The sequence below is a fragment of the Janthinobacterium sp. JF4 genome, assembly GCF_059617925.1.
The window spans coordinates 57,409-115,079 of the sequence record NZ_JCAQAV010000005.1 but is presented as its reverse complement, the minus strand read 5'-3'; the positions used below and the strand labels follow the sequence as shown (position 1 = coordinate 115,079).

The following is a 57,671-nucleotide window of genomic DNA, read 5'->3' as shown; positions in this document are numbered from 1 at the left end:
GTGAAGAGCATTGCCGGCACCATCACCAACGGCGCGTCGGTGGCCTCCAGCGACTTGCAGACCGGTGATCCGGAAGACGGCAATAATGGGCCCAGCCAGGTCATCGTCACGGTCAAGCCGGGCACCGACCTCGACGCCCGGCAAACCCTGGTGTCGAGCGCCAGCGCTCTGAGCTCGTTGACGGAAGGCGAGGCGGTCAGCCTGAATTTGTGGGCCGTCAATAGCGGCACGCAGGACGCCAGCGGCGTCACCGTAAAGACGACGGTTTCCAGCGATTTCATTATCGGCACCTTGCCGGCCGGCTGCGCCAAGGCTGGCCGGACGATCACCTGCAGTGTCGGCGCGCTGGCGTATGGCATCACTTCTACCAAGTTCCTGATTCCGCTGACCGTCGCCGCAGGTGCGACTGGCGGCGCCAACGTCGTGGACGTGGCACGCAGTGCGCCGCTCGATGGCTTGAATAATCCGGCCTCGGCCACCTACACCATCGTCGCGCCATTCGCCCACCTGACCCTGACCAAGAGCAAGTCGCCAGGACTGGTCGCAGCCAATGGCCTGATCACCAATACCATCACGGTCACCAATGCGAACACCTCCACCAGTGCCGCCAGCGGTACCGTGACCGTGACCGATACCCTGTCGTCGCAAGAAAGCTATGTCAGCGCCAGCGGCACCGGCTGGACATGCAGCGTGGCCGGGCAACTGGTGACCTGTACCTACACGATCCCTGGCAGCCTGGCGCGCGGCGCGAAACTGCCTGCCCTGGTTCTGACCACGCGCGCGCAAGCCGGTTTTACTGGCACCTTGAGCAATACCGCCTGCACCGGCATGGCCGCCGGGTCGGCGCACCAGCCGCCGGATAATGCGAGCACGGGCAATTGTGCCACCGCCAGCGTCACATCGACGCCGCTGAACGCCGACCTGGCCATCGCCAAGACGGCGTCCCTGGCCAGCTTGCCGGCCGCGTCCACTACCTTCAGCTATACCCTGACGGTGAGCAATTCCGGTCCCGATCACGCACCGACCGTCAAAGTGGTCGATGCCTTGCCGCACTGGTACAACGGCAGCGGTGGCACGACGGGCGGCAGCGCCGTGCTGGCAGGCGCCATCGCCGGCGAAAGCTGCAGTTTCGGCTCGACCGTGAAGTGTACCGTGCTCAGTTTGGCCAATGGCGCGTCGCGCACCATCACCATCACGCTCAACCGCCCATTGAAGGATGGTGCCTTGCTCAATACCGCCACGGTATCGAGCCCGGATGCCATCGACACCAATGCGGCCAACAACAGCTCCGGCGCCACCGTCGCCGTGGTGCCGCAGGCCGATGTCGGCGTCACGGCGATGGCCGGTGCGCCGAACCCCGTGCGCGTTGGCGTGCCGCTGGTGTACACCACCTCGATCCGCAACAATGGGCCCAGCAGCGCGGCCAATGTGGTGCTGCGCCAGGTCATCGATCCGGCCCGCATGGCCTATGTGGCCGGCTCGGCCAGCATCGCGGGCAGCGCTGCCCAATGCACGCTGGTGCCCGCCTTCGGCGGCGCGCCGTATGCGGGACAGTCTGGCATCGAATGCCGGAACTTTGCGCTCAGCGACGGCGAGACGCGCCAGCTGATCTTCTCGGTCATTCCCGTGTTCCCGTATCCGGATGCGCTCGACGCGACCTATGCCAGCAGCGCCACCATCAGCACGACGACCGACGACAGCAATGCGGCCAACGACAGCAACAGCACCACGGTCACCGTGATCAGCAAGGAGCTGGACCTGAGTGTGTCGGCCGTCGATACGGGCTACGAACAGAGCCCGTTCGGTGATGCGCTGCTGTACCAGGTCAGCGTGCAAAACAATGGACCTTCGCTGGCCACCGGCCTGAAGCTGGTCGTGACTCCCGTGCCGCCGCCGCAAAACGGCGCGGCCGTGCCGTATACCATGCTGTGGAATGCCGCCGGTAGCGTCTTGCCGGCCGGCGCCTCGTGCAGCCAGCCTGGCGGCGCCGGCACGAATGTGGTGTGCTACCTGGCCAGCTCGCGCGGCGGCAGCACCTTGGCCAGCGGCGTCAATCGCGTCTTTGGCCTGAAATTCGATACGGGGCCTGTCAGCAACGCGCCGCTGGGATCGATCACCTACAAGATCAGCGCCAGCGTCGAATCGCTGGAAACGGGTACGGCGCCGTTTGCCGGCGACAAGCTGGCGACGAACAACCTGGTGGAGGAAACCACCACCGTGCTGCCGAAGACGGATCTGATGCTGGTATCGAAAACCGTGTCGCCCGCATCGCCGTTCAGCATCAACCAGCCTTTTACCTACACCCTGGTCGTGGGGAATCTGGGTCCCGCCCTTGCGGCCAGCACGGTTGTCACCGATGTGCTGCCGGCCGGCTTCGTGCTGACGGCCGCACCGACGGCGCGCCTCGGCTCCGGCGCTCCGCTGACCTTGAACAACTGCGTCAGCAGTGGTTCGCCGGTCACCGTGACCTGCACGCTGGGCGTGCTGCCGATTGCGTCCGGCGCAGCTGACACGGCCAATCTGGTCACCATCACCATCCCCGTGAAGGCGCCATACCCGGCCTATGCGGGACCGTTCGCCAGCAATATCACGAATACCGCCAGCATCGTGCCGACGCCGGGTACCTCGCGCGATCCGAATGCCGGCAACAACAGTTCCAGCGTCGACGTGCAGATCGTCAAGTCGAGCATCGCCGGCGCTGTCTATAACGATGCAAACCGCAGCAACAGCATGGATGCCGGTGAAAAAATCACCAGCAGCGTGACATTCTCGCTGTACGGCCAGGATTTCTGGGGCAACGATATCGGCACGGCGGGCGCACCGCTGACCCTCAATACCAGCAGCGGCGACTTTCTGTTTGACCGCCTGCCGCGTTCCGCAGCCGGCGGCTACACCCTCGTCGAGACACAGCCGGCCAATTATGCCGACCTGTTTGAAGTCGCGGGCACGGCAGGCGGCACGCCGCCGCCGGCCAGCTGCGACGGCGGCGTCAACTGCTCTGCCAGCGCGGCGCACAACACCATCGGCCAGCTCGTGCTGGCGCCGAATACCGCAGCGACCGGCTACCTGTTCCAGGAATACGCGCATGCGGCCATCAGCGGCTACGTGTACGCCGACAAGAACAACAACGGCTTGCGCGAAGCGGGCGAAAACGGCATCGCCGGCGTGCAGGTGAAGCTGTCCGGCCTGACCTTCTGGGGCGCCGACGTGTGCGCCGCGATGGGCAGTGCCTGCACCGTCACCAGCGACGCGAATGGCAAATACAGTTTTACCAATGTCCCGCCAAGCCGTCTGGGAGAGTCCTATACGCTTGCCGAACTGGCCCAGCCTGCCGGTTATGCGGATGGCAAGGAGCAGAACGGTGCCGGCAATGTGGTGGCGAACAGCGCGGGACGCGCGGCGCCGGAAGGCATCATCGTCGGCGGCATCGAACCGGGCCTGAGCTACACCGAGCGCAATTTTGGCGAACTGGCGTTGGCGTCGATTGCCGGCAGCGTCTACATGGACAGCAACCGCGATGCGCTGCGCCAGACCGGTGAAAACACGGGCGTCGCTGGCGTCACGCTGACCCTGAGCGGCAACGATCATCTGGGCAATGCCATTTGCCCGACCAGCGCCGTGCCGAGCTGCGCCTTCCAGACAGCGGCCGATGGCAGCTATCTGATCGCCGGCCTGGCGCCGAGCGAGGCCACCGGCTATGCCGTGATGGTAGCGCCGCCGGCCAGCCTGTATCACACGGGTGCGCAGGCTGGCAGCCTGGGTGGTCTGATCGGCGGCGCGGTGCGCGTGCCTGGCACCGGCGTGCCGGGTGCGGCTATCCGGACTGCTGGCGCCATCGTGCTGCTGCCCGGTGCCACGGCGACGGACTATCATTTCGGCCAGGCGCCAGGCGCGGCGGGCGGCGTGGCGCAGTCGCTGTCCGGTTACGTGTATGTCGACGCGAACCGCAACGGCCGCAAGGATGCGGGCGAGGCGGGCATCGCCGGCGTGACGCTCACCCTGTCGGGTAGCACGGCTGACGGCTTCGATGTCTGCAGCGTGATTGTGCCTGCCCTGTGCACGCTGCAAACGGCGGCCGACGGCGCCTACAGCTTCACGGGCCTGCCGCAAAGCGACAGCAGCGGCTATGCCGTTGTCGAAATCCAGCCTGCCGCCTACCTCGATGGCGCGGAAAGCGTGGGTAGCGTCAATGGTGTCGCGACAGGCCGTATCGGCGGCAGCGCGCCCCGTTTCGACCAGTTCAGCGGCATCGTGCTGCCGAACGGCGGCAGCGCGCGTGACTACAATTTTGGCGAACTGACAGGCAGCATCGCCGGCAAGGTCTACCTCGACGTGGATGGCAATGGCGCGGCCAGCAGCGGCGACACGCCGCTGGCGGGCGTGACATTGACATTGACGGGTGGCGCAGGCGGTCCGGTGACAGTGCTCACGGACGCCAACGGCGCCTACCATTTCGACGGCCTGCTCGCCGGCAGCTACACGGTGACGCAGACGCAGCCCGTCAACTACGCCGATGCGGGCCAGGTGGCCGGCAACGGCGGCGGCAATGCCAGCGTGGCCAACGTCGTCAGCGCCATCGCGCTGGCGCCGGGCGCGCAACTGAGCGGCTATGACTTCGGCGAAAAGACAGGCAGCATCAGCGGCGCCGTCTACCTCGACACGAATGACAATGGCGTGCGCGACGCGGCGGAAACGACGGGCATTGCCGGCGTCACGATTACGCTGTCCGGCATCGCCCGCGACGGCGTCACGCCGGTCAACCGCACGGCCATCACGGCCGCCGACGGCAGCTACAGCTTGCGCGACCTGCCGCACGCGAATGCGGCCGGCTATACGCTGGTGGAAACGCAGCCGGCCGCCTATCTGGACGGACGCCAGCGCAAGGGCCTGATCGACGGCGCCGCATCCTGCGCCAATCCTGCCTGCGACATCGGCACGGCCAACGCCATTGCGCGCATTCCATTCGATGCGGCAAAGAGCCATACGCGTTTCGACTTCGGCGAACTGCTGGCGGCGAGTATTTCCGGCCGCGTGTACGGCGATGCGAACGATAGTGGCAGTTACGAAAAGGGTGAAGGCTTGCCTGGCGTGAGCCTGACGCTGAGTGGCGCCGACAGCCACGGCAAGCCGGTCAATGTCAGCGTCGTCACGGGCGCCGATGGCAGCTACACTTTCCCTGGCCTGTATCCGTCGGGTCCGGGCGGCTACACGGTGACTGAAACGCAGCCTGCCGGCCTGGGGAATTATCCGGGGGCGACGGGTACTTTTGTCGGCAGCATCAACGGCAAACCGGTCGGTACCGGCGTGGTGGATGTGATCAGCGCCATCGTCCTGCCACCGCAGGGCAATGGCGGCGGCTATGATTTCCGCGAGCAGGTGTCGTCGTTGCGCGGTGCCGTGTATCACGACCTGAACGATAACGGCGCCATGGACGCGGGGGAAGCGGGCATCGCCGAGATTGAAGTCACCTTGCGCGGCGCGAACGGTTTTACCCGTACGGTAATGACGGGAAGCGATGGCGGATACCGCTTCGACGGCTTGCCTGCCGGTACGTACAGCCTGCTGGAAAGCCAGCCTGCCGTGTATCTCGACGGCCGCGAAACGGCCGGTAGCGCCGGCGGCAAGGTGAACAACGCCAGCTTCGGCGCTGCGCCAGAACACAATACGATCAGCGATATCGTGTTGCCGGTGGCGACGCAGGCGAGCGGCTACCTGTTTGGCGAACGCCATATGTTGGGCAAGCTCGGTGGCGTGGTGTATGCCGACCTGAATAACGACGGTGTCCAGAACGATGGTGAGCAAGGCATTGCCGGCGTGACGCTGGTCTTGAGCGGCACGTCCGTCGATGGCAAGCCGGTCAAGCTGAGCGTGCTGACCGGTGCCGACGGCAGCTATCTGTTCGACACGGTGCCAGTCAGCGACGCCACCGGCTATACCCTGACGGAAACGCAGCCGGCCGGTTATGTGGATGGCAAGACGGTAGTGCTGCCAGGATCGGTTGGTGCGGCCAACGCCAGCAAGCCTGTCGGCGTGGGCAACAAGGATACGATCACCGGCATCAGGCTGGCGGCAGGCGACGACATGCGCGGCTATCTGTTCGGCGAGAAGGGCATACCGCAATTGAAGCCGCCGATCATCAACGGCTACGTATGGCTGAACTACGACGGCAGCCGTGTGCGTCCGCTCGACGGCAGCCAGGCTGGCGTGGCTGGCTGGACGGCCGAACTGCACCAGGAAGGCAAGTTGATCTGCCGCGCCATCACGGATGAGAAAGGCTTCTACCAGTTCGACAACCTGCATTGCCCCGGCTACGAGGCGAGCGGCTTGCCGACGGGTACCGGCTACGCGATCACCTTCCTCAAGGATGGCAACAACATGCCGAACGTGCCCGTTTCGACGGGAGGCGAAGGCGTGGTGGTGCCAGGTGGCAGCCGCATCACCAACCTGACCTTGCATGACGGCGACCGTGTCGTCGAGCAGAATTTGCCGCTTGATCCGGCCGGCGTGGTGTACGACTCCGTGACGCGCAAGCCGGTGGCCGGCGCCGTGGTGTCGATCAGCGGCCCTGCCGGTTTCGACAGCGCCACGCACCTGGTGGGTGGCGTTGCCGAGCAGACGCAAACCGTCGGCAGCGACGGCATGTACCAGTTCCTGCTGCAGAACGGCTTCCCCAGCGGCGTGTATACGCTGAGTGTGGTGGCGCCGGCGAACTACCTGCTGGCGCCGTCAGGCAGCCTGCCGGCCTGCAAGGGACCATTGACGGTGGGCCTGGTGCCGGATCCCGCCTTCATCCAGGCCAGCGAATTGGCGCCAGCCTTGTCGACGAAGATGGAGCTCGATCCGAATAACTGCACCGGACTGATCGCCGGAGGCGCCAGGAGCACGCAGTATTACCTGAGCTTCGTCATCACGAATGGCGGTTCGGCACCGATCCTGAACAATCATATTCCGCTCGACCCGCTGGGTAGCGACAGCATCATGGTGACGAAAACGACACCGATGCTGAACGTCACGCGCGGCGACCTGGTGCCGTACACGATCACGGCCAGCAATCCGCAGGCGGCAACGCTGGGGGCGATGGAAGTGCGCGACCTGATACCGGCCGGCTTCAAGTACCGCGTCGGCAGCGCTACCCGCAATGGCGTGCAGGTGGAACCTGTCATCGATGGCCGCAGCTTGCGCTGGAAGGAAAGCGGTTTCGCGCCGAAGGAGAAGAAGACCTACAAGCTGCTGCTGATGGTGGGCAGCGGTGTCGGCGATGGCGAATACGTCAACCAGGCCTGGGCAGCGACAGGCGGGACGCGTATTTCCAACCTGGCTTCTGCCACGGTGCGGGTGGTGCCGGATGCCACTTTCGATTGTCCCGACATCATCGGCAAGGTATTCGATGACCAGAACGCGAATGGCTATCAGGATGAAGGCGAAGCGGGCATTGCCGGGGTGCGCATGGCTACGGCGCGCGGCTTGCTGGTGACGACGGATGCGGAAGGACGCTTCCACGTGGCCTGTCCGGCGATTCCGAATGCGGACCGGGGTTCGAACTTCGTCATGAAGCTTGACGACCGTACCCTGCCGAGCGGCTACCGCGTCACGACGGAAAATCCGCGCGATGTGCGCCTGACCCGAGGCAAGGTGGTCAAGCTGAACTTCGGCGCCACGATCCACCGTGTCGTGCGTCTTGAGTTGCGCGATGCTGCATTCGTTGCGGGCGAAACGGCCTTGCAGGCGGAATGGGCCGGACGCATCGAAGGACTGTTGGCCAGCCTGCGCGCCAAGCCATCGGTACTGCGCATCGCGTATGCCGCTGGTGATGATGCCGCGCTGGCGCAGCGCCGCAGCAAGGCGATCGCAAGCGAGATGCAGGCGCGCTGGCAGGCACTGCACAACGAATATCCCCTCGTTATCGAGATCGAGGGCGCACAATGAAACCGAAAATGACCATGAACGTTAGCAATCAAGGCACCCTCAAAGCGGCAGCCAGGCCGGCCCCCAAGCGGCTCGTGTATTTGCTCGGCAGCATAGGCTTTGTCTGTCTGGGCGCGCATGCGCAACAGGCAAATGAGCACGCGCTGCGGGGAAAAATGCGGGACCACGGCCAAAGCATGGGGGCGCAGCAGCCATCGAGCGGGGAGCAGGAGTCGCCGGCTTTCAGCGGCCTGGCGCCGTCTGGCCTGAGCCGCGCCGAGCGCCGCGTGATCCTGGAGGCGGTGCCGCCGGCCGCGCCGGCGCAGCAGAGCGTGACCTTTGACGACCTGCTGTCGGGCACCAATTTCGAGTCCGGCCGCGATGTGCTGCTGCCGGCCGCCACGGCCCGGCTGGACGCGCTTGCCGCACGCTTGCGCGGCAAGCAGAAGGTGCGCGTGCAGGTGATCGGGCATACGGATAACCAGCGCATCGCCGCCTGGCTGAAGCCGACTTTCCCGACGAACCAGCATTTGTCGGAGGCGCGCGCGCTCGCCGTCACGGCCTATCTGATGCGCGCACTGGACTTGCCGGCATCGGCCTTTTCCGCCAGCGGCAAGGGCGAGAGCGAGGCAATCGCGTCGAACGCCACGCCGCAAGGCATGGCGCAGAACCGCCGCACGGAAATCCGTGCATGGTTCGAGGAAGCCGTCGAACTGCCTGCCGTGGACAGCCCGCCCGCCAGGCGCATCGAGACGCTGGTGCAGACCGACGATTGCGCCGTCGCCAGCCAGGCGGCCAACCGCGATGCGGCCTTCTCCATCAGCATTGACGGCGTGGTGCAGGAAACCGATACGCTGCAGCAGGAGGCGGACCGCCAGCGTTGCGTCGACGTAGCGCTGGAGCGCTCCGATATCCAGGTCAAGTACGATCCCCTGAACGTTGCGCCGGCCTTGAACGTCTGGCTGGCGGCACCCTACGCGCAGCGCCAGGCGCCTGTGCGTTTTGGCACCTACACCAACTACGCGTTTTTCCAGCAGCGCGCCGAGATCCGCATTTTCGCCAAGGGACAGGGTACGCAGGAACAGCCATTTGCCATCGTTCCCGTGACGATGGGGGAAGCCGCAGCCTGGCAGGCGCCGGCTGATGCGCCGCAGCAGACAGGCTACCTGCTGCGCGTGTACGACAGTAGCGGCAAGTTCGACGAGACGCGCCTTCAGCCACTGCGCCTGCTCGACGTGGCGCCGGTCGACGCGCCGGGCAAGAAGGCCGGCGGCGAAGCGTTGGCCGGCTGGGGCGAGTCGAGTCTGATCCTGCGCAATATCGATGCATCGGGCGGCAGCGTCACCATCAGCGGCGAGAAGATCAGGCCTGGCCAGCAGGTGACGGCGCTGGGCATGGCCGTGCCGGTCGACGCCAACGGCAAGTTCGCCATGCGCCAGATCATGCGTCCTGGCCCGCATACGGTGGAAGTGGCCGTGAAGGATGCCGGCGGGGCGGGCATGACCTTCCGCCGCAACCTGAATATCGCCGACAGCGACTGGTTCTATGTGGCGCTGGCCGACCTGACCATTGGCCGCGACCGCACCAAGGGGCCGGCTGAACTGGTCACGGGCGACACGCAGCACTATAAGAACGAGACCTGGGCCGACGGCCGCGGCGCGTTTTACCTGAAGGGCAAGATCAAGGGCGACTATCTGCTGACGGCGAGTGCCGACACGCGCGAGCAGCCGCTGCGCGACCTGTTTCACAACTTCCAGAGCAAGGATCCGAACTATCTGTTGCGCCGCATCGATCCGGATAAATACTATCCCGTGTACGGCGACGACAGTACCACCGTTGACGACGCGCCAACCCAGGGACGCTTTTACGTGCGCCTGGAAAAAGGCGATTCGTCTGTCATGTGGGGAAATTTCCAGACCACCTGGAGCGGCTCGGAACTGGCCCAGTACAGCCGTGGCCTGTATGGCGCCAATCTGCTGTGGAATGGCGCCGCCAGCACCAGCCATGGCGAAAAGGCCAGCACGGTCAACGCCTTTGCCGCTTCGCCGGGCACCTTGCAGTCGCGCGAGGATTTTCGCGGCACGGGCGGTTCGCAATACTATCTGCGCCACCTGGATCTGACGCAGGGGTCGGAACGCCTGTGGGTGGAAGTGCGCGACAAGGATTCGGGCCTGGTGATCGAACGCATCCAGCTGACGCCCTCGCAGGATTATGAAATCAATTACCTGCAGGGACGCCTGACCTTGCGCTCGCCGCTGTCCTCCGTGGCCGATGGCGGCGCACTGGTGCAAAGCGCCAGCCTGAGCGGCAACCCCGTCTACCTGGTGGCGACGTATGAATACGTGCCGGGCCTGAGCGCCATTTCCGGCACCTCGGTGGGGGTGCGCGCCAGCCACTGGTTCAACGACCATGTGCGCATCGGCGCCAGCAATTACCACCAGGGCGAACAGGGTTCGGACCAGACCCTCAAGGAGCTGGACCTGACCCTGCGCTACAAGCCGGGCACCTGGATCAAGGCCGAGGCTGCCCGTTCCAGCGGCGATGCCAGCAGCGTGCTCAGTTCATCGAGCGGCGGTTTTGATTTCAACCAGACGACGGCGGGCGGACGCCCCGCCAACGCGAAGCGCTTCGACGGTGCGCTGGACCTGGCTGACCTGGGCGGCGCGGCGCGCGGCCGTATCGCCGCCTACTGGCAGGACCGCGAAGCCGGTTACGCGGGACCGGGCATGCAGACACTGAACGGCGAGGCCGTGCGGCAAACGGGCCTGGTGGCGACCTTGCCGCTGGGCGAACGCACGGAAATGTCGCTGAAGGCGGACGACCGCACGGCCGCCAGCCAGGATGCGCGCGCAGTGGAAGCGGCACTGCGCCACAAGCTCGATGCCGAGTGGGGCGTGTCGGCAGGCCTGCGGCACGACAGCCGCGAGAATGCCGCTGGCGCGGGCCGGGACAATGCCAGCGCCATCCTGAGCCAGGATGGCGGGCGTAGCGACGCCGTGTTGCGCATCGACTACCGGCCACTGCAGGAGGGCCAGCAAGCCCGGGACGGCGCGCTGGAAAAGACACCGGCGTCGAGCAGCGTGCCGCAGCAGGGCCTGGAAGGCGGCATCACGGGCCAGCTGGTGACACAGGGCCGCGAGGCGGGCATGGCTGGCGGTCCGCAGTACGGCCCCGACACCACGCTCGCTTCCGGCGTGGCATCGGCGCGCGTGGCAGGATTGCTGTATGCGCCGTGGGACATGTATGGCTTCGTGCAGCATACTTTGTCGCGCAGCGGCAACCGCGCCCTGAATGACCGCGCGGGACTGGGGGGCACCTATCAGGTGAGCGAACGCCTGCGCCTGGGAGCGGAAGCGTCGGGCGGCAGCGGCGGCGTGGGTGGCCAGCTGTTCGGCAACATGCAGATGGATGAGCGCAGCAGCGTTTACCTGAACTACCGCATGGAGACGGAAACGCCGGACGTGAACTACAGCGGCCGCCAGTCCACTTTGACGGCGGGCAGCCGCTATCGCCTGAATGACAAGGCGGGCCTGTTTGCGGAAAGCCGCTGGGGCAATGGCGCGGGGCCGCAAAGCCTGACGCACGCGTTCGGGGTGGATCTGGCACCCACCGAGCGCTGGACCACGGGCGTCAAGTTCGAGACGGGTACCCTGTCGAATCCCCTGTCGGGCGACTTGAAGCGCGATGCCATCGGCCTGACGGCGGCGTATGCCTACGAGCGGCTGAAATTTTCCAGCGCACTGGAGTTCCGCACCGACCGTACGAAGTCGCTGGGAACGGTAGATGGCAGCTGTGCTGGCGTGCCGGCTGACGGCGGCTGCGTCACGGACGCGAACAGCGAACACCGCAAGGTGTGGCTGACGCGCAATGCCCTGAGCTACCAGCTGGACCGCGATTGGCGCCTGCTGGGCAAGTTCAATCTGTCGCGCAGCAGCTCCACGCGGGGTGCCTTCTACGATGGCGATTACACGGAAGTCGTGACGGGCGCGGCCTATCGTCCGGTCGATAACGACCGCTGGAACACCCTGTTCAAGTACACGTACTTTTACAACCTGCCATCGCCAGGCCAGGTTGACGGCGTCACGGGCGGGGTGCTTGATTACACGCAGAAAAGCCATATCCTGAATGTCGATACGACGTATGACGTCAGGCCATGGCTGTCCGTGGGCGGAAAATTTGGTGTGCGCACGGGCCAGCTGCGGGCGTCGAAGACGCAAGGCGACTGGTTCTCCAGCCGCGCGGAATTGCTGGTGCTGCGCGCCGATATGCATATCGTCAAGGAGTGGGACGCCCTGATCGAGGGACGCAGGCTGAAGGCACGCGAGGCGGGGGATGCGCGCGCCGGCGCCCTGATCGGCGTCTACCGGCACGTGGCGAAGCACGCCAAGCTCGGCATCGGCTACAACTTCACGACCTTCTCGGACGATTTGACGGATTTGTCGTATCGCAGCCGGGGCTGGTTCCTGAACGCCATCAGCACTTTTTGACGTCCATCGACACGCAAGGGAAGCAGGACAGTCTCGCGGCTGTCCTGCTTTCGCCGTTCGCGTGCCTCCCCGGCGAGCTTGTCGCGGCGGCCGGTGTAATATTGAGTCAGGGAAAGCGGCGGCATGGTGCCAGCTGCTCCCGTCACGAACGAGGTCGCAGCATGACGATTTTTGGCATAGGCATCCACATCCTGATCGCGGTATTTTTTGCCGTTCACGTGGTGCGCAACGGGCAGCAGCTGTACTGGCTGCTCATTCTATTCATGTTTCCGCTGCTGGGCAGCGTGGTGTATTTCTTCGCCATCTACCTGTCCAATTCGCGCCTTCCGCAAGGCGCGCGCAAGGTCGCGTCGGTGGCCGTGCAGGTGCTCGATCCGAACCGCGAACTGCGCGAGGCGAAAGCCGCTTTCGAATACACGCCGACGGCGCAAAACCAGATGCGCCTGGCCAGCGCGCTGCTCGAAGCGGGCGATGCGCGCGAAGCGGCATCGACGTATGAAGCCTGCCTGCAGGGCGCGTTTTCATCGGACCTGGAAATTCGCCTGGGCGCGGCGCGTGCCTATCTGGAATGCGAACGGGGCGCCGAAGCGCTGACACACCTGGAATTCATCCGCCGCACGGATATCCATTTCCGTCCCGAGATGGTGTCCCTGCTGACGGCGCGCGCGCTGGCGCAAAGCGGGCGACAGCAAGAAGCGAAGGCGGAATTCGATGATGCGCTGACGCGTTACAACAGCTTCGAATGCCGCGCCGAGTGCGCGATCTGGGCGCTGCAGCAGGGCGACAAGGTGCTGTCGGAACGCCTGCTGCTCGATATCGACAGCGCCATGGCTCGCTGGAGCAGCCATACGCGCGCCATGTATGCGCCGCTGCTGGCGCGCCTGGAGGCGGCACGCGGGTAGCTGGCTTGCGCGGGGTCAGACCCGGCGGGTCTGGCCCCGGTGCTGGCCCCATTACACGCCAGGCACCGTATTTTTCCCTTCAATTAATTTGTATCCCTTGCCATCGAAGCCATAGCGCGCCTGACCGTTCAGTGGCGTGGCGATGCGCGGCGGGTCTTCGTCCGGCTTGACCGTGGCGCCGGGCTTGATCTTCTCGGAAGCGCCCTTGAAATCGATCAGCAAGTCGTCGTAGGCGCCGCCATTGCGCGCGGGGGCGAAGCGCCACGTGCCTTCGACCATCCAGCATTCCTCCATGTCCGGGGTGCAGGCGCCCATATTGTCCGAGTACAGGTCCATGCCGCCATCGAGCGCGGTCACCTTGCCGTCGCCGATTTCAAACAGGGCCAGTTGCGTGATGGTGTAGCCCTGGCCCGTATAGCCGTGGCGGATCGCCAGTCCCGGCTTGTTCGCGCCCAGCATGACCCAGTGGACTTCGCCCAGCTGCCCGGACGAACCGAGGGCGGCGATGTTTTCCAGGCGTTTCACGACTTGCCACTGGCCGTCTTCCGGCTGGCCCTTGGGCGCCAGGAAAAAGACGTTCAACAGTCCCGACGAGGCATGCGCCGATTCCGCCGTGCCTTCCGTGTTGGCCGTTTCCGCATTCGCCACCAGGATGGCGCGGCCATCGGGCAGCAGCTTGTGGCTGACGGCGCTGACCACGTAACTGAGTTTGTCGACGTGGTTATCAGGGTCGGGCAGGTCGGCCAGCGCATCGTCGCTGTCGCCACGGTAGTCCTTGCCGAAGACGGCACGCATCATGTCCGCCTCGCGCTTGCGCGCCTGCGGCGTGTTCATCTCTTCCGTCTTGGGCGCGGTGGCGGCCGGCGGCGGCACGTGCTCGGCAGATGCCGCATCGTCAGCGGCAGTGGCTGCGGGAACATCGCTGACCACGTCAGCTGCCAGCTCGGCGCTGGCGGGGGCGGTCTTGTCCGAGCAGGCGCCGAGCAGTGCGGAGACCATCAGCAGGACGAGCGGGGTGCGGTAATTCATAGGCAGGGCAGATTGCGTTCATGGAGAATGGGCGCAGTATGCCAGATAGATGGAAGCGAGGGAGCGCGGCCTGGCGGCCGGTCCTTCGCTTCCTTGCCCGCAGGGGGCGATTTTGCAAACAATGGCGGCGCCTACTTTTCCAGCGCCACCTTGTCATCGCGCCGCAGCGGCGCCTTCTCGCGGCGCAGTTTCGCCATGCCGCGCTTGAGCAGATGCTCCAGGTCGTCGATGTAAGTGAACACGGCCGGCACCACCAGCAGGCTCAGTAAAGTCGAGGTGATCAGGCCGCCGATGACGGTAATGGCCATTGGCGAACGGAAGCTGGGGTCGGCACCCCAGCCCAGCGCCAGCGGCATCATGCCGGCGCCCATGGCGATCGTCGTCATCAGGATGGGGCGGCTACGTTTGTGGCAAGCGTCGACCAGCGCATCGAAGCGGTTCATGCCCGCCTGGCGCGCCAGGATCGCATAGTCGACCAGCAGGATCGAGTTCTTGGTGACGATCCCCATCAGCATGATCAGGCCGATCATCGACGGCATCGACAGGGCGCTGCCCGTGATCAGCAGCGCCACGAAGGCGCCGCCGATCGACAGCGGCAGCGCCGCCAGGATGGTCACCGGCTGCATGAAATCCTTGAACAGCAGCACCAGCACGCAGTAGATGCACAGCACGCCGATCAGCATGGCCAGGCCGAAGCTGGCGAACAGCGAGGCCATTTCCTGCGCGTCGCCCAGTTCGGCGATCTTCACGGACGGCGGCAGATTCTTCATCGACGGCAGGGCGCGCGCTTCCACGTTCAATTCGCCGAGGGTGCGCGAACCGAGCTCCACGTCGAGGGTCACGTTGCGGCTGCGGTTCAAACGGTCGATCTGCGCCGGGCCGCTTTCCATCGTCACCGTGGCCACGTTCGCCAGGCGCACGGGGCCATTCTTGCCGGGCACCGTCAGGCGCTCGATGGCGGCCAGGTCGGCGCGCACGCTGTTGGGCAGCTTGACGCGGATCGGCACTTGCCGCTCGGGCAGGTTCATTTTGGTGAGGTCCGTATCGTAGTCGCCGGCCGTGGCCACGCGCACCGTTTCGCCGATGGCTGCCGCCGTCACGCCCAGGTCGGCCGCCTTGGCGAAATCGGGACGCACGATGATTTCCGGACGCACCAGCGAGGCGCTGGAATTGACGTTGCCGATGCCTTTCAGGCCGCGCAGCTCGCGCTCGACCTTTTGCGCCGCCGTCGTCAAAGCCACCGGATCTTCCGAGCGCAGCACCAGTTGCATCTTGACGCCCGTGTCGGGCGGTCCCACCGTGAAGCGGGCGCCGGGAATCGTATCGAGCTTCTGGCGCAGCTGCGTTTCCAGGTCCGCCATCGATTCCTTGCGCTCCGTGCGGTGCACGGTGGTCAGGGTCAGCACGGCGCGGCGCGCCTCGGCCGCAGCGCCGGGGGCGAAGGCGTCGCCGCTGGAGCCGCCGCCAATCGAACTGAAGACGCCCTGGATGCCCGGCGTTTGCATGGCCGCATCGCGCGCCAGGGCTGCCACGGCTTGCGTTTCGGCCAGGGTGGAGCCGGGCGGCAGTTCCAGGTTGATCTGCGTCTGCGCGCGGTCGGCGGCCGGCACGAAGCCCGTCGGCAGCAGCGGCACCAGCGCGATGGCGCCGACAAAGAACAGGGCCGCGGCGATGGCCGTGATGCCGCGGTGGTTCAGGCACCAGCGCATCACGTGCAGGTAGCGCGTCATCAGCCAGCCATCCTGTTCTTTCTTGTGCGGCAGCGGTTTCAGGATGTAGGCCGCCATCATCGGCGTGAGCAGGCGCGCCACCACCAGCGAGGCCAGCACGGCCAGCACGGCCGTCCAGCCGAACTGCTTGAAGAACAGGCCGGGAATGCCGCTCATGAAGGCCGTCGGCAGGAACACGGCCACCAGCGCGAAGGTGGTGGCGATCACCGCCATGCCGATTTCGTCGGCCGCTTCCATGGCCGCTTGCATGGGCGACTTGCCCATGCGCAGATGGCGCTCGATGTTTTCGATTTCCACGATGGCGTCGTCGACCAGCACGCCGACGACCAGGGCCAGCGACAGCAGGGTGACGGTATTGAGCGTGTAGCCGAACCAGTAGATGCCGAGGAACGCCGGCATCACCGACAGGGGCAGGGCAGCGGCGGCCACCAGGGTGGCGCGCCAGTCGCGCAGGAACCACCACACCACCAGCACGGCCAGCAGCGCGCCTTCGTACAGCAGCTCCATCGAGCCGTCGAAGTTTTCCTCGACGGGGAAGGCATTGTCGATCGACTGCTGCAGCACCACGTTCGGGTTTTCCTTCTGCAGGTCGGCGATGGCGTCGCGCGCGCCCTTGGCGACGGCCACTTCGCTGGCGCCCTTGGTGCGGAACACTTCAAAGGCGACGACGGTCTTGCCATCCTGCTCGGCCAGTGCGCGCGGTTCGGCGATGGTGTCGCGCACCGTGGCCACCTGGTCCAGGCGCACATGGCGGCCGTCCGGCAGCGGCACTTCCACGCGCGACAGTTCATCGGCCGTTTTCACGGTGGCGATGGTGCGCACCGACTGCTCGGCGCCGCTGACGTCGCCCCGCCCGCCAGGCGCTTCGCGCTGCACCAGGCGCAGCTGGCGCGAGACGTCGAGGGCCGACACCTTCAATGCCGCCATGCGCGCTTCGTCGAGTTCCACCTGGATCTCGCGGTAGACGCCACCGACGCGGGTGACGGCGCCCACGCCTGGCACCGTCAGGAGGCGCTTGGCCACCGTGTTGTCGACGAACCAGGACAGGTCGGGAGAGTCGAGCGGATTGTCGACGCCCCCTTTCGCCGTGGCGATAAAGGTCAGCACCACGCGCCCTGCCGTGGAAGCCTTGGTGACGGTGGGGTCGCGCAGCTCGGCCGGCATGTCCGCCTTGACCCGCGCGACGGCGTCGCGCACATCGTTGACGGCTTCGGCGATCTGCTTTTCCAGGATGAATTCGACGGTCACCGTGACGACGCCATCGAGCACCTTGGTGTAGATGTTTTTCACGCCTTGCAGGGTGGCGACGGAGTCTTCGATCTTGCGCGCCACTTCCGTTTCCAGCTGGGCCGGCGCGGCGCCGGGCAGCACCGCGCTGACGGTGACGATGGGCAGTTCGATGTCGGGGAAATCCTGCACCGGATTGGCCTTGTAGGCCAGCAGACCGGCCAGGGTCAGCAGCACGAACAGCATGATGGCCGGGATCGGATTCTTGATCGAGAGGGAGGAAAAATTCATGGCTTTCCTTACTTTTTCGCTGCCGCTGCTGCCACCGGCGTCTGAACCGGGTTCTTCACATTGCGGACCAAATCTCCGTCATTGAGGAAGCCGGCGCCGCTGACGACAATCGTCGTGTCGGCCGTGATGCCGCCGAGGATTTCAATGCGGTCGCTCAGGCGCCGACCTGCCTGCACCTTGATCTGGCTGACCCGCTGGTCGGCATTGAGGCGGAAGACATAACTGAAGCCGTCGCGCACGGCAATCGCCTGCTGCGGCACCGTCAGCGCGCCCGAGGTGCCCAGTTCGAATTCGCCGCTGGCGTACATGCCTGCCTTGAACGGCGCATTGTTGCCGGTGCTGGCCGGCAGGTCCACGTACACGAGGGCGTAACGCGTCTGCGGATCGACGGTAGGGGCGATCATGCGCACCTTGCCCGTCAAAACGCTGCCATTGGCCGCCTTGACCTGCGCCAGGGTGCCCGGTTTCAGGCTCATAAGCTCGGTGGCCGTCACTTCGGCGCGCCATTCGAGGCGGCCCTGGCGGATCATGCGGAACAATTCCGTGCCGGCGCCCACCACCGACCCGACGGTAGCCGAGCGCGAGGAAATGATGCCGCTGTCGGGCGCCACCACCTGCGTGTATTTCAGGCGCAGCTGCTGCGACGCCAGCTGCGCCTTGGCGGATGCGATGCGCGCGTTGGCCGTCTGTTCTGCCGTCAGGTACTGGCTGATCTGCTGCGCGCTGATGGCGCCCGTGCTTTGCAGCGAGCGGGCGCGCTGCGCGTTAGCCACCGCTTCCGCCGCATTCGCTTCCGCTTCCAGCACGGCGGCCTTGGCCTGCGCCACGTCGGCATTCACCGTGTCGTTCGAGAATACGGCCAGCACCTGGCCGGCGCGCACCACGTCACCGACGTTCACGCGCACGTCCGTCAGGCGCAAGCCGTTCGATTCGCTGCCGATGACGGCTTCCTGCCAGGCGGCCACGTTGCCGTTGGCCTTCAGCTTGATGGGCAGGCTGGCCGTTTGCGGCTTGGCCGTGGTGACGGTGAGGGCCGGCTTTTGCGCCGCTTTTTTATCTTTGGCCTCGTCGGCCGCCGTGGAGGACGGGGAGTACAGGGTAACGCCGGCGCCCAGCATCACGCAAAGGGCGGCCAGGGCGAGAGCCATCGGTTTCAAGGTCTGTTTTTTCATGTTGTCGTATCCGTCAAGGTGCGTTGTTGGCGATGGCGCTGCTGTTCCAGCCGCCGCCGGCGGCGCGGTACAGTGCCACCCAGGCGGCGCTGCGTTCGCGCTCGAGGTTCACCACCGTGTTTTCGGCGGCCAGGCGCGTGCGGCGCGCGTCTTCCAGTTCGATCAGGCTGGCCAGGCCGTTCTTGTAGCGGTCCTCGGTGGCGACGAACGACACGCGGTAGCCTTCCAGGGCCGTCTTGGCGTAGCTGCTGCGCTCGTCCGTGCTGGCCAGGTTGACCAGCGCTTCTTCCACTTCGCGCACGGCCTGGCGCACGCCGGCGCGGTATTTCACCACCGCCTCGTCGTAGCGCGCGGTGGCGGCATCGACCTGGGCGCGGCGGGTGCCGCCGTCGAAGATGGGCAGGCTGACGGCCAGCGGGCCGATGCTCCAGGTGCTGGCCGTGATGCTGCTGCCGCCAGCGCGGATATTGCCCTTGCCGATGGAGCCGGCCAGGCTCAGGCGGGGATAGCGCTGCGCCTGCGCGCCGCGCACTTCGAAGCTGGCCGCCGCCACTTCGCGTTCGGCGCTGTAGATGTCGGGACGCTGGCCCAGGGTTTGCGCCGGCAGTTGCGCAATCGCCACGGGCGATGGCAGGACCGCCGGGCTGGCCGCCAGCTTCTGGCGCAGCGACGCTTCCGGCATGGCCGACAGGGCCACCAGCGCCTTGACATTCACGTCGCAGGCGGCCCGCTGTTCGATGGCGCGGCTGGCGCCTTCGGCGGCGCTGGCGCGGGCCAGCGCGGCGTTGGCGGGCGGCTGGAAGCCGGCGCCGGCGCTCAATTCCGTCAGGCGTGCCGAGTCGCGGCGCGAGACGGCGTCCTGCTCGGACACGGCCTGCAATTGCTGGCAGGTGCGCAAGGCGTAGTACTGGTTCGCCACTTCGGCGGCGACCGAAACGCGGGCCTCATGCCAGAGCGCGCGGGCGCTGTCGTAGCGCTCCTGCGCCGCATCGCGCGTGGCGCGGTTGGCGCCGAAGACGTCGATTTCCCACGACGCCTGCAGCGCGGCCTGCGAGGTGGTGCCGCTGGGCTGGGCCGATTGCTGGCTGGTGCGCACCACGCTGCCCGTCGCGTCGAGCTTGGGCGCCAGCGCGGCGCCGCTGCCGATGCTGTCGGCGCGCGCCTGCGCGATGCGCGTGCCGGCGGCGGCGATGGTCGGGCTGACCTGTTGCGCATCGGTGATCAGTTCCACCAGCAGACTGTCGCCCTGGCCTTGCCACCAGGTGGACAGGTCCGTCAGCTTGCCGTTATGCGGCAGCGGCGCCTGCCACTGCGCGGGCGTGCCGGCGGCCACCGTTGCGGGTGGCCCCTGCAGGGCGCAACCGCCCAGCGCCAGCACGATGCTGGCGGCCAGGACGCGTTGAACGGTGCATTGAATAGTCGTCATGCTGGTCCTTCTGCTTGTCGTTGAGCGGTGGGGGGAGAGGGGGGAAGGGCCAGGCGCCGGCGCTCCACGTCGGCCATGGCCAGCGCGTAGTCGGTCATGCGCGCCAGCCAGGTATCGATGGCGTGCGGCGTTTCCATCAGTTGCGGGCGCAAGGTGTGCAGCACCTCGGCGCCCACCATGTGCTGCAGGGCCAGCGAGGCGATGGAAAAGGCCAGGCGGTGCATGTCGTCGCTGTCGTCGGGCGCGCCCAGGTGGCGTGCCAGCACGCGCGTGAGCGCCTCGTGTTCGGCACGGATGTTCTGGTCGACCTCGCGCGCCCACAGGCCCGTCGGTTCGAGCATCTCGCGGCACCACAGGCGCATGCAGTCGCGCGCGATTTCTCCCTGCTGCATGGGGGCGAGCAATTGCGCATAAAAGCCTTCCAGACTTTGGCGCAGGGTGAAATGGGGTTGCTCGTACAGGGCGATATTGTCTTGGGGATTCGATAGTTGATGGGAGAAGGCGGCGCGGTACAGGCCCGCCTTGTCGCCAAAATAATAGCTGATGGCGGCCGCGTTGGTGCCGGCCGCCTGCGCCAGTTCGCGCGTCGACGTCTTGGCGTAGCCCTGCTCGGCAAACAGGCGGATGGCGCTATGCAGCAGCCGCTCGCGCGACTGCTCGCCGTCGGAACGGGGCTTGCGCCCGTCGTCGGCATGGGAAGTGGGGGTGGCGTTTTTTTCAATCATGCCGGAGATTTAATCATATATCTCAAACGATTGATATAACTAAACCGGTCGATTTAGTTAAGAAAAGATGAAGATGCGTGGAAAACGCAGGCAAAAAAAAGCCCGCGGTTGTATTCGCGGGCGCAATCCAATGTTCGGAGAACGAATTGGAGGAGACAGTTCCACTATAGCGCTGAAAATGGTGCGGTGCAATACCGTAGAACTACGGTACTGGTCTCTCTTGGATGGCAAAAAATCAGCATTCCATGCTGCGGCGCACAGAAAGTCAGGCCTTGCTGCGCAGGGCCAGCGTAAACGTGCTGCCGGAACCGTAGTCGCTGTTGAAGAACAGGGCGCCGCCGATGGCGCTGGCCAGGTTCTGGCACAGGTACAGGCCCAGACCCGCGCCTTCGACGTGGCGCGTGGAGGTGGAATCGAGCTGCGAGAAGGCCTGGAACAGCTTGGCCTGGTCTTCTTCCTTGATGCCGGCGCCGCTGTCGGCGATGCTCATTTCCGTCACCAGCACGCCGTCTTCGTCGCGCTGGGACAGGCTGATGCGCACCGTGCCCTGTTCCGTGAACTTGATGGCGTTATTGAGCAGGTTGATGAGGATTTGCGTCAGCGCGCGGCGGTCCGTGTCGATGATGGCGGGCGGCTGGCCCGCTTCTCCCAGCGCCATTTCCAGCACCAGGCCTTTTTGCTGGGCCAGCGGGCGCAGGGTGTCGGCCACGTCGGCCATCAGCTCCTGGCAGTGCACGGGCTCGATCGACAGGGTCAGCTTGCCCGCCTCGATCTTGGCCACGTCGAGGATGTCGTTGATCAGCGAGAGCAGATGGCGCGCGCTGGCGCGGATGGTATTGAGTTGCTTGTCCTGGTCCGACGTCAGGGGGCCGGGCAGTTTCATCAGCAGCGCGCCCGTGAAGCCGATGATGGCGTTCAGTGGCGTGCGCAGTTCATGCGACATGTTGGCGATGAAGGCGGACTTCATGCGGCTCGCTTCGGCCAGTTCCAGGTTTTTCAGGGCGATTTCGCGGTTGATGGTTTCCAGTTCGGCCGCATGGTGCGCCAGGCGCATGTTCAGCTCGATAACCTGGCGCTCGCGCGCTTGCAGTTCGCCGTTGACCTGCACCGCCTGTTCATACGTGGAGATCAGCAGGTCGAGGATTTGCTGGCGCTCCGCATTGATAAAATGCTTCTGGTCGCCCAGGTACAGGGCGATGCCGATTTCCACGTTCTGGTTCTTGCGCAGCTTCTGGTTCATCAGCATGTGGCTGATGCGGTTGAGCAGGTAGTCTTCCGCGTAGGGCTTGCGGATGAAATTGTCGGCGCCGCACTCGATGCCGCGGATGATGTCCTTCGGATCGTTGAGCGAGGTGACGAGGATCACGGGAATGTCGCGCAGGGTCGGATCGGACTTGATGGCGCGGCACAGGTCGTAGCCATTCATTTCAGGCATGACGATATCGGACAGCACCAGGTGCGGCTTGCGCTCGCGGATGGCGGCCAGGGCCAGCTGGCCATTCGCCGCCACGCGCGCATTGTAGTGCAGCGACTGGATCAGGCGGCGCAAGCGCTCCGCCTGGGTCGGGCTGTCCTCGACGATCAGGATCTCGATTTCGTCAGGCTTGATTTGATTGTTGGAGTCCACAGACCTCTCCTAGGATTTCAGTGTGGTGATGCTGGGCGCGGTGAGCGCGCAAGATCGACATCCTGTGACTATATCGGATTTAGGTCTGCAAAAGTAACTTCCAAGTAACTATTTTGGCCACAAGAAATGCTGTGGCCGCCTGTCAGTTTTCGCCCTGGAACTGGCCCGCGCGATAGGTCAGCACGAGCGTGTCGCGGTGGCCATGTTCGCCGATGGGCTGGATCGGCGTCGATTCGTGGATCACCGCCGCATCGTCGAGCAGCAGCAGCGACCACGGTTCGGTCAGGGTAAAGCGCTTGCCGTTGGGGCCATTGGCTTCGAAGATGCGCGTCTCGCCGCCCTTGACCTGTTCGCGTCCGATCAGCAGCACGGCGACGAAATCGACGCCGTCGCGGTGCGCGCCTTCCGGCGTGGGGCGGCCGATGCCGTCGGTCGTATCGATGCGGAACTGGTGCGCCTCGATGAACCACGGCTGGCTGCCCCTGACCTGCGAGCAGGCGTCGCCCAGTGCGCGGATCAGCTGTTGCCAGGCTGGCTGGGCGACGATAGCCGCTTCGACCGGTTCGAACAGGCGGTGCATGCCGCCGTGCAGGGCGTTGTATTCCACCGGTTGCCAGTGCGGACGGTGCGCCGTCTGCGTCAGGCGCTCGCCATCCTGCACGAAGCACGAGTGGCGCCGGCGGCGATAGCGGCCGCCATCCTTCAGGTAATTGTCCAGCGCCAGCGTGTTCCAGCTCGGTTCCAGCGCGCGCAGCGCGGCCAGCGGGCAGCCGGCCAGCGCGGCCACGTCCTGCGGGCGCAGGACGGCATAGCCGTCATCGCGCAAGGCGTCCTTGACGTGGGACGGGTCGGTAAAGATCGGTGCGGAAGTGCTCATGGCGGTGCGGGCCGGAATCCGGCCTGTCTCAGTTTATCCAGCCTGGCATTCTACGACTTCGCGGCAATTCTTGTGCTAGCTCCGACAGGAATTATTCTTGTTGCGTTAAAAATTCTTTACCAGGGTCAGGCGCAGCGAGCGCGATTCCACTGGATGGAAGTGGATATCGTCGACGGGCTGCGCCTCTCCGGGCAGGCGCGAGGCATAGTAGTAATCGATGGCCGAGTCGCGCCGGTTGGCCAGGTTGTAGCCTTCGACCTCCACGCGCAAGGTCTTGTCGATCTGGTAGGCGAGGCGCCCGTTCAGGCCCACGCTGGCCGCGGAGCGCACGCTGTTGTCTTCGATCAGCGGGCGCGGACCGAAGTAGCGCAGGCGCAAGGAGCCCGACCACGGCCCTGGCGGCGTCACCGTCATGGCCAGCTGGGCCACGCCTTCGATGGCGCCGGGGATGAAGTCGCCCGCCGGGTCGCTGCCGCGCGAGCGAGCGCGCGCATACGCCAGGTCCAGGTCCAGCGACAGCCAGCTGGCCGCCTTGTAGTAGCTGGAAAACTCGATGCCGTAGCGGCGGCTGGGGCGGCCCGCCTCGGTGGCGCCGGCGTCGCCGATGAACAGCAGTTCGGAATCGAAATCCAGGCGGTACAGCGACAGCGAGGTTTGCAGGCCGGCGATGGCGGCGCTGCGCAAGCCCAGTTCCAGTCCACGCGAGCGGGCCAGAGGCGTGACCTTGTCGGCCGCTTCGCCCGACTTCGGATCGAACGTGATCGTCGTGCCGCGCGCGTCGTTGCTGTGAAAACCATTGCCGATGTTGAAATACGCTTCCGTGTCGCGCCACGGCCCGGCGATCACGCTCAGGCTGGGGCTGAACAAATGGTCGCTGGCCGTGCCTGAATTTTCCGGCCGGTCGCTGCGCACGTCGAAGCGGTAGGCGTCCGCGCGCAGGCCGGCCACGGTGCGCAGCGACCGCGACCAGCGCGTGCTGTTTTCGCCATACACGCCGATGCTCGATTCGACGATATGGTCTTGCCGCGTGGTCGATACGATCTGCCGCTGCCGCGTGTTGTACAGGCCATTGTGGATATTGTCGTTCTGCAACTGCACGCCGATGGTGGTGTCGCTGCTGCCCCTGTCCGTGTGGCGGTGCCAGGTATGGCTGGCGTTCAGGCCGGATGTCACGCGCCGGTCGGGCTGGGCGAACTGGTCGCCGTTGCCGGGATTGTCCATCGCATACGTAAAATTCGAGAACAGGGCCAGGCGGTTGGCGATCACATACGCGCTGACCCTGGACGACACGTCGTCCGTCGTCTGGCGCCAGGCGCCCGACAGGCTGTAGCGCTGCGCCTTGCCGCCGTCGCTGGCATCGATGGCGTCGAAGCGGCCCAAGGTACCGTCCTGCACGGCGCGCAGCGGAATCTGGTCGGTGGCGTTCCAGCTGGCGTCATACGCCATGGCCGTGACGCTGTAGCCGTTGTTGGCATAGCCTACACTGTAGCGCAGCACGCCATTGAGCTTGCGGTAGCGGTCCGGCTGCGTGAATGGGCCATCGTTGTGCTGCGCTTCGAGCGCATACAGCAGGCTGCCGTCGCCCGCATCGAGTGTATCGGCCAGCAGGGCGCGGCGAAAGCCGTTTTGCCCGATGCCCACGCTGGCGATGCCTTGCGTCAGGCGATTCGCGTAGACGATGGATGCCGCGCCGGCCGAGGAGAAATCGCCCTGCTCCGCCGAATACGGCCCTTTTTTGTAGTCGAGACGCATGGCCAGTTCGGGGATCAAAAAGTTCAGGTCCGTCCAGCCCTGGCCGTGGCCGTGACTGCGCTGGTTGACGGGCATCTCGTCGACGGTGGTGCGCAGGTCCGTGCCGTGATCGAGGTTGAAGCCGCGCAGGTAGAACTGGTTGGCCTTGCCCTCGCCGCTATGCTGGCTGACGATCAGCCCTGGCACGGCTTCGAGCAATTCGCCGGGCCGGTAGCTGGTGCGCGCGTCGAGCTGCTTTTGCGTGACGCTGCCTGCGTTGGCCGAATCGGCCACGCCCAGCTGGTTCAGGCGCGAACCGTCGACCAGCACGCGCTGGAAGATGTCGTCGGCGTGGACGGCGGCAGGTGAAAACAGGGCGGCGAGGAGGAGGGGAAGAGAGCGTGGCGTCATGGGCGTATGGATGTGGCAGGGCTTAGCGGATCGGCAGTTCCGTGGTCTGGCGGTCGAACATCAGCGTCTGGATGCTGCCGCTGTCCTGCACGTTGAGGGTATTGCGCTGGCTGGGCAGGAAGTCGGTCAGCAGCTGATTGTGGATGCGCGTGGCGGGGGCCAGGCGCGTGCCTTCGATCTCCTGGAAGATCACCACGTTGTCGGCGTTGACCTTCATGCCGACCCAGTTCAGGCGCAGGCGCTGGCCATCCGGCCCCACGAGATAAAACTGTTTTTCGACATAGCGGCGCAGCGCCGCTTCACTGTCTTCCTGGCCCAGGTCGAACTGGCGCTGGTACAGGTTTGTCAGCAGCGCCTCGACATCGTGGCCCGTGTAGGTGTGCACCACTTCCGTGCTGCCGCTGGCCGCGTTATAGCTGATGTCGGCGATGCCCATGTGGAAATTGTGGGCGCCCGCCGCCATGCTGGCGCAGGCCAGCAGGACGGCGGCCAGAGCGCGCCAGCGCTTCATGCCTCGTCGCCCTTGGCCGAGCCGCCATTCTTGCCTTTCAACGGCGTATGAAAGTCGCGCATCAGGTTATCCTTGGGCGATTTTTCGCTCTTGAACAGTTCCAGGCGCGATGGCGTGATTTGTCGCGGCCAGCTATTGTTGCTGGTGTCGATATCGGCCGTTTCCCAGTACGGGTCCTGCACCAGGCCCACCATCGGTTCATCGGTGATGACGACCTTGGTGATTTTCTTCGGCGAGTAGCGCCACACTTCGGCCGGCACGCGCTCGACGTACTTCTTGCCGCTTTTCAGTTCGATCTCGAGTATCAGGGGCATGACCATGCCGCCCACGTTCGACAGGTCGACCAAGTACAGGTACTTGCCCTGTTTCAGCAAGTCCTTTTCCCACGGTTCCAGAGCGGCCAGCGCTTCGGCATAGGCGTTGCGGTCCCTGTTGGTCACCGTGAAATCGTCGTGCTGGTTGTAGAAATCCTTCAGCTCCGGATGCGCGTCGACACGGCGCGGCATGCCCTTGTTGGCGCGGCTCGTGACGGATTCCGGCTGGGCGTCCTTTTGCGCCTTTTTCCACGCTTTTTCCGTTTCGGGATTCTTCGAACTGACGCCGTATTCGCTGATGCCGTCGATACTGATGTCGACCGGGTCGCTAGTATAGAACCAGCCGCGCCAGAACCAGTCCAGGTCCGTGCCCGAGGCGTCTTCCATGGTGCGGAAAAAGTCGGCGGGCGTGGGGCGCTTGAACTTCCAGCGCTGCGCATATTCCTTGAACGCGTAGTCGAACAGCTCGCGTCCGAGGATGGTCTCGCGCAGGATGTTCAGGCCCGCCGCCGGCTTGGCATAGGCGTTGTTGCCGAACTGCAGCAGGGATTCGGAATTGGTCATGATCGGCACCTGGTCGCGCGAACGCATGTAGTCGACGATCTCGCGCGGCTCGCCGCGCGAAGCCGGGTAGTTCTCTTCCCACGCCTGCTGTGCCAGGTATTGCACGAAGGTGTTGAGGCCTTCGTCCATCCACGTCCACTGGCGCTCGTCCGAGTTGATGATCATCGGGTAGTAGTTGTGGCCCACCTCGTGGATGATCACGCCGATCAGTCCATACTTGGTGCGCTTCGAATACGTCAGCTCGCCCGTCTTCTTGTCCTTCACGGGGCGCGGGCCGTTGAACGAGATCATCGGATACTCCATGCCGCCCACGGGGCCGTTGACGGAGATGGCCGTCGGGTACGGATAATCGATGCTGTACTTGTTGTACTGTTCGATCGTGTGCACGATGGCTTGCGTGCTGTACTTTTCCCACAGGGGATTGCCCTCTTTCGGATAGTAGGACATGGCCATCACATCGCTGCCGCCCTTCTTGTAGCCCTGCGCATCCCAGATGAACTTGCGGCTCGAAGCCCAGGCGAAGTCGCGCACGTTGGCCGCCTTGAAGTGCCACGTCTTTTGCGCGCGGCTGACGGATTTTTCGGCCGCCTCGGCTTCTTTTTGCGTGACGATGACGACGGGCTTGTCGCTGCCGCGGGCCTTTGCCAGGCGTTCGCGCTGCGCGGACGAGAGCACCTCCTGCGGATTTTGCAGCTCGCCCGTGGCGGCGACGATATGGTCGGCGGGGACGGTCAGCTGCACGTCGTAGTCGCCAAACTCCAGCGTGAATTCGCCGGAGCCGAGGAACTGCTTGTGCTGCCAGCCGGCCGCGTCGTAGTAGGCCGCCATGCGCGGGAACCATTGCGCCACTTCGAACAGGGCGTTCTTGTCGTCGAAGACTTCATAGCCGGCGCGCCCGCCCAGCACCTTCTGTTCGTTGATGCGGTAATCCCAGTCGATCTGGAAGACGAAGTCCTGGCCCGGTTTCAAGGGCTGCGGCAGGTCGATGCGCATCATCGTGCGGTTGATAACGTACTTCAGGGGTTGGCCATCCGCCCCTTTCAAGGCGCGGATATGGAAGCCGCCCTGGAAGTCGCCGCGCGCCAGGATGCCGCGCAAGCCTTCGAATTTCATGGTGTCTTCACCCGCCGTCCTGGCCCACGCCTGGCGCGAGGGCGCCGTGGTCATGCGGCGCGCGTCGGAATCGGGTTTGTAGATATTCTGGTCCAGTTGCACCCACAGGTAACCGAGGGTGTCGGGCGACTGGTTATGGTAGGTGATGCTGCCGCTGCCGGCGATCTCGCGTTTGGCTTCGTCCAGGGTGGCGCGGAGCGTGTAATCGGCGCGCTGCTGCCAGTAGGCGTGGCCCGGCGCGCCGGAGGCGGTGCGGTAGGTATTCGGGGTGGGCAGCACTTCTTCGAGCTGGCGGAACTTGTCGTCGAATGGTTCGGCAGCGTAGGTTGACACGGTAAAGCAGAGAGCCAACGAGGCTACGGAGCTGAAAGATAAGCGCATATCCACCCTGATGTTGTTGTAAGGAAATAGTGGCAACTATTCTATACGCAGGGTGAGGCCAGCCATGTATCGATTTGTAATAAAGAAAGGCGGATTGTGCGCCAGCTTTTTCCTGGCGCTGCCAGGGGGATGCTTTGCCTGATTTTGCTCGGAAAAGCGTCGCGTTTACTCACTTTTCATCAGGCTGTCGCGCAACTGGTTCAGCTGTTGTTTCATGTCCACAACTTGTTCCACGCTGCAGTGGCTGGCCGTCAGTATGGCTTCGGGCAACAGGGCCGCCTCGTGGCGCAGCTGGTCGCCTTGCTGCGTGAGGGAAATGATGACCTGGCGCTCGTCGCTGGCGGCGCGCGTGCGCGTCAGCAGGCCCGACTGCTCCATGCGCTTGAGCAAGGGTGTCAGGGTGGCCGAGTCGAGGAACAGGCGCTCGCCCACTTCCGACACCGTCAGGCCGTCGCGTTCCCACAGCACCATCATCACCAGGTATTGCGAATAGGTCAGGCCGAGTTTGCGCAGGAGCTTGCGGTACAGCTTGTTCATGGCAAGCGAGGTCGAGTACAGCGCAAAGCACAGCTGGCTGTCCAGGCGCGGCACCTGGTGCAAGGGGGTGGGGGCGGTGGTGGTATCCATGGGCACAGTATATATAGTGCGCTACCTAATAGCAAATGCGAGCAAATGCGCGCAAGCCAGGATGCGGGCGGCACCGGATTGCTGGGGCCAGGTCAGAAGCGCCGACATTTCCCTTGTGCGGATTCGTGATCTCGAAATTCCTTGGCCCTCACGGCGCAAAGCAGGCTGGCTATCTTATTGGCTCTGTCCTCGGCAAATAGGGGAAAGGCCGGAATCTTTCCTTGGCAGTGCTGTCTGACTCTGCATACTCACCACACAGGGAGCAGATCATGCAGGCAGCCGAATGGATCAGCCACCAGGCCGTCAACTTGCGCGCCGGTATCCGTGTGCAGGGCGCCGCCCACGTGCAGAACGTCAATGCCTATCACAGCCGCCTGCGGCAATGGCTGCGTCCCTTTCACGGCGTGGCGACGCGCTACCTGCCGAATTACCTGGGATGGCGCTGGATACTCGACGCCAGGCGCATCCGTTCACCAGAAACGTTATTGAAAGCAACGCTGGGAGCGTTCCCACATCTGACGGTGACATAGCCATCTTATTTGATGCTTTGAAGAGTGCTCATCGGCACCCAGCCAATGTCATTGTCGGAGAGTCGTTGGCACCATAGCCAACCATTCAAGAATTTTATCGCTTGAAATTCGTCCCCTACATTGACATCAAGCTCTTTGGCCGTATAGTCCTCTTTCGCTACACCATGGCCAGGATGCATGCTGCGTTCTATGAGCTGTTCTGGAACCCAGCCTCCGGGATGAGCCGGTGTCGTACAGAAATACCAATTATTCCAACCTTCATCGCCTTCATACCTATCGCCTATGATAAGCAGCGTTCCCCTTGTGAAGGTGATGGGGTAGGGGTATTCACTACGATGTTGATCAATTGCAACGAATCGCATGGTTTCTTCCGTCATCGTTCGTCCGGCGCACGCGTTTAGCGCGCGTACCGCGCGCGCAGCAAATCGAGCATGGCGACGTTCTGTTCCCAGGCATCCGTCACGGGCTGCTGCGTCCAGGGCAGGGTTTGCGTGTACGGCGCAGGGCCGAATTCGGGCGTGAACGTCATGCGCTCGGCGCCGGCCGCGCGGCGCAGGGCGACGATGGCATCCCACCAGGCCAGGTGGGCGTCGAGCGCAGGCTTGGCTTCCGGCGCTCGGAAGTCGGCTACCTGCGGTCCCTGCGCATGGCCCACGCGCGCATGCACGTGGCGCACCAGCGGCAGCACCTGCGCCAGGGTCTGCGGCTGGTCATCGAGCAGGGATTCGCAGGCGCAGCACCAGTGCGACAGGTCGGCCGTCAAGGGCAAATCCGGGTACTGCGCCAGGTAGGGCAGCAGCAGCATTGGATGGCCGGAAAAGCGGCTGCGGTGGATTTCGTGCACGATGGGCACGCCGTGTCTGGCCGAGATGGCGGCGGCCAGGTCGAGCAGCTCTGCGTTCTGCGTCGGCGTATAGTAATCCTTGCCCGTGTGCGTGTTGACCAGCACGGGGCGCGCCAGGCAGGCGTTTTCCAGCAGTTCCGCCAGGGCGGCGCGGTGCAGATCGAAGTCGCTGTGGAACACGGTTTCCCACTGCGCGGCGATCAGCTGCAGTCCCGCTTGCGCGATGCGGTCCGTCCACTCCTCGCGCAGGGCGGCGTCCAGCGGCAGCGACATTTCGATGCCGTCGAAGCCGGCCGCCGCTACCTCGTCGATGAAGACCTCGGGCGGCAGCTCGTTATTGCCCCAGTGCGCGGCAAAGACCTCGATGCGCATCAGACGAAGCCCCGCACGGGGAAGGACGCGTCGCGCTGGATCCAGTTGTGGGCCGCGTATTCGGTCTGGCCATCGGTGGCGTGCAGAGTGTAGGCGTGGCGCGAGACGGGCGAGCGGTTCGGCGCGCTGTAATGGGGCAGCAAGCCGTGGAAGCAGACCAGGGCGCCGGCCTTCACTTCCAGTGGCACGGCCGTGCTGTCGTCGGGCCAGGGCATGGCATCGAGTTTTTCCACGCGTACCTGGTCGCCGTTGCGGATGAAGCGTTCGCGCAGGGGGCTGCGGTGGCCGCCCGGTTCGGCCCACAGGCAGCCGTTGTCCAGGGTCGCGTCTTCCAGCGCGAACCAGAAGGTGGTCACGCTGATGGGCGTGGTCTCGAAATACGTGGCGTCCTGGTGCCAGCGCACTTCGCCGCCGATGCCTGGCTGCTTGAAAATGTACATCGATTGCCACACCTGCGCATCGGCCAGGCCCAGGTCGCGCGCCACTTCGGCCAGTTTCGGGTCGGCCGAAAAGGCACGGAAGACGGGGTCCAGGTCATGCATGGCGTGACCGATCTTGTTGATCGACAGCGATTTCGCCTGCTTCAGCTGGCCGTCCGCGCCGAACGCTTCTTCCTCGAAGAAGCAGCGGATGGTGTTGTCGGAGGCGAGAAAATAATCGTTGGTGTTCTTCGCCTGGTCGCGCGTGGTGAAGATGGACTGGCTGACGCTGGGATCGAATTCGTTGACAATCTGCTCGGCGCGCGCGCGCAGGGCGGCGATGTCATCCGCACCCTTGAAATCAGGCAGGATGAGGTAGCCGTCGCGTTGGTATTGTTCTTGTTGCAGGATTGTCAGCATGGCGGCGGCTCCGGAGGTCAATGGAAAGCGCCATTGTAGGATGGACGGGGACGGCAAACAATCGCCCCTCGGTTGACAGATTGTCGCCAAAGCGAAGACAATCTTTGACATGGATCAACTAAAAGCAATGGAAATCTTTGTCGAGGTGGCGCGCCAGCGCAGCTTCACCCTGGCGGGGCAGCGCCTGGGCCTGACGCGGGCCATGGTCAGCAAGACCATCATGCAGCTGGAAGAACGCCTGCATGCGCGCCTGCTGCACCGCTCGACGCGCGAAGTGAGTTTGACGGATGCGGGCCGCGCCTATCTGGCGCCGTGCATGGCCACCGTCAGCCAGGCGCAGGAAGCGGCGCGCATGGTGGCGCACGTGGCGCAGGCGGGTGCGGGGGCGGAGCTGGCCGGGCCGCTGCGCATCCAGGCGCCATCGAGTTTCGGCAGCGCCTGGCTGGCCGACGCTGTCGCCCGTTTCAGCCTGCTGCACCCGCAGGTGCAGGCCGAGCTGTTTGTCGACGATGCCTTGCTCGACCCGATACGCCACGGCTTCGATTTGACGATACGCGTGGGCGGCATCCCGGACAGCAGCGCGCTGGCCATGCGCCCGCTGGCGCCGTGCCGCGCCGTGCTGTGCGCCAGTCCCGCCTACCTGGCGCAATGGGGCGTGCCGCAGACGCCGCAAGAGTTACTGAAGCACCAGTGCCTGCATTTCAGCCACCTGACGGATGGCACGAACTGGCATTTCCAGCGTGGAGAAGGGGAGCAGCGCGAGGAGGTGAGCGTGCGCGTGCAGGCGGGTTTTACGGCGAACAATGGCCTGGTGCTGCACCAGGCGGCGCAGCGGGGACTGGGCATCGTCTACAGCACCACCTTCCTCGCCTGGCGCAATCTGCTCGATGGCAGCCTGCTGCCCGTGCTGTCTGGCTGGGAGCTGCCGCTGAATCACTTGAGCGCCCTGTATCCGGCCAGCCGGCAAATGTCGCCGAAGGTGCGCGCGCTGATCGACTTCCTGGTGGCCGAGTACCAGCCCGTGCCGCCATGGGACCGCGAGCTGGCAGCGGCAGGGTTTTTTAGCTGAAAGCGACCGGTTCCAGCGTCCACGCGCCATCCGCATACACGCGCTCGTCGTCCAGATATACGGCTTCGGTGACGGCGAAGATATCGACGTGGTAGCGCGCATCCTTGCGCTTGAACTGCGGTTTCGCATACACGCCGTGCTTGGCGCCCAGCGACAGGTGGATGCCGCACATGCGTTCATAGGTGCCGATGTCATTGACCAGCTGCTCGCGCGAAAAGGCGCGGTTCATGCCGAAGCCCAGTTCGCGCACCCACACGTCGCCTTCGTGCGCGCGGATGATCTCCAGCATGGCCAGGAATTCGGGCGTGGCGTTTTCCGTGCCCGTCACGCGGCCCTTTTCGATGATCAGCGTGATCGGCGTGTCGGGGCGGTTGACCATGAAGTGCGTGTCGCCAAAGACGAAGATGCGCACGCGCCCGTTCACCGCTTCCAGGTCCTGCGCTTCCGTAAACACCTCGCCCAGAGGGAACTGGCCGCCGATATTGTTCATGCCGCTGTAGTCGCCGATATTGAGCTTGGCCGATTCGAACGGCGAAGCGAAGACCAGCCGCTCGCCGCCGCTGTCGACCATGCCGTGGCGGGCGCCGTCGATGCGCGCCTTCAATGCATGGCCCACGCCGCGATAATAAGCGGGGTCGTAGGCCAGCGAAGCGATGTAATGCAGCCCCTGCACGCCGGGCATGCGCGACAAATGCACGTGTTCGATGACTTTCAGGCCCCGCTTGAACAGCTCGATGCGGATGCGGAACGCTTCCAGGCGGAAGCTGGTCGACTGGATCAGCACGACGAGGCTGCCGGCGGGCAGTTCGGCAAACGCGGCCAGCACGGCATCGGGCGTGACCTCGTCGAAATCGATGAAGGTGGCGTCCGGCAAGGCCTGGCGATACGCTTGCGTCAGCACGACATTGAGCCAGCTGCGCTTGTCGCAGACGATCAGGGCCGGTTCGTCCGGGCGGTGGCAGATGGCCATGGCCAGCAGGTCGGCCACGTTTTGCGCGGCCACTTCGGTGGCGGCGGCGCTGATGGCGTCGAGCCGGCTGGTGTCATTCTCGGGAAGCGTCATGGTGCGAAGGTGGGGGACGGGAAGTAATCGCAGCATTATAAGGTGATTGCCGCTGAGCACACCATTCCCCATCCGGCGGAGCACAGGCGGCTGCTGTGCCCCTGATTATCTTGTGTAGTGCTTTCCGGCAATGTATTATTTGAGTAGTGGTATGGCAGGGTAGGGCAGCGAGCCTGGAAGCGGCCTGGCGCAGCGGCAAACGCACGCATGCGCACGGCACGCTTTCAGTGATGCAGGGACAACAAGCCAGCAGGCGACGACTAAGAGTGTGATGTGATGAGCATAATCGGACAAGATATTCCCATGGAACGGCCGGATACGGATGGGCGTGCCGCCGTCTTCGTTCCCGTCACGGGCGTCAAGGAAGATGTCCTGTTGACCATACGCAAGGGTGCGGCCATCGTCGGCTTTGCCAACCACGACCGCACCATCACCGTGTATTTTGAAAGCAACCGTTTTGACGACCCCGTGCTGGCGAAGTGGGAGCACAAGGCGCGCAAGGCCTACGACCGCCTGGTCGACAATGCGCCCACCGTATCGAAGCTGACCACCAGCCCCGTCAATTTCGAGCAGATCGGCTATATCAATGGCAAGGGCATCACCATTCGCCGCATGGAAAGCCTGCAACGCTGGCTCGCGTATTCGGATGCGATGGAGTCTTGCCCGGCAACGGATATCATTCCGCGCACGCTGATCGCCAAGCCCGAAAGCGTCAAGGTGTAGGAGCGGTTGATAGAACGCCCATGGCGTTGTTGCCTGCCCCTCGCCGTACTGAAGTACTGTCTTCGGGGCGGCGCCTAGCCCTGAGCATTTTCTCAGCCACTCCTGGTGTGCATACGGGAGCCAACGATGTTGTCGGATTACGCGCGGCTTTGCCCCGCCTCGGCGGCCCCGCTAATCCGACCTGCGCGACCTACGCCTGACCTCGCTCACGATCCCCATCACACCACGACGATATTCGCCTGCGCCTTGAGCGGGCAGGGCAGGGTGTCGTCGAAGGTGATTTCGATGGCGCTGGCGATGAACATGCCGCCGATGTGCTGGGCGGCGATTTCCGGCGGCGTGCCGGGCTTGGTCAGGTTGACGTCCTGGGCGAAGACAAAGACTCTCCAGGTGCCGTAGACCTTTTGATCATATTGCAGCAAGGTGCGGTGAGCCCGCTTCAAGTCCAGGCTGCCTGCGTAGACGCCGTCGTTGGCGCCCGGGTCGAATCCCAGGCCGTCGTCGGTCAGCGATACCACAAAGTACAGGCCTTGCGGCGCCTGGAACAGTGCGAACGCGTACAGCTCCGTGCCGCGGAAGACGCTGCCATTGTCGCGCTTGAAGCTGGCGCGTAGCCACAGCGGTTCATAGGCTTGCACGACGGCGGGCGTATCCGTTTCCACGGGCCCCGCCACATGGATGTTGACTTGCGTTTCGGTGACGGCATGCTGGTAGGTGGCGCCCGTGGTGAAACGTTGATACTCCCAGCTGATGTCGGCCTTGTAGGGCAAGCCCGCGTTCGGCGCTTCCGGCAAGACCCATTTTGCCACCACGCGCTCGGCCAGGGTCAGTTCGCCAGCGGCCGGCGGTGTTGCTTCCTGGCCACGCCAGAACGGGTCCGCGATATCGGAGCAGGCGACGGCGATGGCGCCCGAGGCGATGGCCGAGGCCACGCCCGCCACCGTGAATTCGGGCTGGCCCGAGCCGGCCCCTTCGAGCGAGCAGCAATCGACGCTGGGATCGGTCTCCTCGAACGTGCCGCCCACGCTGAAGCTGGCCTTGCCGGAACCGAGTGCGGCAGAAATGATGGCCACCAGTGCGGCGATGATGGCGATGATGATGGCGAGGATCTTCCACCACGGGTCGGAAAATGGCAGCTCGCCATGCGTGCCCGCGTAGGCGGGATTCGGCGTCCAGACGAGGGTCATGCCGGTCGGCACGATCGGCCCCAGGCCGGGCGGGCAGCGGCACGCATTTTGCCCACCTTTGCCGTCCGTGCCCGTGGCGCCCCAGCGCTTGCCGGGCAGATGACCCTGCGGCTTGGACAGTTCCAGGGTGCCTTCCTCGACCGTGCACGTATAGGTGTTGGTGGCGCTGTCGAAGCGCGTCTGCGAGACGAAGATTTGCTGGATCGAGCGGTGCGGCGTGTAGCCGTCCGCCTTGGCGACAAAGCTGACCAGGCGCTTGCCGGGCGTGGCGTGCTGGAAGTCGGCATCCCACATGACCAGCATGGCCGCGCCAGCGGGAATGCTGGCAAAGAAAAAGGTGCGCGCCACGGGCACGATGCCAGGATCGCCCACGCTTTCCAGGTACACCGTGACGTTGTTCAGGGCGCTGCTGGACATATTGGTGACGTGGGCGGCGATGCGCAAGCCATAGATGGCATTGTCGAAGATGCCATCGGGCAGCATGATATTGGTGACGGGCTCGATCGCGAACGGCCGCGTCAGCACCTGCAGGGGGGTGTCGCTCATGATGCTTGCTCCTCGGGGCTGTGCTGTTCTTGCGCCTGCTCTTGAGCTTGTTCTTTCTCCAGATCGGTGACGACATACGTGAGGCCGCCCATGACCTTGCCATCGCGCGTTTCCAGTACGCGCAGCAGCGCATATTGGCGTGGCGGCAAGGCTTCGGCGCGCAGACTGAGGTACACGGCCTGCGCCTGGCCGCGTGGCACTTCCAGCGCCAGCGTTTGCTCGCCGGGCGCATCGCCATTGCAGTGGGGCGTGCGCGCCAGTCCCGCTATCAGGTGGGCGTCCCTGGCCGGCTGCCATCGCTCGAGCCCGAGGGTGGCCAGCAGGCGCTGCGGCAGCTCGCCGCCCTGCTCAATCTGCAGTTCCACTTTTTTCATTTCGCGGGGCAGGGCCGCCACCGCGATGGACAGCAATTGCGCGCGCCGTGCCGCCAGCACCACGGTGACATTGCGCTGGGCGATCTGCTCGTGCTGCTTGGGCTGGAAGGGAAAGCCGTTGGGCAGGGGATCTGGCAGCGGGTTGATGTCGCCCGGGCCGTGGGCCACGGCGAGCAGGCATTCGTGGCCCCCATTGACGATGATGGGGACCCAGGGCACCAGGCACAGCACCTCCTGCGTGGCGCCGGGCGGCAAGTCGGCAAACGCGGAGCCGATCTGCGTGGCGGCGCCGACGGCGATCTGGCCGGAAGGATCGGCCCAGTAAAAGTCCACGCGCACGCCGTTCGAGGCGCTGTTGCCCGTGTTGTGCACGCGGCCCCACAGGTAATTGCTGATGCCGGCGATGGGCGCGCCGGGCGGGCCATTCGGATCATTGCCCGGCACGACCCAGATATCGGCGCTGTCCCACCACGAGGGCTGGCCGTCTTCGATGATCAGGTGGGCTGGCATGGCATTCTCCTTGTCCTTGGCCGGTGCTTCCAGCTTATGCCGTGGCGGCGGATGCTTTTTGATCGGTATCAAGGCCATGGAACACGGGACGGGTGCGTCCTTGCGTTGCTTGCGTAGGGTAATATTGCGGCAGAATGCAGTGGAATGACTCCAGGAAAAGGTTGGAATGTGCTTGAAACAGTGAATGACGTTTGCATCAACGCCGCTTGCGGCCGGACCTTGCCGCTGCGCGTGGCGCATTGCCCGTTTTGCGGCGCGCGCCAGGTGGCGCAAGCGCCTGTTCTGGAGAAACTGCCAGCGCCGTCCCCGCTGCCGCGCATGCCGCCGCCGGTGCCCGCCGCTCCGCCCACTCCCAAGCCGCAGCCTGCCTCCGCTCCTGCCCCCAAGCCCGTTCCACCAGCGCCTGCCGCGCCGGTCAAGGCGCCGCCGGCCAAGCCTGCCACCAAGGGATCGGTGCCGCCACCGCGCCCACCCGTGCGCTTGCGTACGTGGATCGCGGCGGCGGTGGTGCTGACCGGTATCTGGTTCTTCAACAAGCCCGACGGCAAGCCGGCCAGCGTGGCGGAACAGGTCGAGGCCGCCACTGCGCTGGCGGCCCAGTGCGACCTGGACGGAGCGCGCAGCGCGCTGGCCGTGCTGAAAAGCGCCAAGGCGCCCGCCGCGCAACTCAAACGCTTGCAGGCGAGCATCGCCAAGTCCGCCGCCGCCTGCGACAGGCAGCAGCAGCGGGCGCAGGCGTGGCTGGCGCTGCAAGGCAGCGTCAACCAGGCGCTCGATGCGGGCAAGCCGGATCTGGCCGCCACGCGCCTGGCCGTCTACGTGAAGCGCTGGGGCGACGATCCCGACAGCCTGGAACTCGACGCCAGGGTGAAAGTGGCGCTGGCCAGCGCCCAGCTCGACGCGGCCGACGCCTGCCTGGCCAGGTCGGACCGGGTCTGCCTGGAAAGCAGCCTGATCGCCGCCGAGCGCTACAAACGGCCGGAACTGGCGGCGCGCACGCAGGCGCTGCGCACGGCGCTGTCGCAATTGCTCGAACGTTCGCTGCTGGACGCGGTGCCGGCGCCAGCTGCGGGCCAGTAGGGCAAGGCCATGCCTGCTCATCGGAAGGCGCCGTGAAAAATATCAAGATACCATTGCTTACAACTACGCCACAAAAGCGTGTTCTTATGTGCGTTAGCGCACGCTAGAAAATTTTAGGCAGGTGTATATTGCGAACTGATCTGTGTCTTTTGATAACAATGAAAGGGAATATCATGAAAGTAAGCAAAAAATGGATGACCGTGTGCGCCGCCGGGATGATGGTTGTGGCACTGGCTGCTTGCCAGAAGAAGGACGATGTCGCTGCAGGCCCTGCTGAACAAGCTGGCCAGAAGATCGATGCGGCCGCTGCCAAGGCTGAAGCCGACATCAAGGCCGCCGCGTCCAAAGCCGACGCTGCCGTGAGCCAGGCCGCTGCCGATACGGGCGCCAAGATGGATCAGGTCGCCGCTGACGCCGACAAGAAAATGAGCGAAGCGGCCGATGCCGTCGGCAAGAAAGTGGAAAAAGCCGGCGAAAAGATGCAGGAATCCGCGCACAAGTAATCATCGCAATGACCGCGCCAGGGCCGGCTGCTGCCGGCCCGGCCCTCGCCGCTGTCGTCAGGTGATGGCGGTCGCGGCGACGCCGTCGCTGGCTTGTCCTCCTGGCGTCTTCGTTCCCGCCGTCTCCGTCCTGTCCATCCCGTCCGTTCCCCCCAGCACCACGCTCAAATCGACAAAGCCGTCGCGCCACGCGCGTTCCAGGTCTTGCTCCACCGCTTCCAGGGTCGTTCTTTCCACCTGCTGAAAACCGCGCAAGCCATACGCCCGGTTGCGCCCATGCGCCTTGGCCAGGTACAGCGCCATGTCGATCAGGTTGACGCTGCGTTCCCACGTGAGCGGCCGTCCCAGCGGCGCCAGCGGATAGGGCGCAAAGCCCACGGACACATGCACCTGGATGGTTTGCCCCTGGTAGTGGATGCTTTGCGCCGCCATGCCGTTGAGGATGCGCCGCGCGATATCGTCGAGTCCGTCGCGTGCGACGGCCGGCAGGAAGGCGAGGAATTCCTCGCCGCCCCAGCGCACGATCATGTCCGTTTCGCGCAGCACCTCATGCAGGGTTTCGGCGATCGTCGTCAGCACCAGGTCGCCCGCCGCATGGCCGTAAGCGTCGTTGATGTGCTTGAAATGGTCGACGTCGAGCAGGAACAGCGCGCCCACGACGTCGCTGCCCGCATAGGACGGCTGCGGCTTGCCCGCATGGCTGCGCATGAATTCCTGGAAATGCCGGCGGTTGTACAGGGCCGTCAGCGGGTCGCGCGAGCTCTGGCGCTTGAGTTCCTGGTTTTTCACCTTCAGCTGCACGTTCGCGTGGCGCACCTTGCGGTACAGCAAGCCGACGATGACGGACGCCATGGCCAGTACCAGCGCCAGCAGCCACCACACGCGCTGCTGCAGGCGGCGGTTGTCGATTTCCGTGCTCTTGAGCTGATTCTCGCGGCTCAGCAGCTCGATCTGGCGCTGCTTCTTTTCCGCTTCATACTTTTCTTGCAGCTCATACACGGCCTTTTGCCGCTGTTTCTCGAACAGTTGGTTGGAAATACCGCGCTCGCGGTGATACGCCGTGACGGCGCCGCGCAGGTCGCCCGCCTTTTCCAGCGCCATGCCGTATTCCAGCAGCACGGCCTGCATTTCCGGCTGGTCGGCCGTGCGTTCGTAGTAGGCCAGACCCGTGGCCGCGCTTTGCTTGCCTTCCTGCAAGCGTCCCTGGCCGATCAGCGCCTGGCCGATGTTCAGGCGCGCCGTCGCCTCCACCTGTTCATTGTTGACCAGGCGCGCCGCCGTGATGGCTTCATTCGCAAAGCGCAGGGTACGCGCATAGTCGGCTTCCTTCAGGTAGCTGTCCGACAGATTGACGAGGGTAACGGCGACCATGCCGCGCGCGCCCAGCTGGCGTTCCAGCGCCAGGGCCGCCAGCAGGGCGCGCTGGCCCCGTTGCGGCTGCTGCGCGTCGAGCGCCAGCCCGTATTCCGTATTCTTCGCCTGCGCCATGCGGCCCGGCGATTCCAGGGTGCTTGATACGGCCAGCAGCTCGTCGAGCACTTCGAAGCCCTTGTCGTATTCGCGCATCTGCGTGTACAGCAGGGTGAGGGCATTCAGGGCGGCGGCCAGGCTGGTGGGGGAATGGCTCTGGCGCGCCAGGTCGACGGCCGCCTGCAGCTTGGCCAGCGCAAACGGGAAATTGCCTTCCTCGGCCCAGGACTGGCCCGCGCTGATGGTGGCCTGCACGCGCACGGGCAAGTCGTCCGTGCCGTTGGCGATGCGTTCCGCTTCAAAAGCCAGCAGGTGCGAGGCGCGGCGCTCGTTCCTGGCAAACGTGATGTAGGCCTTGTTGAGCATGCCTTTCGCCAGCGCCACGTCGCTCTTGTGCAGGCGGGCGTAGGTGATCAGCTCCTCGGCCAGCTGCATGGCGATGTCGTTCTGCCCCAGGCGCATGCGGGCATTGCTCAGCTGTGTCAGGAATTCCGCGCGCACCGGCAGGGGCGCGCTGCGCGCCTGCGTTTCCACCTCTTGCAGGCGCTGCAGGGCACGCGCGGGCACGAAACGGCCATCTTCGCGCACGGCAGCGATATGCTGCTCAAGGTTGTCGACCTGGGCATGGACGGCAGGCGGCAGCAGGCAGGCCAGTACCAGCAGCCAGTGCGCCTGTCGCCATGATGTCCGTCTCTGTCTGCCTGCCAACTTCCCGCTCCCGCAATGACCACCTGTCTGTAACAGATTATATTCTGTTGCAATCAAGAAATATCATACGGGACGCAGAAATGTGCGAAAGTGCACACCGGCGCCGCAGTGCTCCGCGCATGGAAGCCAGAAATCACAATCATTTCCTTGGGATCAGCTGGCGCAAGGAACGGGCCGCCGGGGTTGGCGCGCTGCCCTTCAGGCGAAAGATGGCGACCGCCTCGATCAGGGCTTGCGCCTGTTCCTGCAGGCTCTCGGCAGCGGCGGCCGCCTGCTCGACCAGGGCGGCGTTCTGTTGCGTGATGTTGTCCATCTGCGTGACCGCCTGGTTGACCTCGCTGATCCCCGCGCTTTGCTCATGGCTGGCGCTGGTGATCTCGCTCATGATGGCGGCCACTTTCTGGATCGATTCGACCACCAGCGCCATGGTGCGCCCCGCCTCGTCGACGAGCTTGCTGCCGGCGTCGACCCGTACCACGGATGCGCCGATCAGGCTCTTGATTTCCTGGGCGGCGGCAGCGCTGCGGTGGGCCAGGCTGCGCACCTCGCCGGCGACGACGGCGAAGCCGCGCCCCTGTTCTCCCGCCCGCGCCGCCTCGACGGCGGCATTCAAGGCCAGGATGTTGGTCTGGAAGGCGATGCCGTCGATGACGCCGATGATGTCGGCGATCTGGCTGGAACTTTCCTTGATGGCGCCCATCGTGCTGACCACCTGGGCGACGACGGCGCCGCCCTGCACGGCGACGGACGAGGCGGTGGCAGCCAGCTGGTTCGCCTCGCCGGCGTTGCTGGCATTTTGCCGCACCGTCGCCGTCAGCGTTTCCATCGAGCTGGCCGTCTCTTCGAGGGAGCTGGCCTGCGCTTCCGTGCGCGCCGACAGGTCGGCATTGCCCAGCGCGATTTCGTGCGTGGCTACCGACATTTCGCCGGTGCTGGTGCGGATGTCGCCTATCAGACCCGTCAGGTTGGCGTTGATGGTGTTCATCGCGTGCAGCAGCACGCCGATTTCGTCGGCTCTTTCGATGACGGCGTCGATGCTCAGGTCGCCGCCGGCGATCAATTGCGCCGTGGTGATCGCCTTGTCCAGGTTGCGCTTGATGTGGCGGTACACGAGGAACAGGCACAGCAGCGAAACCATGACCGACACCAGCAGCACGCCGACCGTGACAGAGTAAGCCGCCATGGTGCCGCCCGTCGCCGTCTGCACGGCCGCGCTGGTGCGCTGATCGAGCAGCGTGAGGAATTCATTCACCGGCTGCATGATCTTGCCCTTGTTGCGGTGGTATTCGGCATCGTGCATGATCCTGCGGGCCATTTCCGGATCGGGCGCCCCCGTCTTGGTAAATTTGCCGCTGCCGTCGTCGAACAAACCCTTGACGGCGTTCATGGCGATCACCTCGGTCTTCACCAGGCCGTCCGAATTGGCCTGGGCTTCCTGGAGTTTGGCGAATTCCTGTTCGCTGAAGCCGGCTTTGCGCATCAGTTCCGTCAACGACACGGCCGGGCCTGTCGCCGCCGGCACGGGCATGCCCGCCGCCACGAAGTCCCAGTAGATGCGCTCGTAATGGGCGGGCCGCGGCTTCTTGCCGTTGCGGATGTCGAGGATGTCGAGGTATTGCTGCTCGTACCTGGCGTCGCCCGTGACGACGTAGGTGCGGGCCAGCCGGGTCAGGTCGTCCGAACTTTGCCGCAGTTCGTCTGCCAGCAGGTAGGACTGATAGCGCGTCTCGGTGACCTGGTTCGCCTCGGCCTGCTTGCCCGCCACCCGGAACAGCGCCCACAGGCTGATGACGGAGAGCGTCAGGCTGAGCAGAAAGATGGCGGCAAAGATATTCTTGATCGACAGTTTGCTGCGCATGGTGTTTTCCCTGGAGGTGTGGTTGGAGCCGTCGGCCTTGCCCTTCAGATGAATATACGCTGCCCATGGGCAATTTTTGATGCCATACAGAAAAATGACGGCGGCGCGCAACGGCGCCGCCTGGCTTACACTGCCAATTGCTGCAGCAGGTACAGGCGCTGGTACAGGCCGCCCTCGATCTGCATCAGTTCCTCGTGCGGTCCCGCTTCCGTGATGCGGCCGTGGTTCAGCACGATGATCCGGTCGGCCTCGCGGATGGTCGACAGACGGTGCGCGATGGCGATGATGGTCACCTTGCCGCGCAATTCGTTGAGGGCCAGTTGCACGATCTGTTCCGTCTGGCTATCGATGCGCGACGTCGCCTCGTCCAGCAGCAGGATGCGCGGCTGGCCGGCCAGCGCGCGGGCAATCGCGATCAGCTGCTTCTGCCCCGACGACAGGCGCGAGCCGCCTTCGCCCAGCGGCGTGTCGTAGCCGTGTTCCAGCGCGGCGATGAAGTCGTGCGCATGCGCGGCGCGCGCGGCCGTCTCGATCTGCTGCTGCGTGTAGCCGCGGCCCATGTCGATGTTTTCGCGTGCCGAGGCGGCCAGCAGGAAGGGGTCTTGCGGCACCAGGCCCACGTCGGCGCGGAAGTGCTCGTTGTCGATGCTGTCGAGGGCGACGCCGTTGATGGCGATGCTGCCCTGCGTGACGGGGTAAAAGCGCAGCAGCAGCGAGAGCAAGGTCGACTTGCCGCTGCCCGTGTGGCCGACGATGCCAAAGAAGGCGCCCTGGGGAATGCTCAGCGACAGCTCGTGCAGCACGGGCTGGTTTTCCACGTAGGCGAACGTCAGGTTCTGGATGTCCACGGCAGGCACGTCGCTGCCCGCTGTCGTCTGCCGCAGGGCCGGTGTTTGCCTGCCCTGCGCGTGTTCCAGTGCCTGCGCTTCGTCCAGCAGGGCCGAGACGCGCGCCGTGGCCACCACCGATTGCTGCAACTGGCTGAACTGCATGGTGATCTGGATCAGCGGTTCGATCACGCGCGCGATGTAGCTGATGAACGCATACAGCACGCCCACTTCCACGGCGCCCATCTCGCGCCGGCCGAAGCTGAAGATGACGACGGCCAGCAGCACGATGTTGAGCATGTCGAGCGCGGGGCGCAGCAGCCAGGCGTTGGCGCGCAATTCCTGCATGCGCGCCGTGTAGTGGTCCTGGTTGATGCCCGTGAAGCGCGCGCCGAAGCGCTGCTCCGCGTTATTCGCCTGCAGCACGCTCATGCCGCCGATCGATTCGGCGATTTGCCCGTTGATTTCGCTGCGCAGGGCGCGCGCGCGCGTGACGGCCGGCGCGCTCCAGCGCTGGTACAGGAAGACGATCGCCAGCACGGCCGGCAGCAGGGCCAGCACGATCAGCATCAGGCGCCAGTCGAGGAAGGCCATGGCGGCCATGGTGCCGACTAAAACGATGGAGCTGTCGAGGATGACGAACAGTACCTGCACGTACAGCGACTTCACCGCTTCCGTATCGTTGGTGACCCGGCTGACCAATTGCCCCGTGATGGCGCGGTCAAAGAAGGCCATCGGCAGGCGCAGCACGTGCTGGTACACGGTTTCGCGCAGGCGCTGCACCGAGCGCATGGCCAGGCCGGACAGGCGCACCAGCTGCAGGTAGCGCAGGCCGGATGCGACCCAGCCCGTCAGCAGGCAGCCGCCCAGCAGCAATGCCATGCGCGTCCAGTCCAGGTTGCGGGGCAGCAGATGCTGGTCGATCAGGGCCTTGCCTAAAATGGGGCCCGTCACTTCCAGGGCGGCGGCGAGGATCAGCCAGAACGTGGCCCAATATAAATGGCGCAGGTCGGGCGCGGCGGCCCGGCGCAGCAGGCCGATGGCTTGCATGGCCTGGCGGCGGACGGATTGTTTGGTCGAATCAGATGGCATCGAGGCTGGCCTCCAGTTGTTGATAGCGCCACTGGCTGGCATACCAGCCGTCGCGCTGCATCAGCGCGTCGTGGTTGCCCGTTTCCGTGACGTGGCCATCGCGCAGGACCAGGATCAGGTCCGCGTTGACGACGGCGCTCAGGCGGTGGCTGGCGATGATGGCGCTGCGCTCGGGGCGCTTGCGGCGCAGTTCTTCCAGGTGCTGCAGGATGCGCGTTTCCGTGCCCGTGTCGACGGCGGACAGCGCGTCATCCAATAGCAGCAAGCCGTTGTCGGCCAGCAGGGCACGGGCAATTGCCACGCGCTGGCGCTGGCCGCCGGACAAGGTGATGCCTTTCTCGCCCACGTGCGTCTGATAACCGTCCGGGAATTGCAGGATGTCGGCGTGGATGTCGGCCAGCTGCGCCGCCCGCTCCACGTCCCCGCGCGTGGCGCCGGGACGGGCCAGGGCGATATTGTCGGCGATGCTGGCGGAGAACAGGAACGACTCCTGCGGCACCCAGCTGATGGCCGCGCGCAGCGCATGCAGGGTGTAGGCGTCGAGCGGCTGGCCGTTCCAGGTGGCCGTGCCCGATTGCGGCGTCACCTGGCGCAGCAGCACGCGCAGCAGGGTCGACTTGCCGCTGCCCGTCGGGCCCACCAAACCGAGCGTCTGGCCCGGCTGCAACAGCAGCGAAATACCGGACAGCGCGGGCGCCGTCTGGCCCGCGTAGGCGAAGCCGACGTCCTGCAATTGCAGGGGGCCGGGCGTCAGCGTGGCGATGCTGCCGTGGTCGTCGATGGCCAGCGGCGCGTCGAGCATCGGCTGCAGCCGCTGCCAGGCGGCGCGGCCCCGTTCGATCAATGAGAGTACCCAGCCGGCGGCGAACATGGGCCAGATCAGCTGGCCCAGGTACATGGAAAAGCTCGTCAGCGCGCCGATGGTCAGCTGGTCTTGCCACACGAGGTAGCCGCCCAGGCCCAGGGTCAGCGCCGTGGCGGCCGTCAGGGTCAGGCCGACGGCCGGTTCATACGCCGCTTCCCAGCGCTGCGCCGTCAGGCTGGCGTTGGCCGCGTGGCCGGCCAGGGTGGAGAACTGCTTGCTGCTGCGCTCTTCCAGGCCCAGCGCGCGCAAGGTGCGCACGCCCGACAGCGATTCCTGCACATGGTCGTTCAGCGCGGAAAAGCGTTGCAGCGAATCCGTCGACGCCGTGTGGATATGGCTGGAAATGCGCCAGAAGGCCAGTCCCATCAGCGGGAAGGGCAGCAAGGCGATGCAGGCCAGGCGCCAGTCCACGCCCAGCAGCATGATGCCCAGCACCATCAGCAGGGTCAATGTGCCATCGAAGCCGGCCAGCATGGCTTCGCCGGCGGCCATCTCGATGGCGTCGATGTCGTTCGTCGCCAGCGCCATCAGGTCGCCCGTGCGCTGGTTCTGGTAAAACGACGCACCTTGCTGCGACATGCGCGTGTAGAAGCGCGTGCGCAGCATCACGCCCAGCTGGTAGGCGGCCTTGAACAAGGTGATGCGCCAGCCCACGCGCAGGAAGTAGATGACGACGCCGACGGCGAGCAGGGTCAGCAGCTCAAGCCACAGTTCGGCCGCCGTCATGCGGTGTGCGGCCAGTGCGTCGATGATGGCGCCCACGCGGCGCGGGATCCAGACGGTCAGTGTTGCCACGCCTGTCAGCATGACGGCAGCGGCGGCATACGCCGGCCAATGCTGACGCACGAAGCCGGCGATGAGCCTCGATAAACTCATGGTTACCTTTTGTTTTGAATAATGGGGTGTCGCGGGGCGGAAGGACGGGCACGCGGACGGAAAGTACGCGTAGGATACAACAAGGCGGAAAAGCGCGCTGTGGGCGGGCACGCAAAAAACGGGCCGTAGCCCGTTGTTTTGCTGCGTCAGTGCGGCGTGCGAGGCTTACAACGCCGAACAAAACCGTAGCGAGCGGAAGTAAGTTGTGGTCGAGAAGCGCAACTGTACGAAGGTACAGTGAGCATCGCAGGCCGCAAATTACGACGCGCAGTAGGTTTTGATAGGCGTTCTTACTTGCGGCTGCTGCCCTTGCCGCCGCCCAGCATGTCGAGCTGTTTCGACGGCGTGCCTTTGTGCGCTGGCTTGGCTGCAGGCTTGGCGGCTGGCGCAGGGGCGTGCTTCACGGCAACCTTGGCCACGGTCTGGCCGGCGGCGCTGGCCGGTTTGCTCGAAGGAAATGGTTTCGCGGCCGGCTTGGCCGGTGCCGGCGCGGCGGCTTTCGCTGGCGCGGCGGCGGCGGGTGCAGGTGCGGGCTTGGCCGCTTCAGGCTTGGCTTCCAGCTTGGCTGCCGGTTTGGCTTCGGCCGCTTTCACGGCGGGTTTGTCGGCAACCTTGTCGACAATCTTCTCGGCAACCTTGGCAGGCGCTGCCGCTGGCTTGGCTGCCGGTGCGGCGACAGGGGCGGGCGCCGCCTTGGCGGCAGGCTTGGCCACTTCGGCAGGCTTGACGGCAACGGGGGCCGGTGCCGCTGCCGGCGCTGGCGCAGCTACAGGGGCAGGTGCGGCGACGGCCAGCGCAGGCTTGGCTGCGGCAGGAGCAGGAGCGACGGCAGGGACTGCCTCATCGAGGCGCGCCTTGGCCGAGGCCAGCAGTTCCGCCTGGGTGCTCGAGGCGATGCCGAACAACTGGCGGCTGTAGGCCAGCATGCTCTCGATGTTAGGCTGCGCCTGGCTGGTGCTGTAGCTGAAGAAGTCGCGCGGGTCCTGCGTTACCAGCAGGTGCTGCGCCGTTTCTGCCGTGTGCGACAGGGCAGCCTTGCCTGCGTTCAGGTTCAGCGCGATGATTTTCTCGGCGCTTTCGAAGACTTTGCTGGTCAGGGTGCTGAAGATTTGCAGCTGGCTTTCCAGTTGCGACTTGGCGGCGCTGGAAAATTGTTCTGGAAGCGGAAACATATTTACTCCTTTGTACGGATTAAAATGCTGGCAAAACGCTCTGCAAAATCCCGAAAACCAGAGTTGGCCGCGTTTTGTAAAGTAGGTAGCGTGCTGAACAGCTGATCATAGACTTTTTATGATGCAACGCAATATGAATATTCTAGCGGTGATTCGAGTTAGTTGAAAGCTATTTTCTCAAGGGCGTGTGCCGCGTGTTTGCCACGGGCTTGCTGTACTCATGCGCCTGGCAGCATTTGCCGGAAGTTTGCGCGCGCGCAAAGCGTTGTCATGGAATCTATGGCTACGTTTTTGCCAGTGACTATATTAGTGCACTGCAGCATCCTTTGAAAAAATAAGATGACACTGCGCTCAAAGCACCAGGTACCGTAGTCAACCGAAGGAGTGTCCGCATGGACCTTGTCATCCGCAATGCCAGCCTGCCCGACGGGCGCCGCGCCATCGATATCGCCATCGAGGGCGGCCGCATCGCCGCCGTCGGCCCCGCCTTGCCCGTTGCGGGCGCGCAAGAGATCGACGCCGCCGGCGACCTGGTCACGCCGCCGTTCGTCGATGCCCACTTCCACATGGACGCCACGCTCAGCTACGGCTTGCCGCGCGTAAACGCCTCCGGCACTTTGCTCGAAGGCATCGCCCTATGGGGCGAACTGAAGCCGCAATTGACGCAGGACGCCCTGGTGGCACGTGCCCTGCAATATTGCGACTGGGCCGTGGCGCGCGGCTTGCTGGCCATCCGCTCGCACGTGGATATCTGCGACCCGCGCCTGCTGGCCGTGGAAGCGCTGCTCGACGTCAAGCGGCAGGTGGCGCCGTATCTCGACTTGCAACTGGTGGCGTTTCCGCAGGACGGCATCCTGCGCAGTCCCGGCGCCTTCGACAATTTGAAACGCGCCATTGCCATGGGCGTCGACGTGGTGGGCGGCATTCCGCATTTCGAGCGCACCATGGCCGACGGTGCCGAATCCGTGCGCCTGCTGTGCGAATTCGCCTGCGAGCGGGGCCTGATGGTCGACATGCACTGCGACGAATCGGACGACCCGCTGTCGCGCCACATCGAAACCCTGGCCTTCCACAGCCAGCGCCTTGGCATGCAGGGCAGGGTGACGGGCTCGCACCTGACGTCCATGCATTCGATGGATAATTACTATGTGAGCAAATTGCTGCCGCTGATCCGCGAGGCGGGCGTGGCGGCCATTGCCAACCCCCTCATCAACATCACCCTGCAGGCGCGCCACGACACGTATCCGAAGCGGCGTGGCATGACGCGCGTGCCCGAGATGCTGGCCGCCGGCATCCCTGTCGCCTTTGGCCACGACTGCGTGATGGACCCGTGGTACAGCCTCGGTTCGGGCGACATGCTGGAAGTGGCGCACATGGGCTTGCACGTGGCGCAGATGACGGGGCAGCAAGCCATGCACGACTGCTTCCTGGCGGTGACGGAGACGCCGGCGACCATCCTGGGCCTCGATGGCTACGGCATCGCGCCCGGCTGCCATGCGGACTTGCTGATCCTCGATTGCGGCTCCACGGTGGAGGCGCTGCGCTTGCGCGCGGCGCGGCGCCTGGTGCTGCGGCGCGGGAAAGTCGTCAGCGAGGCGCCACGCGCGCAATCGCGCCTGCACCTGCCGGGGCGGCCCGATAGCGTGAATTTTCGCCTGGGGCGCTGATACAATCAGCCATCACTTGTTATCGGGAGCAGCGCCTTGAAAGAAATTGATATCCGCCCGGCCAACGAAGCCGACTTTGACGCCATGTGGCCGATCTTCCAGGCCCTGGTGGCCGGCGGCGACACCTATACCTTCCCCGCCGATACCACGCGCGAAGCGTGCCACGCCTACTGGTTCGGCCCCGGCGTGCAAAGCTTTGTCGCCGTGATGGGCAGCGAGCGCCTGCTGGGCATGTACAGGCTGGTGGCGAACCAGCCGGGCCATGGATCGCACGTGGCCAATGCCTCGTTCATGGTCGATCCGGCCGCGCAGGGCGTTGGCGTGGGCCGCCTGCTGGGCGTGCACTGCATGGAAGAAGCGCGCCGCGCGGGCTACCTGGCGATGCAGTTCAACTTCGTCGTCAGCACCAACCTGGCCGCCGTCACCCTGTGGAAAAAGCTGGGTTTCACGGTCGTCGCCACCCTGCCGCTGGCCTACCGCCACGCGCAACTCGGTTATGTCGACGCCTACGTGATGTACCAGCTGCTCACCGATCCGATGCAGTGGCCGGCATGAGCGGCGCCGTCACTGTGATCGAGACGCCCCGTCTGCGTCTGCGCACCGCCACGCTGGACGATGCGGCCTTCTACATGGCGCTGGTCAACGACCCGTCGTGGATCGCCAATATTGGCCAGCGCAATATCCACACGCTGGAGGCGGCCCGCGCGGCACTGGAAACGGGACCGATGGCGCAGCAGCGTGAGCTGGGCTATTCCTTTTATATCATTGAACTGCGCAGCGAGGGCGTGGCCATCGGCATGTGCGGGTTGATCAAGCGCGCCACCATGCCCGGGCCCGACATCGGTTACGCCCTGCTGCCCGCACATTGCGGCCAGGGCCTGGCCTGGGAGGCGTCCGCCAGCGTGCTGCGCCACGTCCGCGACGTGCTGCGCGTGCCCACCCTGTATGGCCTGACGTCACCCGCCAACCAGCCCTCGATCAATCTGCTCAACAAGCTTGGCTTGCGCTTCGAACGCTTCTCGCGCCAGCCGCTGGGCGGCAAGGACTCGAATATCTATCGGCGTGATTTCTTGCGTGCTGACGCGTGAAAAATAGTATTTGAAAACTGGCCGCTTTTGCAGTGGTGGCAGGCCGTCTTTGTTTTTATAGTGGATTCACCGGTGGAAAACCGCCGGACTATAAAAATGGAGACGTGTTATGAAAATCATGACTGCTGTTGCATGGGGTGCCCTCATGTCCGCCGGGTTTGCCGACGCCTCGGGGCAAAGCTGCTCGGTGCCGGTGCTCAAGGTGCTGGCGCAAAAAAGCCTGGGCCTGACGGTGATGGAAAAGACCCTTGCCGAGTATGAAAAGAAAAACGGCACCAAGGTGCAAATCAGCTATTTCGGCGAAAACGACCGCCGCTCCAAGGCCCGCCTTGATGCTTCCACCAAGGCCGGCTCCTACCAGATCTATTACATCGACGAAGCCAACGTGGCCGAATTTGCCACGGCCGGCTGGGTCGTTCCCCTGCTCAAATACCTGCCCAAGGACGCCGACTATGACGACTTCCTGCCAGGTCGCCGCGCCGTCGCCTCGTACAAGGGCGTGGCGTATTTCGCGCCCCTGATCGGCGGCAGCGACTTCCTGTTCTACCGTCGCGACCTGCTGGAAAAGGCCGGCATCGCCGTGCCGAAGACGCTCGACGAACTGGTCGCCGCCGTCAAGAAGCTGAATAGTCCGCCGAACGTGTATGGCTGGGCGGCGCGGGGTCAGCGCGGCTCGGGCATGAATGTCTGGCGCTGGGCGCCGTTCATGCTGGCCGCCGGCGGCAAGTGGGAAAACAATGGCGTGCCGACCTTCAATTCGCCGCAGGCCGTGAAAGCGACGACCCTGTACCGCGACCTGTTCAAGTATTCGCCGCCCGGTGGCGCCACCTACGACTGGAGCAATGCGCTCGAAGCGTTCAGGTCGGGCAAGGTCGCCTTCATGATCGAGTCGACGCCCTTCGCCGACTGGATGGAAGACCCGAAAAAATCCTCGGTGGTCGACAAGGTCGGCTATGTGCGCCCGCCCGCGCCGCTGGCATCGGCCGCCTACGGCCACGGCCTGGCCATCTCCGCCACGGGCGCCAAGGATGAATGCACGCGCCAGGCGGCGGGCAAGTTCATCGCCTGGGCCACGGGCAAGGAGCAGGAACAGGCGCGCCTGAAGGACAAGGTCTTCAGCGACTACAACCGCAGCAGCACCATCGCCAGCGACTACTTCCGCAAGCACGTCAAGCCGCAGATCCAGGCGGGCTTGACGGACACCACGCCCGTCTCGCGCGTCACCATCTGGCCTAGCCCCGAATGGCCGGACATCGGCGACAACCTGGGCGTGGTGCTGGAGGAGGTATTTACCGGTACGCGCGGCGACGTGCAGAGCGCGCTCGATGAAGCCAATGAGTATGCGACGGAAGTGATGCAGCGGGCTAGCAAGCGCAAATAGAGACATCTGACCAAACCTACTGCGCGTCGGTATAGGCGGCCTGCGATGCTCACTGTGCATAAAGCACAGTTCCGCTTCTCGGCCACCTCTACCTTCCGCTCGCTACGGTTTTGTCAGGTGTCGTGACGCAGCCTGTTTGCTTGTCCGTTCTCGTTTGAAAGCCATCACCATGCCGCATACCATCCGTAAAAAACGCCACACCTGGCTGCCGGCCGTCTTTCTGACGCTGCCGCTGCTGATCCTGCTGATACTGGGCCTGGTGCCCAGCATCGCCGCCATCAACCTGGCCCTGCAAAACCGCGTGCTGCGCTACAGCGACAGCGACTACGTCGGCTTTGCCAATTTTCTCCGCCTGTTCGGCGACCGCCGCTTCCTCAATGCCGTGCAGGTATCGGCCATCTGGGAAGTCGTCACCGTGGCCGGCTCGCTGCTCGTCGGCGTGCTGCTGGCCGTGTTCCTGTTCGAGAGAGTCAAGGGACGCACGCGGGACGTCATCGCGCTGCTGCTGATCGTGCCGGTGCTGCTGCCGCGCGTCTCGGCCGCCTTCATCTGGAAGTTCATGTATTCGCCGCTGATGGGCATTTTGAACTGGCTGCTGGAAATCGTGGGCCTGGGCGGCACGGCCCTGCTGTCCGATCCCGCCACGGCGCTGTATGCGGTGGCGCTGGTCGATATCTGGCAGTGGGGCCTGTTCTTCGGCGCCGTCATCCTGAAGCTGCTCGAAACCCTGCCTGGCGAACCGCTGGAAGCGGCACGCCTCGATTACGCCAGCACGCTCCAGGTGTATGCGTATATTGCGCTGCCGATGCTGAAGGTGCCGATCATGAGCCTCGTGTTCATCAAGATGGTCGAGTCGCTGCGTTCGTTCGACCTGATCTACGTGATGACCAAGGGCGGCCCCGGCATCTCCACCGAAACGCTGGACATGTATGCGTATGCGCAAGGCATCGGCCTGATGGGCAAGGTGTCGTATGCGTCCAGCATGGCCGTGCTGATGATGCTGGCCACGACCATTATTTTTACATTGCTCTGGAAGCGGGTCGCAAAATGGGAAAACTGACTGTTCGGCGCGGCGTCGGCGCCGTCGCCACCACCGCCATCACCACGGTGATTATCCTTGTGGCTCTATTCCCCATCCTGTGGGCCGTGCTCAATTCCTTCAAGGAGCTGATGGACATCGTCACGCCCGTGCCGCGCTTTTTCTTCAGCCCGACACTGGCCAATTACCAGCAGGTGCTGGCCAGCCCCGAAGTGCTGACGGGGCTGGGCAACAGCGTCGCCATCGTCGGCGTGGCCGTGTTGCTGGGCGCAGTGCTGGGCGTGCCGGCCGCGTATGCGATCGCCCGCTATCCGATCCCGGCCAAGAAGGATATCCAGTTCTTCCTGCTGTCCTTGCGCTTTTTGCCGCCCGTCGCCGTCGCCATTCCCTTGATCTCGATCTGGATCGACCTGGGCCTGTACGACTCGCGCCTGTCGATGGTGGTGACGTATCTGCTGGTGACCCTGTCGACCATCATCTGGCTGTCGATTCCCGCGTTTGCCCGCATCCCGAAGGAGATCGAGGAAGCGGCGGCGCTGGACGGCTACGGCCCTTACCAGGTGTTCTGGCACGTGGCCCTGCCGGTGGCCTCGAAGACCCTGATGGGCGGCATCGTCTTCAGCTTCGTGCTGGTCTGGAATGAACTGATGATCGCGCTGGCGCTCACCTCGTCGAAAAGCATGACCCTGCCCGTAGTGGCGTCGGCCTTCACGTCGATGGGCCAGGAAGTGCCATGGGGCGTGGTGAACGCCTCCACCGTGCTGCTGGCGCTGCCGCCGCTGCTGTTCGTCGGCATCCTGGGACGGCTGCTCAACTCCATGCTCAAACACAAATAAAAAGGAAACCATCATGCAAGCACTCGTACTGGAACAGGCTGAAAAAATCACCTTGCGCGATATCGACGTGCCGCTTGCCGTCGGCCCGCGTGACGTGAAGATCAAGATCCACACGGTGGGCATCTGCGGCAGCGACGTGCATTACTTCAAGCACGGCAAGATCGGCCCCTTCGCCGTCGAAGCGCCGATGGTGCTCGGTCATGAGGCGTCCGGCGTCGTGGCGGAAGTCGGCGCGCAAGTGACGCACCTGAAGGCGGGGGACCGGGTCTGCATGGAGCCGGGCGTGCCGCAGTTCGATTCGCCCGCCACCATGCGCGGCCTGTACAACCTCGATCCGGCCGTGCGCTTTTGGGCCACGCCGCCCATCCACGGTTGCCTCACGCCGTATGTCGTGCATCCGGCCGCGTTCACCTTCAAGCTGCCCGACAACGTCAGCTACGGCGAAGGCGCCATCGTCGAACCGCTGGCCATCGGCCTGCAGGCGGCCAAGAAGGCGGCCATCAAGCCGGGCGACGTGGCGGTGGTGATCGGTGCCGGCACCATCGGCGCCATGAACACGCTGGCCGCGCTGGCGGGCGGCTGCTCGCGCGTGATCCTGGCCGACCTGGTGCCGGAAAAGCTGGCCCTGTTCGCCGATAACCCCGCCGTGACCACGGTCGACGTGCGCCAGGCCAGCCTGGCCGACACGGTACGCACGCTGACGGACGGCTGGGGCGCCGACGTCGTTTTCGAAGCCAGCGGCAGCATGCGCGCCTATGACAACATCGTCGACCTGCTCTGCCCGAACGGTTGCCTGGTGCTGGTCGGCATGCCGCCCGAGAACGTGCCTTTCGATATCGTCGCCATCCAGGCCAAGGAAGTGCGTATCGAGTCCGTGTTCCGCTACGCGAACATCTTCCCGCGCGCCATCGCCTTGCTGGCCTCGGGCAAGATCGACGTGAAGCCCTTCATTTCGCGCACCTTCAGCTTTGCCGATGGCGTGCAGGCGTTCGAGGAAGCGGCCAAGGGCCATCCGCGCGACGTCAAGATCCAAATTGAACTGGCAGGAGACTAATCATGGCAAACATCACTTGCAGGCAGCTGCACAAGACCTATGACGAGAAGACGGCCGTGCTGCAGCCGTTCGACCTGGACATCGATGACGGCGAATTCATCGTCCTGCTGGGGCCATCGGGCTGCGGCAAGTCGACCCTGCTGCGCATGATCGCGGGTCTGGAAGACATCAGCGGCGGCGAGCTGCTGATCGGCGGCGCCATCGTCAACGATTTGCCGCCGCGCGCGCGCAACGTGGCGATGGTGTTCCAGAACTATGCGCTGTATCCGCACATGACGGTGTACGACAATATCGCCTTCGGCTTGCGCCGCCTGAAGGTGCCGAACGACGAGATCGAACGCCGGGTGCGCGAGGTGGCGTCCATCCTCAGCCTGGACAGCCTGCTCGAGCGCAAGCCGCGCGCCATGTCGGGCGGCCAGCAGCAGCGCACGGCGATTGCGCGCGCCATGATCAAGACGCCGCAGGTGTTCCTGTTCGATGAGCCGCTGTCGAATCTGGACGCCAAGCTGCGCGCGCAGCTGCGCGCCGACATCAAACGATTGCACCGCCGCCTGCGCACCACCACCCTGTATGTCACGCACGACCAGCTCGAAGCGATGACCCTGGCCGACCGCGTGGTGCTGATGAAGGGCGGGCATATCGAGCAGATCGGCACGCCGGCGGAGCTGTACAACCATCCGCGCACCCTGTTCGCGGCAGGGTTCATCGGCACGCCAGCCATGAATTTCATCGATGGCGTCGTCGAAAAAGACGGCGGAAAAACGGTGCTCGCGTGCGCCAGCTACCGCTGGCCCCTGGTCTCCCCCCGCTTTGCCCCGCTGCAGGCGGGCACGCGCGTGGTCTTCGGCTTGCGCCCGAATCACTTGCGCGCAGCGCTGCCGCAGGAGCAGACTGGCACGCATGGCATGGCCTGCGTGATCGACCTGATCGAGCTGCTGGGCGCCGAAGCGCTGATCAGCTTTCAGTGCGGCGCCTTGACCTTGTCGGCCCTGCTGCCGGCGAACGCGGCCAACAGTGGGGCGCAGGTGGGGCAGACCCTGGAACTGGCCTTCGACGAGGAACACGTGCATTTGTTCGACGCCGACAGCGGACTGGCGGTGGCCGCGGGCTGAAGTCGTTAAAATAGGTGACCGAGACCGTGCAAGGGAACTGCCGTGACGCCTGACCTGGAACTGATCCATAAACCGATCCACGAATCGTTTCGCGCGTGGGCGCACGGCTTTCCGCATACCGTGGCGAAATGGCATTTTCATCCCGAGTACGAACTGCATTTCATCATCACATCGAGCGGCAAGTTCTTTATCGGCGACCATATCGGCAGTTATGGGGCGGGCAATCTGATTTTGACAGGGCCGAACCTGCCGCACAACTGGGTCAGCGAACTGCCGGAAGGCGTGGTCCTGCCCGAGCGCGACCTGGTGCTGCAGTTCTCCAGCGACTTCATCGAACGCTGCGCGCTGCTGTTCCCGGAAATGGCGCCCCTGAAAGCCCTGCTGGGCGAGGCGGGCAGGGGCTTGCAATTTCCCGATGCGCTGGGCCTGCGCCTGGTGCCGCTGATGAAGGAGTTGACGACGGCGCAGGGCTTGCGCCGGGTCGAGCTGTTTACGCGCCTGTTCGGCGAACTGTGCGACTGCCGCGAGCGGCGCCCGCTGGCCAGCGTCAATTACCTGGCGCAGGCGGGCCGCTACATGTCCTCGACCATCAACCTGGTGCTGGCCTATATCAAGCAGAACATCACGCTCGATTTCTGCGAGCAGGACGTGGCCGACGTGGCGGAAATGAACACCCTGAAATTCACGCGTTTCTTCCGCAAGCACACGGGCACCTCGTTCATTCAATACGTGAACCAGGAACGCATCGCGCTGGCCTGCGAGCTGCTGATGAACACGGACATGAAGGTCACCGATATCTGCTACCGCACGGGATTCAACAACCTCTCCAATTTCAACCGCCAGTTTTTGGCCCACAAGCAGATGTCGCCGTCGAAATTCCGCTCCTGCCTGCTGATGAACATGCCCGAGCCGTCCGGCGACGGCCATTCTTAACTTTCTTCTGGAATCAAATGACTTATCTCGGTATCGATATCGGCACTTCCGAAGTCAAGGCCATCCTCACCGATGATGCCCAGACCATCCTTGCCAGCAGCGGCGTGACCCTGCGCGTGTCCAGTCCCCATCCCGGCTGGTCGGAACAGAATCCCGAAGACTGGTGGCACGCCACGCTGGACGTCATCGCCGCCATCCGCGCCGCGCAGCCGGTGGCGTTTTCCGGCCTGCGCGGCATCGCACTGTCGGGCCAGATGCATGGCGCCACCCTGCTCGACAAGCAGCAGCACGTGCTGCGCGCGGCTATCCTGTGGAATGACACGCGCGCCTTTGCCGAATGCGTGGAACTCGAGGCGCTGGTGCCCGAGTCGCGCGCCATCACGGGCAACCAGGCCATGCCGGGCTTTACGGCGCCCAAGCTGCTATGGCTGCAAAAGTACGAGCCGTCGCTGTTCCGCGCCACGGCCAAGGTCTTGCTGCCGAAGGATTACGTGGCCCTGCGCCTGACGGGCGAGTATGTCTCCGACATGTCCGACGCTTCCGGCACCCTGTGGCTGGACGTGGCCAAGCGCGACTGGTCCGAGCGCATGCTGGCGGCCACCGGCCTCTCGCGCGAGCACATGCCGCGCCTGGTCGAGGGCAGCGCTGCCGCCGCGCAGGTGCGATCCTCCCTGTGCCAGGAATGGGGCATCGCGCATCCGGTGCTGCTGGCCGGCGGCGCGGGCGACAATGCGGCCGCCGCCGTGGGCCTGGGCGTGGTGGAACCGGGCGCCGGCCTGCTGTCGCTGGGCACGTCCGGCGTGCTGTTCGCCGGCAGCGATGGCTTTGCGCCCAATCCGGGCCAGGGCGTGCATGCGTTCTGCCATTGCCTGCCCGAGCGCTGGCACCAGATGAGCGTGATCCTCAGCGCCGCGTCCAGCCTCAGTTGGGTGGCGCGCCTGACGCAGTCGGGCGACATCGGAGCATTGGTGAAACTGGCGGAAAACGTCGAGGCGCGCACGGC

General features: G+C 64.7%; 38 protein-coding genes and 2 pseudogenes (2 of these 40 only partly in view). 18 read left to right on the top strand and 22 right to left on the bottom strand.

All coding sequences use genetic code 11. The features are described from left to right. From AC54AF_RS07250 to AC54AF_RS07240, 3 genes are all read left to right on the top strand, one after another. Positions 1 to 7,926, top strand: the 3' portion of a protein-coding gene (locus AC54AF_RS07250) for an SdrD B-like domain-containing protein (RefSeq protein WP_496635996.1). The gene continues 693 nt to the left of window position 1, outside the view; the window shows 7,926 of its 8,619 coding nt (coding positions 694-8,619); its start codon lies off the left edge, out of view; it ends in the stop codon at positions 7,924 to 7,926. Positions 7,927 to 7,940: 14 nt separating this feature from the next. Then, entirely contained in the window at positions 7,941 to 12,392 is a 4,452-nt protein-coding gene (locus AC54AF_RS07245; protein WP_496635995.1) for an OmpA family protein, read from the top strand. A gap of 161 nt (positions 12,393 to 12,553) precedes the next feature. Then, on the top strand, positions 12,554 to 13,294 hold the full coding sequence (locus AC54AF_RS07240; protein WP_496635994.1) for a tetratricopeptide repeat protein: 741 nt from the start codon (positions 12,554 to 12,556) through the stop codon (positions 13,292 to 13,294). A gap of 51 nt (positions 13,295 to 13,345) precedes the next feature. Here AC54AF_RS07240 and AC54AF_RS07235 read toward each other — a convergent pair whose 3' ends face one another. The 11 genes from AC54AF_RS07235 to AC54AF_RS07185 all read right to left on the bottom strand — a co-directional run bounded on the left by AC54AF_RS07235 (position 13,346) and on the right by AC54AF_RS07185 (position 29,050). Beyond that, positions 13,346 to 14,323 carry a hypothetical protein gene (locus tag AC54AF_RS07235; protein ID WP_496635993.1) on the bottom strand — a complete coding sequence of 326 codons (978 nt, stop codon included), beginning with the start codon at positions 14,321 to 14,323 and terminating at the stop codon, positions 13,346 to 13,348. A gap of 131 nt (positions 14,324 to 14,454) precedes the next feature. Continuing rightward, a complete protein-coding gene (locus AC54AF_RS07230; RefSeq protein WP_496635992.1) occupies positions 14,455 to 17,571 on the bottom strand; it encodes an efflux RND transporter permease subunit in 3,117 nt (1,038 codons plus the stop codon). Positions 17,572 to 17,579: 8 nt separating this feature from the next. Continuing rightward, the gene (locus AC54AF_RS07225) at positions 17,580 to 18,743 is read right to left on the bottom strand and encodes an efflux RND transporter periplasmic adaptor subunit (protein ID WP_496635991.1); all 1,164 of its coding nucleotides are present in this window, start codon (positions 18,741 to 18,743) and stop codon (positions 17,580 to 17,582) included. A gap of 13 nt (positions 18,744 to 18,756) precedes the next feature. Further along, positions 18,757 to 20,169, bottom strand: coding sequence for an efflux transporter outer membrane subunit (locus AC54AF_RS07220; RefSeq protein WP_496635990.1), 1,413 nt, complete (start codon positions 20,167 to 20,169; stop codon positions 18,757 to 18,759). Continuing rightward, positions 20,166 to 20,894: a CerR family C-terminal domain-containing protein gene (locus AC54AF_RS07215; RefSeq protein ID WP_496635989.1), complete on the bottom strand. Its 729-nt coding sequence runs from the start codon at positions 20,892 to 20,894 to the stop codon at positions 20,166 to 20,168. Before AC54AF_RS07215 ends, AC54AF_RS07220 begins: the two co-directional genes overlap by 4 nt. Positions 20,895 to 21,159: 265 nt before the next feature. Beyond that, the gene (locus tag AC54AF_RS07210; RefSeq protein ID WP_496635988.1) at positions 21,160 to 22,521 is read right to left on the bottom strand and encodes a hybrid sensor histidine kinase/response regulator; all 1,362 of its coding nucleotides are present in this window, start codon (positions 22,519 to 22,521) and stop codon (positions 21,160 to 21,162) included. A gap of 142 nt (positions 22,522 to 22,663) precedes the next feature. Then, positions 22,664 to 23,398 carry a 2OG-Fe dioxygenase family protein gene (locus AC54AF_RS07205; protein ID WP_496635987.1) on the bottom strand — a complete coding sequence of 245 codons (735 nt, stop codon included), beginning with the start codon at positions 23,396 to 23,398 and terminating at the stop codon, positions 22,664 to 22,666. Between the two features lie 105 nt (positions 23,399 to 23,503). Further along, a complete protein-coding gene (locus tag AC54AF_RS07200) occupies positions 23,504 to 25,540 on the bottom strand; it encodes a TonB-dependent receptor (protein ID WP_496635986.1) in 2,037 nt (678 codons plus the stop codon). Positions 25,541 to 25,562: 22 nt separating this feature from the next. After that, complete coding sequence (locus AC54AF_RS07195) at positions 25,563 to 26,051, bottom strand: DUF6702 family protein (protein WP_496635985.1); 489 nt, start codon at positions 26,049 to 26,051, stop codon at positions 25,563 to 25,565. Continuing rightward, positions 26,048 to 28,423, bottom strand: a complete 2,376-nt coding sequence (locus tag AC54AF_RS07190; RefSeq protein ID WP_496635984.1) for a M1 family metallopeptidase — start codon at positions 28,421 to 28,423, stop codon at positions 26,048 to 26,050. Before AC54AF_RS07190 ends, AC54AF_RS07195 begins: the two co-directional genes overlap by 4 nt. Positions 28,424 to 28,588: 165 nt before the next feature. Continuing rightward, positions 28,589 to 29,050 carry a MarR family winged helix-turn-helix transcriptional regulator gene (locus tag AC54AF_RS07185; protein WP_496635983.1) on the bottom strand — a complete coding sequence of 154 codons (462 nt, stop codon included), beginning with the start codon at positions 29,048 to 29,050 and terminating at the stop codon, positions 28,589 to 28,591. Positions 29,051 to 29,337: 287 nt separating this feature from the next. Between AC54AF_RS07185 and AC54AF_RS07180 the strand changes: the two are divergent. Next, positions 29,338 to 29,580, top strand: a pseudogene (locus tag AC54AF_RS07180) (IS1595 family transposase); the annotation flags it as partial. A gap of 5 nt (positions 29,581 to 29,585) precedes the next feature. On the opposite strand, the gene AC54AF_RS07175 reads toward AC54AF_RS07180, so the two are convergent. Genes AC54AF_RS07175 through AC54AF_RS07165 form a run of 3 tightly spaced genes read right to left on the bottom strand, consistent with a single transcriptional unit; the run spans position 29,586 to position 31,635 of the window. After that, positions 29,586 to 29,957 (bottom strand): SH3 domain-containing protein, encoded by a 372-nt coding sequence (locus AC54AF_RS07175; RefSeq protein WP_496635982.1) that lies wholly within the window; start codon positions 29,955 to 29,957, stop codon positions 29,586 to 29,588. 20 nt (positions 29,958 to 29,977) lie between these two features. After that, entirely contained in the window at positions 29,978 to 30,796 is an 819-nt protein-coding gene (locus AC54AF_RS07170; RefSeq protein WP_496635981.1) for a sugar phosphate isomerase/epimerase family protein, read from the bottom strand. Then, positions 30,796 to 31,635, bottom strand: coding sequence for a phytanoyl-CoA dioxygenase family protein (locus AC54AF_RS07165; protein ID WP_496635980.1), 840 nt, complete (start codon positions 31,633 to 31,635; stop codon positions 30,796 to 30,798). The genes AC54AF_RS07170 and AC54AF_RS07165 overlap by 1 nt, the downstream gene beginning before the upstream one ends. A 109-nt stretch (positions 31,636 to 31,744) precedes the next feature. Between AC54AF_RS07165 and AC54AF_RS07160 the strand changes: the two genes are divergently transcribed. Then, positions 31,745 to 32,704, top strand: coding sequence for a LysR family transcriptional regulator (locus AC54AF_RS07160; RefSeq protein ID WP_496635979.1), 960 nt, complete (start codon positions 31,745 to 31,747; stop codon positions 32,702 to 32,704). On the opposite strand, the gene AC54AF_RS07155 is transcribed toward AC54AF_RS07160, so the two are convergent. Continuing rightward, positions 32,697 to 33,767 carry a M29 family metallopeptidase gene (locus tag AC54AF_RS07155; RefSeq protein ID WP_496635978.1) on the bottom strand — a complete coding sequence of 357 codons (1,071 nt, stop codon included), beginning with the start codon at positions 33,765 to 33,767 and terminating at the stop codon, positions 32,697 to 32,699. The genes AC54AF_RS07160 and AC54AF_RS07155 overlap by 8 nt on opposite strands. Before the next feature lie 303 nt (positions 33,768 to 34,070). Between AC54AF_RS07155 and AC54AF_RS07150 the strand changes: the two genes are divergently transcribed. Beyond that, positions 34,071 to 34,490, top strand: coding sequence for a hypothetical protein (locus AC54AF_RS07150; protein WP_496635977.1), 420 nt, complete (start codon positions 34,071 to 34,073; stop codon positions 34,488 to 34,490). 218 nt (positions 34,491 to 34,708) lie between these two features. Here AC54AF_RS07150 and AC54AF_RS07145 read toward each other — a convergent pair whose 3' ends face one another. Both AC54AF_RS07145 and AC54AF_RS07140 read right to left on the bottom strand, forming a co-directional pair. After that, entirely contained in the window at positions 34,709 to 36,223 is a 1,515-nt protein-coding gene (locus AC54AF_RS07145; RefSeq protein ID WP_496635976.1) for a choice-of-anchor X domain-containing protein, read from the bottom strand. After that, on the bottom strand, positions 36,220 to 37,107 hold the full coding sequence (locus AC54AF_RS07140) for a hypothetical protein (RefSeq protein WP_496635975.1): 888 nt from the start codon (positions 37,105 to 37,107) through the stop codon (positions 36,220 to 36,222). The genes AC54AF_RS07145 and AC54AF_RS07140 overlap by 4 nt, the downstream gene beginning before the upstream one ends. A gap of 168 nt (positions 37,108 to 37,275) precedes the next feature. On the opposite strand from AC54AF_RS07140, the gene AC54AF_RS07135 reads away from it, so the two are divergent. Beyond that, on the top strand, positions 37,276 to 38,187 hold the full coding sequence (locus AC54AF_RS07135) for a hypothetical protein (RefSeq protein WP_496635974.1): 912 nt from the start codon (positions 37,276 to 37,278) through the stop codon (positions 38,185 to 38,187). A gap of 173 nt (positions 38,188 to 38,360) precedes the next feature. Then, positions 38,361 to 38,690: an apolipophorin gene (locus AC54AF_RS07130; protein WP_496635973.1), complete on the top strand. Its 330-nt coding sequence runs from the start codon at positions 38,361 to 38,363 to the stop codon at positions 38,688 to 38,690. A gap of 57 nt (positions 38,691 to 38,747) precedes the next feature. Here the strand turns inward: AC54AF_RS07130 and AC54AF_RS07125 are convergent, their stop codons facing one another. The 5 genes from AC54AF_RS07125 to AC54AF_RS07105 form a co-directional block, all read right to left on the bottom strand. After that, complete coding sequence (locus tag AC54AF_RS07125; RefSeq protein ID WP_496635972.1) at positions 38,748 to 40,868, bottom strand: sensor domain-containing diguanylate cyclase; 2,121 nt, start codon at positions 40,866 to 40,868, stop codon at positions 38,748 to 38,750. Between the two features lie 139 nt (positions 40,869 to 41,007). Continuing rightward, the gene (locus AC54AF_RS07120) at positions 41,008 to 42,726 is read right to left on the bottom strand and encodes a methyl-accepting chemotaxis protein (protein WP_496635971.1); all 1,719 of its coding nucleotides are present in this window, start codon (positions 42,724 to 42,726) and stop codon (positions 41,008 to 41,010) included. A gap of 125 nt (positions 42,727 to 42,851) precedes the next feature. Beyond that, positions 42,852 to 44,645: an ABC transporter ATP-binding protein gene (locus tag AC54AF_RS07115; RefSeq protein WP_496635970.1), complete on the bottom strand. Its 1,794-nt coding sequence runs from the start codon at positions 44,643 to 44,645 to the stop codon at positions 42,852 to 42,854. Next, on the bottom strand, positions 44,635 to 46,386 hold the full coding sequence (locus AC54AF_RS07110) for an ABC transporter ATP-binding protein (RefSeq protein ID WP_496635969.1): 1,752 nt from the start codon (positions 46,384 to 46,386) through the stop codon (positions 44,635 to 44,637). Before AC54AF_RS07110 ends, AC54AF_RS07115 begins: the two co-directional genes overlap by 11 nt. A 290-nt stretch (positions 46,387 to 46,676) precedes the next feature. Next, positions 46,677 to 47,558, bottom strand: a complete 882-nt coding sequence (locus AC54AF_RS07105) for a phasin family protein (RefSeq protein WP_496635968.1) — start codon at positions 47,556 to 47,558, stop codon at positions 46,677 to 46,679. A 392-nt stretch (positions 47,559 to 47,950) separates the two neighbouring features. On the opposite strand from AC54AF_RS07105, the gene AC54AF_RS07100 reads away from it, so the two are divergent. The 10 genes and pseudogenes from AC54AF_RS07100 to xylB form a co-directional block, all read left to right on the top strand. Next, on the top strand, positions 47,951 to 49,225 hold the full coding sequence (locus AC54AF_RS07100) for an amidohydrolase family protein (RefSeq protein ID WP_496635967.1): 1,275 nt from the start codon (positions 47,951 to 47,953) through the stop codon (positions 49,223 to 49,225). A 36-nt stretch (positions 49,226 to 49,261) separates the two neighbouring features. Then, complete coding sequence (locus AC54AF_RS07095) at positions 49,262 to 49,780, top strand: GNAT family N-acetyltransferase (RefSeq protein WP_496635966.1); 519 nt, start codon at positions 49,262 to 49,264, stop codon at positions 49,778 to 49,780. Then, positions 49,777 to 50,313, top strand: coding sequence for a GNAT family N-acetyltransferase (locus tag AC54AF_RS07090; protein WP_496635965.1), 537 nt, complete (start codon positions 49,777 to 49,779; stop codon positions 50,311 to 50,313). Before AC54AF_RS07095 ends, AC54AF_RS07090 begins: the two co-directional genes overlap by 4 nt. Positions 50,314 to 50,422: 109 nt before the next feature. Continuing rightward, positions 50,423 to 51,694: an ABC transporter substrate-binding protein gene (locus AC54AF_RS07085; RefSeq protein ID WP_496635964.1), complete on the top strand. Its 1,272-nt coding sequence runs from the start codon at positions 50,423 to 50,425 to the stop codon at positions 51,692 to 51,694. A gap of 169 nt (positions 51,695 to 51,863) precedes the next feature. Further along, a complete protein-coding gene (locus AC54AF_RS07080) occupies positions 51,864 to 52,754 on the top strand; it encodes an ABC transporter permease subunit (RefSeq protein WP_131688507.1) in 891 nt (296 codons plus the stop codon). Further along, a complete protein-coding gene (locus tag AC54AF_RS07075) occupies positions 52,742 to 53,569 on the top strand; it encodes a carbohydrate ABC transporter permease (RefSeq protein WP_496635963.1) in 828 nt (275 codons plus the stop codon). The genes AC54AF_RS07080 and AC54AF_RS07075 overlap by 13 nt, the downstream gene beginning before the upstream one ends. Positions 53,570 to 53,582: 13 nt before the next feature. Then, positions 53,583 to 54,623 (top strand): NAD(P)-dependent alcohol dehydrogenase, encoded by a 1,041-nt coding sequence (locus tag AC54AF_RS07070; protein WP_496635962.1) that lies wholly within the window; start codon positions 53,583 to 53,585, stop codon positions 54,621 to 54,623. A 2-nt stretch (positions 54,624 to 54,625) separates the two neighbouring features. Next, positions 54,626 to 55,714, top strand: a pseudogene (locus AC54AF_RS07065) (ABC transporter ATP-binding protein); the annotation flags it as partial. 63 nt (positions 55,715 to 55,777) lie between these two features. Next, complete coding sequence (locus tag AC54AF_RS07060; RefSeq protein ID WP_131688511.1) at positions 55,778 to 56,668, top strand: helix-turn-helix domain-containing protein; 891 nt, start codon at positions 55,778 to 55,780, stop codon at positions 56,666 to 56,668. Positions 56,669 to 56,685: 17 nt separating this feature from the next. Continuing rightward, on the top strand, positions 56,686 to 57,671 hold the 5' portion of the coding sequence (xylB, locus tag AC54AF_RS07055) for a xylulokinase (protein ID WP_131688512.1). 484 nt of this gene lie beyond the right edge of the window; the window shows 986 of its 1,470 coding nt (coding positions 1-986); the start codon lies at positions 56,686 to 56,688; its stop codon lies beyond the right edge, outside the window.

Bases quoted from the DNA above. Each gene is read 5' to 3' on its own strand.
- AC54AF_RS07085 (WP_496635964.1), top strand. From the start codon at position 50,423: ATGAAAATCATGACTGCTGTTGCATGGGGTGCCCTCATGTCCGCCGGG.
- AC54AF_RS07200 (WP_496635986.1), bottom strand. From the start codon at position 25,540: ATGACGCCACGCTCTCTTCCCCTCCTCCTCGCCGCCCTGTTTTCACCT.
- AC54AF_RS07220 (WP_496635990.1), bottom strand. From the start codon at position 20,169: ATGACGACTATTCAATGCACCGTTCAACGCGTCCTGGCCGCCAGCATC.
- AC54AF_RS07115 (WP_496635970.1), bottom strand. From the start codon at position 44,645: ATGCCATCTGATTCGACCAAACAATCCGTCCGCCGCCAGGCCATGCAA.
- AC54AF_RS07215 (WP_496635989.1), bottom strand. From the start codon at position 20,894: ATGATTGAAAAAAACGCCACCCCCACTTCCCATGCCGACGACGGGCGC.
- AC54AF_RS07160 (WP_496635979.1), top strand. From the start codon at position 31,745: ATGGATCAACTAAAAGCAATGGAAATCTTTGTCGAGGTGGCGCGCCAG.
- AC54AF_RS07190 (WP_496635984.1), bottom strand. From the start codon at position 28,423: ATGCGCTTATCTTTCAGCTCCGTAGCCTCGTTGGCTCTCTGCTTTACC.
- AC54AF_RS07195 (WP_496635985.1), bottom strand. From the start codon at position 26,051: ATGAAGCGCTGGCGCGCTCTGGCCGCCGTCCTGCTGGCCTGCGCCAGC.
- AC54AF_RS07155 (WP_496635978.1), bottom strand. From the start codon at position 33,767: ATGACGCTTCCCGAGAATGACACCAGCCGGCTCGACGCCATCAGCGCC.
- AC54AF_RS07175 (WP_496635982.1), bottom strand. From the start codon at position 29,957: ATGACGGAAGAAACCATGCGATTCGTTGCAATTGATCAACATCGTAGT.
- AC54AF_RS07130 (WP_496635973.1), top strand. From the start codon at position 38,361: ATGAAAGTAAGCAAAAAATGGATGACCGTGTGCGCCGCCGGGATGATG.
- AC54AF_RS07120 (WP_496635971.1), bottom strand. From the start codon at position 42,726: ATGCGCAGCAAACTGTCGATCAAGAATATCTTTGCCGCCATCTTTCTG.
- AC54AF_RS07205 (WP_496635987.1), bottom strand. From the start codon at position 23,398: ATGAGCACTTCCGCACCGATCTTTACCGACCCGTCCCACGTCAAGGAC.
- AC54AF_RS07225 (WP_496635991.1), bottom strand. From the start codon at position 18,743: ATGAAAAAACAGACCTTGAAACCGATGGCTCTCGCCCTGGCCGCCCTT.
- AC54AF_RS07230 (WP_496635992.1), bottom strand. From the start codon at position 17,571: ATGAATTTTTCCTCCCTCTCGATCAAGAATCCGATCCCGGCCATCATG.
- AC54AF_RS07145 (WP_496635976.1), bottom strand. From the start codon at position 36,223: ATGAGCGACACCCCCCTGCAGGTGCTGACGCGGCCGTTCGCGATCGAG.
- AC54AF_RS07140 (WP_496635975.1), bottom strand. From the start codon at position 37,107: ATGCCAGCCCACCTGATCATCGAAGACGGCCAGCCCTCGTGGTGGGAC.
- AC54AF_RS07165 (WP_496635980.1), bottom strand. From the start codon at position 31,635: ATGCTGACAATCCTGCAACAAGAACAATACCAACGCGACGGCTACCTC.
- AC54AF_RS07100 (WP_496635967.1), top strand. From the start codon at position 47,951: ATGGACCTTGTCATCCGCAATGCCAGCCTGCCCGACGGGCGCCGCGCC.
- AC54AF_RS07150 (WP_496635977.1), top strand. From the start codon at position 34,071: ATGGAACGGCCGGATACGGATGGGCGTGCCGCCGTCTTCGTTCCCGTC.
- AC54AF_RS07235 (WP_496635993.1), bottom strand. From the start codon at position 14,323: ATGAATTACCGCACCCCGCTCGTCCTGCTGATGGTCTCCGCACTGCTC.
- AC54AF_RS07170 (WP_496635981.1), bottom strand. From the start codon at position 30,796: ATGCGCATCGAGGTCTTTGCCGCGCACTGGGGCAATAACGAGCTGCCG.
- AC54AF_RS07105 (WP_496635968.1), bottom strand. From the start codon at position 47,558: ATGTTTCCGCTTCCAGAACAATTTTCCAGCGCCGCCAAGTCGCAACTG.
- AC54AF_RS07185 (WP_496635983.1), bottom strand. From the start codon at position 29,050: ATGGATACCACCACCGCCCCCACCCCCTTGCACCAGGTGCCGCGCCTG.
- AC54AF_RS07090 (WP_496635965.1), top strand. From the start codon at position 49,777: ATGAGCGGCGCCGTCACTGTGATCGAGACGCCCCGTCTGCGTCTGCGC.
- AC54AF_RS07240 (WP_496635994.1), top strand. From the start codon at position 12,554: ATGACGATTTTTGGCATAGGCATCCACATCCTGATCGCGGTATTTTTT.
- AC54AF_RS07080 (WP_131688507.1), top strand. From the start codon at position 51,864: ATGCCGCATACCATCCGTAAAAAACGCCACACCTGGCTGCCGGCCGTC.
- AC54AF_RS07070 (WP_496635962.1), top strand. From the start codon at position 53,583: ATGCAAGCACTCGTACTGGAACAGGCTGAAAAAATCACCTTGCGCGAT.
- AC54AF_RS07075 (WP_496635963.1), top strand. From the start codon at position 52,742: ATGGGAAAACTGACTGTTCGGCGCGGCGTCGGCGCCGTCGCCACCACC.
- AC54AF_RS07110 (WP_496635969.1), bottom strand. From the start codon at position 46,386: ATGAGTTTATCGAGGCTCATCGCCGGCTTCGTGCGTCAGCATTGGCCG.
- AC54AF_RS07245 (WP_496635995.1), top strand. From the start codon at position 7,941: ATGAACGTTAGCAATCAAGGCACCCTCAAAGCGGCAGCCAGGCCGGCC.